We start from the raw sequence: 57,671 nt of genomic DNA on the forward strand, positions 1-57,671 counted from the left end.
TCGTCGGTTTAAGGATGCGCGGGCGCGCTGGGCGCGGCATCAGCAAAGGGTCGGGACTTGCAGCACAGACGATCGGCCGGCGCCTGGCGGGACGCGACAAGCGCCGCCGGGCTTGGCGACGAGCCCCCGCTCGGCGTCGACGGCGATGAAGAGGAAATCGACCGCCGCCGGATCTCCGTACGCTGGCTTGCCGCCACGCTGCTGACCGGCCTGTGCGGCAGCTTCCTGATGGGCGGCGCCGTCTATGCCGCGCTGGATGGAGACCATCGCTTCGCCTCCCTGCCCGAGACCGTGCGCGCGGCGGTGCGCGGCGCGCTGGCCGCCGGCGAGCGCCCCTCCAACGCGGCACGCAAGGGCGATCGCATGTCGCTGCTGTCGGAAGCCTCCACGGCGCGGCAGACCTTCCGCCTGTCGGTCACCACCAAGGTGGGCGACAAGGAGATCATCAAGGTGCGCCCGTTCACCCGCGTGGCGGCGAACCTTGCCATGTCCACCACCAGTGTGTCGTCCAATATCCCGCGCTTCAATCCCGCGCAGATCGTGTCCCAATCCATGGACAAGGAAGAGGCCGCCCCGCAGGCCGAGCCCACGGGCGAAGTCACCGTGGTGATGCGCGATCTTGCAACCGCGCCGCCCCACCTCAAATTCGGCGCTGCGGTGGCAATGGAGGATGTGCTGGTGAAGGTGCGCGAGGTGGCGGAGCTCGCCCGCGCACAGCCCGTGCTCGCCGCGAGCCTGCCGCAGGCCATCACCGGGCTTGGCGCGAAGCCCGGCGCCCCCGCACCCTATCTCGCCTATGCGACCGAGGGCAATTATCCCGCGACGGCCGGCGTCGGCCCCAAGGTGGACGTCCCGGAAAACGTCAGCTTCCTCGGCAAGACCTCCGACGAGACCTCGGGCGGCAATGCCTGGTCGGACCAGACGGTGCTGGTGAAGAAGGGCGACACCATCGTGTCGATCCTCACCGACAACGGCGTCAGCCAGGACGAGGCGCGCCAGGCCGCGGCGGCTTTCGGCCGCGGGCGTGACGGCACCGTGAAGGACGGCCTGCGCGTGCGCCTGCTGACGCAGGACGGCGCCGACAAGAAAACCCACCCGCTGCGCATCTCCCTGTTCAGCGACGCCGGGCACGAGGGCACGGTCGCCAAGGCGGACAACGACAAGTTCGTCCAAGTGGCCGAGCCGACCGAAACCGACGTGGGCGGCATTTCCGAGGATGTGGACGACGACGACAACGGCCCCGGCATCCGTCTCTATGACAGCCTCTATGAAACCGCGCTGCGCAACGAAGTGCCGCGCAATATCATCGCCGATCTCGTGCGCGTCTATTCCTTCGACGTCGACTTCCAGCGCCGGGTGAAGCCGGGCGACAATTTTGAGGTGCTGTACACCGAGGACGGCGGCGACGAGGAAGTACTCTTCGCCGCGCTCAGCACCAATGGCGAGACGCGCCGCTATTATCGTTTCCAGACCTCCGACGATGGGCTGGTCGATTATTACGACGAAGACGGCAAGAGCGCGAAGAAGTTCCTGGTGCGCAAACCCATGGCTGGCGGCATCATGCGCTCGCCGTTCGGATATCGCCGCCACCCCATCCTCGGCTATTCCAAGCTGCATACCGGCGTCGATTGGGCCGATGCGGTGGGAACCCCGATCTTCGCGGCGGGCAACGGCACGATCATCTATGCCAATTGGAAATCCGGCTACGGGCGACACACGGAAATCCAGCACGCCAACGGCTATGTCACCACTTATTCCCACCAATCCGGCTTCGCGAAGGGCATTCGCGAGGGGGTTCAGGTGCGCCAGGGGCAGGTCATCGGCTATCTCGGCTCGTCCGGCCTCTCCACCGGCCCGCACCTGCATTATGAGGTGAAGATCAACGGCTCGTTCGTGGACCCCATGCGCGTGAAGCTGCCGCGCGGGCGGGCGCTCGAAGGGCGGTTCCTGGCGGAGTTCAAGAAGGAGCGCGAGCGCATCGAGCTTCTGCTCAGCCACGCCCCCGTGCCGCCGAAGGTGGCCTCGGCGGCAAGCACCAGCCGTTCCAAATAAGCCGGGAACACGGGGCGCCCTCGACCTCCAGTGTTCCCGTCCGGCACCTTCGGATAAACTCGTGGTCTGCCCAGAGCCGGATCCGCCCATATTGAATCGCCCAAGGCGATGCAATATGGGCGGATCGCACTCCAGGCGCGAACCGCGAGCTTATTCATGAAAACCTGTATGCCCCGTCCCGACCGGCGGATCGCCTGGGCCCTGTTGCTGGCCGCCGCGCTTCCCGCGTCTGCCTTTGGCGGACCGGCGGAGAACGCCTATATCGCAGCGCGCGACAAATATGTTGCCGCCATCGCCGCAGCTGAAAAAGCCGGAGCGAACAATGATGCCGTCTTCAAGCAGGACGAGCGCGCCCGCGCCGATCTTGAGAAGCAGATGACGGCACTGCTCGGCCCGCTCGCCTTCAAGGGGCTGGAAAAGAAACCCAGCTTCTCGCCGGGCGCGTTGTACGACGGTGATATGGAAAGCGGGCGCCCGGACGGGCTGCTGTTCCACGACGTGAAATATGAAACGCGCATCTTCGTCTCGCCCGAGCCGGTGCTCGCCAATTGGGTGGGCCACGAGGCGGAGAACCTCGGCCTGCGCGCGGGCGAGGGGCTGGAGGGGGCGTTCAAGTCGGATCCCTTCTACACCCAGGCCACCGGCAGCGATGCCGCCTTCCAGGGATATGTGGATCTGCCCTTGAGCGCACAGGATGGCGAAACGCTCCATGCCGCGCTTGGCGTGTTCGCCCAGGACGATGTCGGCAATGCGCCGCCCAATGCGATCGTGATCGGCCGTCTTTCCGCCGGCCGGGTGAGCGTCGGCACGATCCCCGCTCTGGAGGCGTTCAAGTTCATCCCCGCCTGCACCAAGGTGTGGAAAGACTTTGAATCCAAGGCCAACGCTCTGTTCGCCGCGGTCCAGAAGGGCGGGAAGGGGGCGGACGATCCGCGCTGGGACAAGGCCAACGCCCTGAGGGACGAGGGGTCCGCCGCCGTGCGCGCATGCTATGCGCGGGAGATGGTGACCCAGCCGCAGTTTGCCGCGGTCCTCAAGAAGGCCGAGGCTCTGTTGCAGAAGATGCGCGGAAACTGACCGGCGACAAAAAAGGGCCCTCCCGGCGGGAGGGCCCTCGATGGTGCGAAACAAACCTGCTGGCGTCAGGCGGCCTGTTCGACCGGCCCCTCGTTCGCGAAGGTCAGGCGGCCCCCCTCCAGACCCACGCGCACGCGGGTTCCGTCCAGGATGTCGCCGGCGAGGATCTTCTCGGCCATCGGGTCCTGCACCAGCTTCTGGATGATCCGCTTCAGCGGACGCGCCCCATATGCCGGGTCGTACCCCTTGTCGGCGAGGAAGGTCCGCGCCTCGGGGGAGAGGTCGAGGACGATCTTGCGGTCCTCCAGCAGCTTGGCGAGCCGACCCATCTGGATATCGACGATGCCCGCCATCTGGTCCCGCTTCAGGCGGTGGAACATGATGATCTCGTCGATCCGGTTGATGAATTCCGGGCGGAAGTGACGCCGCACGGCTCCCATCACCAACTCATAGGCCTCATCGTCGGAGACCACCTTCTCGCCCTCCTGGCCGGGAATGCCGAAGCCCACCGGCTGGCGGGGATCTGCGAGATATTCCGCGCCGAGGTTGGAGGTCATCACCAGCAGCGTGTTGCGGAAGTCCACCGTGCGCCCCTGCCCGTCCGTGAGGCGCCCGTCGTCGAGCACCTGCAACAGCACGTTGAAGACGTCCGGATGGGCCTTCTCCACCTCGTCGAACAACACCACCTGATAGGGCCGGCGCCGCACGGCTTCGGTCAGGGCGCCGCCCTCCTCATAGCCGACATAGCCCGGAGGGGCGCCGATCAGCCGGCTCACGGAGTGCTTCTCCATGTATTCCGACATGTCGATACGCACCATGGCGGTGTCGTCGTCGAACAGATAGTTCGCCAACGCCTTGGTCAGCTCGGTCTTGCCGACGCCGGTGGGCCCGAGGAACAGGAACGAGCCGATGGGACGGTTCGGGTCCTGCAATCCGGCGCGCGAGCGACGCACGGCGGTGGACACGGCGGCAACCGCCTCGTCCTGGCCGATGACGCGCTTGGCCAGCTCAAGTTCCATCTTGAGCAGCTTCTCGCGCTCGCCTTCGAGCATCTTGTCCACCGGCACGCCGGTCCAGCGGGAGACGACGCCGGCGATATGGTCGGGCGTTACCGCCTCTTCCATGGTGCCGCCCTTGTCGCCCGCCGCTTCCACGGCCGCGAGGTTCTTTTCCAGCTCGGGGATGACCGAATAGGTCAGCTCGCCCGCCTTCTGGTACTCGCCCTGGCGCTGGGCGGCGGCCAGATCGGCGCGGGCCTGGTCGAGCTTGGCCTTGAGCGTGGTCGCCGTGCCGAGCTTCTCCTTCTCCGCCTTCCATTTGGAGGTGAGGACGGAGGCGCGCTCCTCGAGATCCGCCAATTCCTTCTCGAGCCGCTTCAGGCGGTCCTTGGAGGCCTGGTCGGTCTCCTTCTTCAGGGCCTCCTGTTCGATCTTCAGCCGCACGATCTCACGGTCGAGATTGTCCAGGGCCTCAGGCTTGCTGTCCACCTGCATGCGCAGGCGCGAGGACGCCTCGTCCACGAGGTCGATGGCCTTGTCCGGCAGAAACCGGTCGGTGATGTAGCGATTGGAAAGCGTCGCGGCGGCCACCAAAGCGCTGTCGGTGATCCGCACGCCGTGGTGCAGCTCATACTTCTCCTTCAGGCCACGCAGGATGGAGACGGTATCCTCCACCGTGGGCTCGGAAACGAAGACCGGCTGGAAACGGCGGGCGAGCGCCGCGTCCTTCTCAACATGCTTGCGGTATTCATCCAGCGTGGTCGCGCCGACGCAATGCAGCTCGCCGCGCGCCAGCGCGGGCTTGAGCAGGTTGGAAGCATCCATCGCGCCGTCGGTCTTGCCGGCGCCGACAAGCGTGTGCATCTCGTCGATGAACAGGATGATCCCGCCCTCCGCCGACTGCACCTCGTTCAGCACGCTCTTCAGCCGCTCCTCGAACTCGCCGCGATATTTCGCGCCGGCGATGAGCGAGCCCATGTCGAGCGCGAGCAGGCTCTTGTTCTTCAGGCTCTCCGGCACGTCGCCGTCCACGATCCGGCGGGCGAGGCCCTCCACGATCGCGGTCTTGCCGACGCCCGGCTCGCCGATGAGCACGGGATTGTTCTTGGTGCGGCGCGCCAGCACCTGGATGGTGCGGCGGATTTCCTCGTCACGGCCGATGACCGGGTCGAGCTTGCCGTCGCGTGCCGCCTGGGTGAGGTCGCGGGCATATTTCTTCAGCGCGTCATAGGCATTCTCGGCGGTCGCCGTATCGGCGGTCCGGCCCTTGCGCAGCGCTTCGATGGCGGTGTTGAGGTTCTGCGGTGTCACGCCGGCGCGGGCAAGAATCTTGCCCGCCTCGGTTTCCTTCTCGATGGCAAGCGCCAGCAGCAGCCGTTCGACGGTGACATAGCCGTCGCCCGCCTTCTTGGCCGCCAGTTCGGCCGCATCGAACACGCGGGCGAGCTGCTGGCTCACATAGACCTGGCCCGATCCGCCCTCAACCTTGGGCAGCTTGCGCAGGGCCGCTTCCACCTCGTCGCGCACCTGGGTCGGGTTGCCGCCCGCGCGCTGGATGAGGCCGGAGCACAGGCCCTCGGGATCGTCGAGCAGCACCTTCAGCAGGTGCTCGGGCACGAACTGCTGGTTGCCCTCGCGCACCGCCAGCGACTGGGCCGACTGGACGAAACCGCGCGCGCGTTCGGTGTAGATTTCGAAATTCATATCGTTCCTCCTCGGCGCCCCCGTCGCCTTGAAGAAGCACGACGGAGAACGATCGGATGCGGCTCCGGTATCCCCGGCCGCCGCAGCGGTCGCGCTTGGCGCGCCGCCGTTGGGGGATGTGGGGATGCATCGTGCACAGCGGAAGGGGGTGATGCCCTTCCGCATTTGGGAATTTTCCATCCCGCGCGCCCGCCCGCCTTGATACGGATCAGCCCTCGGCGCATTGGCGCGCGGATCCAGGCATGGAGGCGTGCGCGGACCTGAGCGCGGACCCGTGCGCCGGGGCTGCCCTTGACCCGCCCGCACCGCAATGCGAGCCATACGCATTGCGCCAGTCGAGGAACCCTGTCCATGAGCGCGCCGGCCGCGACCCTCATCGCCATCAACCGCTATCCGGTGAAAGGCTTTTCCCCCGAGCCCATGGAGAGCGTGGAGCTCCACGCCGGCGATTTCTTCCCCGGCGACCGGCTCTATGCGGTGGAGAACGGCCCGAGCGGCTTCGACCCCGCCGCGCCCACCTATAAAGAGAAGACCGCCTTCGTGGTGCTGATGCGCAATGCTCGCATCGCCGCGCTGCGCACCCGCTACGATCCCGCAACCAAAGTCTTCACCCTCTCGAAGGACGGCACGGAACTGGCGCGGGGCGATCTCTCCACGGATGCGGGGCGGACGGCGATCGAAGCCTTTCTCACCGCCTTCATGGAGAGCGAGGCGCGCGGCCCGCTGAAGCTGCTCACCGCGCCGCAAGGGCATCGCTTCATGGATTCCCTGCGCGCCGGCTTCGTTTCGCTGCTCAATCTCGCCAGCGTGCGCGATCTCGAAGCGAAGATGGGCGCTGAAATCGACCCGATCCGCTTCCGCATGAACCTGCATCTCGACGGCCTCCCGGCCGGCGCCGAGCTGGAGCTTAACGGCCAGACGCTTGCCATCGGCGATCAGGTGCGCCTGGAAGTGCTCAAGCGCACGGAGCGGTGCGCCGCCACCAGCGTCAATCCCACCACCGCCGAACGCGATCTGAACATCGTCAAGGGCCTCGCCAAGGGCTATGGCCACACCGATTGCGGCATCTATGCCAAGGTGGTGGCGGGCGGGCGCATCATGCCGGGCGACGAAATCCGCCTTGTACAAGCGCGCCTCGATCTCGCATGAGCGCACCTGGCATAAGCGCACCTGGAATGAGCGCGTCTGGCATGAGCGCGCGCGGCCTGCTCATCGCCGCCCCGCGCTCCGGCTCGGGCAAGACCACGGTCACGCTCGGCCTGCTCGCCGCCTTCGCGCGGCGCGGCGTGCGCGTGCGCGCGGCGAAATCGGGGCCGGATTATATCGACCCCGCCTTCCACGCCGCCGCCACCGGCCGGCCCGGCCTCAATCTGGATAGCTGGGCCATGCCGCCGGCGCTGCTGGAAACCCTCGCGGCGGATGCGGCGGCGGGCGGCGAACTGCTCGTGGTGGAAGGCGCCATGGGCCTGTTCGACGGCGTGCCGGGCAGCGAGGGCCGCTCCGGCGCCGGGGCGGATGTGGCGGCGCTCCTGAACATCCCGGTGTTGCTGGTGCTCGACGTGTCCGGCCAGTCGCAGACCGCCGCCGCCGTGGCGCGGGGCTTCGCCACCCACGACCCACGCGTCCGCATCGGCGGGCTGATCCTCAACCGGGTCGGCAGCGAGCGTCATACCCGCCTCGTGACCCAGTCCATGTCGCCGCTCGGCATTCCCGTGCTCGGCGCCATTCCCCGCACCGATACCCTGGTTCTGCCCGAACGCCATCTCGGCCTGGTCCAGGCGGGGGAGCATGACGACCTCGCCGCACGCTTCCGCGCCCTCGCCGACATGGCGGAGGCGCATTGCGACCTCGACGCCATCCTCGCGCTCGCCGCCCCGCTGGCGGCCCTGCCCCAGCATGATGGCGCGCCGAACCTGCCGCCGCCAGGCCAGCGGATCGCGCTCGCCCATGATGCCGCCTTCAGCTTCGTCTATGCGCACCTGCTGCAATCCTGGCGGGCGCGGGGCGCGGAAATCCTGCCCTTCTCCCCCCTCGCCGACGAAGCGCCAGACCCGAGCTGCGATGTCTGCTGGCTGCCCGGCGGCTATCCCGAGCTCAATGCCGGCACGCTGGCGGCGGCGGCGCGCTTCAAGGCGGGCGTGCGCGCGTTCGCGCAGGCAAAGCCGGTGCATGGGGAATGCGGAGGCTATATGGCCCTCGGCGCGGCCCTCACCGACGCGTCTGGGACGGCGCATGAGATGCTGGGCCTGCTCGAGCTTGAGACCAGCTTCGCCAAACGCAAGATGAACCTCGGCTATCGCGAGGCGCGCCTGGTCGCGCCCTCCCCCCTTGGCCTAGAAGGCGCGCGGGTGCGCGGGCATGAATTCCATTATGCCACCATCCTCACCCGTGGCGCAGACGCGCCCCTGGCCGAACTGAGCGATTCCCAGGGCCAGTCGCTCGGCCCATCGGGCAGCCGGCGCGGAACGGTCACCGGCGCCTTCTTCCACGCCATTGCACCCGCTCCGTAGGCGCACGCACCGCACAGACCTCCGGGTGAAGATTTGCGCGCACCGCATGTCTAAGCGCACAGCTTCGGCGTTATAGTTCCCATTGTGAGAGCCGGAACGGCCGAGCGAGGAAACGCAGATCCCAAAGGGAGTGCCACATGCGGTGCCAGATGAAGGACGACGATTTTCGCCAGGCCATCCTGGAAATTGTCGGTGCGAAGGCAGGCCAGGCAATCATCATCCAGGTGGTCGGCGGCACGACCATCACCGGCTATGCCCCGCTGAGCGTCGGCCGCGATTATCTGCGCTGCCAGATCGCCGGCGGCGAGAACCAGAAGGAACAGATCGTCCCCCTTCATTCCATCACCTGCGTGCGCTGACCGGCGCATCGCCCTCGAATCCGCCGTGCCCGAGGCCGCACCGCATAAGGTGCGGCGGCTCGGACATATTTGCTTGTTTCACGACCCGTATCCTCAGGAGCATCCCATGCCCGCTCTCGCCCCCATCCCCGGCAACACGCCCGCCTTCCCCTTGATGCGGGAACAGATCCTTGTCGGCGGCCAGTGGATCGATGCCGACGGTGGCAGCACCCTCACCGTCGAGAATCCGGCTACCGGCGACCTGCTCGGCACCGTCCCGCATGCCGGCGCCGCCGAGACCCGCCGCGCCATCGAGGCCGCGTCCAAGGCCCTGCCGGCCTGGCGCGCCAAGACCGCCGCCGAGCGCGCGACCCTGCTGCACAAGCTCGCCGACCTGATCCTCGCCAACCAGGAGGAGCTGGCCTCCATCCTCACCAGCGAGCAAGGCAAGCCGCTGGCCGAGGCGCGCGGCGAAGTCGGCGGCTCCGCCGCTTATGTACGCTGGTTCGCGGAAGAAGCCCGCCGCCTCTATGGCGACGTGATCCCCTCCCCCTGGCCCGGCCGCCGCATCCTCGTCACGAAGGAGCCGGTGGGCGTGGTCGCCGCCATCACCCCGTGGAATTTCCCCTCCTCCATGCTCTCGCGCAAGATCGGCGCGGCGCTGGCCGCCGGCTGCACCGTGGTGTGCAAGCCCTCCGAGCTGACCCCCTATTCGGGCCTGGCCTGGGGCGTCCTGGCGGAGAAGGCCGGCATTCCGGCGGGCGTCATCAACATCGTGACCGGCGACGCGAAGGCCATCGGCGCCGAGATGACTTCGAACCCGATCGTCAAGAAGATCACCTTCACCGGCTCGACCCCGGTCGGCAAGCTGCTGATGAAGCAGTCCGCCGATACCATGAAGAAGATCTCCATGGAGCTCGGCGGCAATGCGCCGTTCCTGGTGTTCGACGATGCCGACCTCGACGCGGCGGTGGAGAATGCCATCGCCTCCAAATATCGCAACGCCGGCCAGACCTGCGTGTGCGCGAACCGCTTCTATGTCCAGGCCGGCATCTATGACGCCTTCATCGAGAAGTTCGTCGCCGCCTCCAAGAAGCTGAAGGTGGGCAACGGCTTCGACGACGGGGTCGTGGCCGGGCCGCTGATCGAGGAGAAGGCGGTCGCCAAGGTCGAGCGGCTGCTGAAGGATGCGGTCGACAAGGGCGGCAAGGTGGTCACCGGCGGCAAGCGCAGCGCGCTCGGCGGCACCTTCTTCGAACCCACCGTGATCGCTAACGCCACCGCCGACATGGCGTTCGCCCGCGAGGAGATTTTCGGCCCCATGGCCCCGGTGTTCAAGTTCGAGACCGAGGAAGAGGCCGTACGCCTCGCCAATGCCACCGAATATGGCCTCGCCTGCTATTTCTTCACCAAGGATCTCGGCCGCGCGTTCCGGGTGGCCGAGGCGCTGGAATATGGCCAGGTGGGCATCAATGCCGGCGTCATCACCTCGGAGGTCGCCCCGTTCGGCGGCTATAAGGAGAGCGGCGTCGGCCGCGAGGGCTCCAAGTACGGCTGCGATGAATATCTGAACATCAAGTACATGTGCCTCGCCGGCCTGTGAGGGCGGCACGTATCAGGCAAGATGAGACGTTCAGAAAAATGAGACGGGGCGCTTCGGCGCCCCTTTTCTTTGTCTGCGTCCGTCGGCAGCATCCCGGCGCACCGCGCATGAGGATGGCGCCGGGAGGCGGGGCCGTGCTTTGGTGATGCGGCAATGTCCCCGCCGGAAACCGCCATGCTGCCCCTGCGCTCCCTTCCCGTGCTGCTTCTGCTCTGCCTGTCCGCGGGCCTGTCACACCCCGCCGCCGGCGCACCGCTTGCGGTGGAGGTGCGCAACGAGAGCGAGCCGGTGCTGTGCGCGGAGAAGGACAATGTCGCGCTCACCTTCTCCTCTGCCGAAGTGCGCCGGTTCCGCATCCAGGCGGCGCACCCGGCCTATCTCGGCGCCTTGGTCGCCGACCGGACCGAGCCCAATTGGACCGCCTGCGACATGAGCGGCGATCCCTCCTTTCCGGCCGCGCCGAAGCGCGTCACCTTCTTCGAGACGCCGGACCTGTGGCTGACAGGCTATACGTTTCCCGCGTTCTGGCGCCCCGCAAGCGTGCCGGTGCGGGTGGGGGACAAGGTGACCGAGGGGCTGCACATGGTGCAGCTCTGGGTCCGCAAGGATGAGCGCGTCGAGGAGGTGCTGGTGGTCTATCCGCCCGACGGCTATTGGCGCGCCCGCCCGCTCGCCCCCGCCCATCTGGCGAATACCGCCTATGGCTCGTCGTTCCTGCTCGGGCCGGTGGAGACGGAGGGCCGGCCGCTGGTGAAGCTGAAGGAGATCGCTTTCGAACCGGCGACGCGCACCTTCGTGCTGTCCTTTGCCGGCGGCGGTGCGGCACGGCTCGCCATGTCGGGCTTGGATCGCGACGAGATGGTGCTGGACGTGACCTTCGACGCCGCAGTGGTGGGCAAGCCGTTCGCCGCCCTGCGCTCCATGTATGTCACCGCCTTCAACGCCGACGTGGCGCGGGTGGCCTGGCGCGCGCCGGGCCTGAAGGGCTGGGGCGAGGGCGACATTATGGATTTCAAGGGCGGCCCGGTGCTGGACCTGTGGGCCGGGCGGCTCGTGCCCTCGCGCCACAACACCAGCGCGCCGGACATGGTGTTCGGCCCGTTTTCCGGCCAATAACGCGGCGGTCCGGCAGGCGCGGGGAAACTCGCCGGACCGCCCTCGTTGAGACCCTGGCCCCGGCACGCCCGGCGGTATCACCGCGCGTGCCGCAGACAGGAGGTCGCAAGGAAGTCAAAGGGAAAGAGCCTTGGCGCGCGACCGGAGAGGGGCGCGCTCACATGGCCTTGGGCAAGATCGCGATATCGCGCACGGTGCCCTTCACGCCCTCGATCTTGGCGGCGGCCATGCCCTTTCCGGTGGCGAGGTCGACCTTGTAGAGCGTGTCGCCGGCCATCAGCCATGCCGCATTGGTGCCGTCGGCGGCGGTGACGATATCGAAAGCCGCCCCCTTGCCCGCCATGCCCAGCATGCCGACGGTGTTGAGCACGCCATCGTTCGGCGGGGCCTGCTTCAGCACCGTGCCGCTGGAATCGATGTCATAAAGGGCGGTCTCCTTCGCCCCCTTGACCGCATTGGTATAGGCGCCGGCGATCACCGTCGGGGTCTTGTCCTTCATGGAATCGGTGCCGGCGAACTTGAGATTGCCGTCGCGGGTCACCTTGCCGTCGTCCACATTGGCGCGCAGGTTCATGCCGTCCGAGCCGATGATGCGCAGGCGATCCGCGACCGGATTGAAGTCCACCGTCGCCATCACGCCGTCATTGAGCTTGGACTCGAGCTTTGACTTGAGCGTCGCCTTGCCGGTGGCCGTATCCACGGTCACCACCGAACCGTCATCGATCACGGCATAGAGCATGCCGTCGGCGGGACGCACGTCGATGCCCAGGACCTTGCCGGAGATGCCGGCGATCTTCCAGGTCTTCTCGACTTTCTTGGCGCCGGTGTCGACGATGGCGATCTGATCGTCGCCCACCAGTGCGGCGACGGTCTCCGCTTGCACGGCGGACACGGCGACGGTGGCGAGCAAGGATGCGATGAGGGTCTGTCTCAGCATGTGATCATCTCCCAGGGCTGCCGGCTCATCCGCCGGTCGAAGGGGGTACACACGGGAATGGCGGGCGGATGCGGGGTGGGCGAAAAAAAATTCTCGGGCGCGAAATCTGCTCCCGCGCATCCGCCCGCATGGGTTAGGTGTAGATGCCTTTGGGAAAGCGGCACGGAGAACGGCACGCATGGCGGCTTCGGCACCGGACACGGCGGCGGAGGGGTACGACATCAACGTCGCCCTTGGCGCCTGCGCGCGCGCCGAGCGGGCCGCCCTCAATGAGATCTATGCCCGCGAAGCCGCGCAGATGCTCGGTGTCGCCCGTCGCATGCTGCGCCGGCAGGCGCTGGCGGAAGAAGCGGTGCACGACACGTTCGTGCTGATCTGGCGACAGGCAGGCGGTTTCAACCCCGCGCGCGGCACCGGTCGCACCTGGATCTACGCCATTCTGCGCAACCGCTGCCTCAATATCCTGCGCGGCGAGAAGCGCACCGACCTGATCGCCGATTACGAGCCGTTCAATCTGGTGAGCGAGGACGAGGGGCCGGAAGACGCGCTGCTGCGCCTCTGCGAGAACAGCCGCCTGCGCGCCTGCCTCGACCGCCTCGACCCCGCCCGGCGCACGGTCATCGTGCTGGCCTATGCGAACGGCCTGACCCATGGCGAACTCGCCGGCCGCTTCGCGGTGCCGCTCGGGACGATGAAATCCTGGATCCGGCGCTCCCTTCTGGTGCTGAAGGAGTGTCTGGCATGAGCGGGCAGGCTTTCCCCCCGGAGGAATTCGACCGCCTCGCCGCCGAGCACGTGCTGGGGTTGCTGGACGCGCCGGAAGAGACATTGGCCGAGCACCTGCTCGCCAGCGATCCCCAATTCCGCGCCAGGGTGGAGGATTGGCGGCAGCGCTTCGCCGAGCTGGATTCCACCGCCGCGCCGGTGGAAGCGCCGGAAACTCTGCTGGCCCGCATCTCCGCCACCCTCGACGCCACGCCCGCCGCGCCCGATCTGCCGCCGGCGGTGGACCGGGCACGATCCGAGGCGTTCGCGCCCACTTCCGCGTCCCCCGCCTCCGCGTCCGGAGCATTGCCGCCGCGCCCGCCGCTCCCCGCGCCCCCGCTTGTGCCGGACCCCGCCTCCGCCCTCTCCGCGCTCTGGCGCAGCCTGCGCTTCTGGCGGTTCGCCGGCCTTGCTGGCGCCGCGGCAAGCGTATTGCTGGTGGCCGGCATCGTGCTTGGTCCGCTCGGCCGCGGCCCGGCGCCCACTTTCGTGGCGGTTCTCATGGGGCCACAGGGCCAGCCCGCCGCCGTGGTCAACGCCTTCGCCGATGGCACGGCGGAGCTGATTCCGATCCAGAATATCGAGGTCCCCGAGGACCGCGCCCTGGAGGTGTGGACCTTATGGGATCCGGCGCGCGGGCCGGTCTCCATCGGCCTCAGCGACCGCACGCGCACCATCCGGCTCAATCTGCGCGACCTGCCGCGCACGGCACCGAACCAATTGTTCGAGATTTCGCTGGAGCCGCGCACCGGCTCGCCCACCGGCCGCCCCACCGGCCCGGTGCTGATGAAGGGGACCACCAGCCTCGCGCTGTGACGGGCGGCGGCGCTCGTGCGGCGCCCGTCCTCAGCCGCGCGGGCGGGGATTGGGCCGCCGCGCCCGCGCCTTGGTCGCGCCGCCGGAGCGCTTTGCTTTTCCGGCCGGGGCTTTGCCAGGGGATTTTTGTGTCGCTTCGGTCTTTGCTGCGGCTTTCTTTTCCGCGCCCTTCTTCTCGGGCTTGGGCTTAGTTCCCGCCGTGGCGGCGGCTTGCCGCGCCGCCTTTGCCTGTGCGGGAGCCCCCCGTCTGGGCGCCCGGGTGGCGGGCGCACCGGGCAAGGCGTCGCCTTTGCCGGCCTTAGCTGCTGGCGACTTGGCGTCCGCCGACTTGGTGTCTCGCGACTTGGCTGCTTCCGGCTTGGCCGTGCGGCCCGCCCCGAGCTTGGCCGCCGCGCCGTCGTTGGTCTCTTGCGGAGCGCGCGCCCAGTCGCGCTCGGGAATGCCGATGTCGCTGCGCTTCAAGAGATAGTCGAGCCCGCCGACGCGATACCAGCGATAGCCATAGCCTTCGAGATAGATGCAGTGGCGGCCCCGCGCGTCGGCATCGCTGTGGCTATCGGCGAGCACATCCACCAGCCGCGAACCCTCCGCGCCATGCTGTACGTCCACTTCCACCTCCAGCGGCGAGCGCGAGAGGTTGAGCACCGTGAGCACCGAATTGTTGCGCCAATCGTAGCGGAGCGCGAGCACAGCCGGATTGCCGGTGTCCAATATGGTGAAATCGCCCCAGCCGATTTCCGGCATTTCCATGCGCATGCGGATCATGCGCTCCATCCAATTGAGGAAGGAATTGGGATCGCGCCGCTGCTCCGCGACATTCACATGGGCATAGCCGTAGGGTCCCTCGCTGATCACCGGCAGCAACGGCGTGTCGCTCTTGGTGAAGCCGCCCTGCGGCTCGGTGGACCATTGCATGGGCGTGCGCGCGCCGTTGCGCTCGGGCAGGGAGAGGTCGTCGCCCATGGCGATCTCGTCGCCATAGCGCAGCACCGGGGTGCCGGGCAGCGAGAACATCAGGCAATAGGCGAGTTCCAGCCGCTCCCGGTCCCCATCCAGCATCGGCGCGAGCCGGCGGCGGATTCCCCGGTCGTAGAGCTGCATATATTTCTCCGGCCCGAAGGCGGCGAAGACTTCGGCCTGCTCGTCGTTGGAAAGGCGGCCGAGGTCCAGCTCGTCGTGATTGCGCAGGAACTGGCCCCATTGGGCGGTGGCGGGACGCGCCTTGGTGGCCAGCAGCGCGGTTTTCAGCGGGCCGGCATCGGCGGCGGCGAGGGCGTAGAAAGAGGATTGGTTGACCTGGAAATTGAACATCATGTGCATGCGGTCGCCATCGCGGCCGAAATAGTCGAAATTCACTTCCGGCAGCACATTGGCCTCGGCGAGCACGATGCAATCGCCCTTCCGCCATTGCAGGAATTCGCGGAAGGTGCGCAGCAGATCGAAGCGTTCCTTTGGCTTGGTCACGTCGGCACCCTTCTCGGCGATCACGAACGGCACCGCATCCATACGGAAGCCGCTGACCCCGAGCTCGATCCAAAATCCCATGATCTTCAGGATTTCCGCCACCACCTGCGGGTTCTGCGTATTGAGATCCGGCTGGAAATCGTAGAAGCGGTGGAAATAATAGGCGCCGGCTTCCTTGCTGCGGGTCCAGGTGCTTTTCTGCACGCCGGGAAACACCATGCCCGTGTCGGCATTCTTCGGCTTGGTCTTGGACCAGACATACCAGTCCCGATACATGGAATTGGGGTCGGCGCACGCCTGCTTGAACCAGGGATGTTCGTCGGACGTGTGGTTCACGACGAGGTCGATCAGCACCCGCATGCCACGCTGCTTGGCGGCGTGGGTGAATTCCACGAAATCCCCGAGCGTGCCGTAGCGTTCATCGACGCTATAATAATCGCTGATGTCGTAGCCGTCGTCACGGCACGGGGATTTCTGGAACGGCGCCAGCCACACCGCCGTCACGCCGAGCCCGTGCAGATAATCCAGGCGCCGCATCAGGCCGGGAAAATCGCCGACCCCGTCGCCGTTGGAATCCATGAAGGTGCCGACATTGAGGGAATAAAGAACCGCGTTCTTGTACCAAAGGTCGTTGATCATGCGCGCGGGCTCCCGGGGCGCCCTGTGCGCCACACGGGCAACCGCCTCACGGCGCGGATGGTTCCCCGCGCGGGGCCTTTCGGCGCACGCCATTGCCCTCGCGGCCGGTCGGTGCTAAGAACGCGCCCTTCTCACGGACGGCAACGCCGATCCAGCCGACCGGGCCGAGAGCCCGGAGGTCCCCGCCCGACAGCGCTGTGCGCCCTCGGGCGTGTTCTGCGTTGCGCCTGTTCTTGGGAAAAGCCCTTCGGCGATGAGCCGGAGATACCCGGACGGACCCATGTTCGACAGCCTTTCCGACCGCCTCGGCGGCATACTCGACAAGCTCAAGCGGCGTGGCTCCCTCACCGAGGCCGACGTCTCCGAAGCCATGCGCGAGGTTCGGCGCGCTTTGCTCGAAGCCGACGTGGCGCTCGACGTGGTGCGTGAATTCATCGACAAGGTGCGCGCCCGGGCGGTCGGGGCGGAGGTCATCAAGTCGGTGACGCCTGGCCAGATGGTCGTCAAGATCGTCCATGACGAGCTGGTGGCGGTGCTGGGTTCGGATGCCGATCCGATCGATCTGCATGCCGCAGCCCCCGTCCCAATGCTGATGGTCGGCCTCCAGGGCTCGGGCAAGACCACCACCACCGCCAAGATCGCCAAGCGCCTCACCGAGCGCGGCAAGCGGCGCGTGCTGATGGCGTCCCTCGACACGCGCCGTCCCGCCGCTATGGAGCAGCTCGCCACCCTCGGCACCCAAGTCGGCGTCGCCACCTTGCCGATCGTGCCGGGCCAGAGCGCGGTGCAGATCGCCAAGCGCGCCATCGAGGCGGCGAAGTTCGGCAATTACGACGTCGTCATGCTCGACACCGCCGGCCGCGTCACGCTCGACGAAGCGTTGATGGCCGAGGTGGCCGAGGTGAAGGCCGCGACCAACCCGCACGAAATCCTGCTGGTGGCCGACAGCCTCACCGGACAGGACGCGGTCAACACCGCGAAAGCCTTCGACGGCCGGGTCGGCATCACCGGCATCGTCCTGACCCGCGCCGACGGCGATGGGCGCGGCGGCGCGGCGCTCTCCATGCGCGCGGTCACCGGCAAGCCCATCAAGCTGCTGGGCACCGGCGAAAAGATGGACGCGCTGGAGGATTTCGATCCCCGCCGCGTGGCCGGCCGCATCCTCGGCATGGGCGACGTGGTCGCCCTGGTCGAGAAAGCCGCCGAGAATATCGACATCGAGAAGGCGAAGGCGGTCGCCGAGAAGATGCGCAAGGGCGCATTCGACCTCGAAGACCTGCGCGACCAGCTCGCCCAGATGCAGAAGATGGGCGGCATGAGCGGCGTGCTCGGCATGCTGCCCGGCATCGCCAAGGTGAAGAACCAGATCGCCTCAGCCAATCTCGACGACAAGGTCTTCAAGCGCCAGACCGCCATCATCAATTCCATGACCCGCCAGGAGCGGCGCAACCCGAAGGTGCTCGACGCCTCGCGCAAGCGGCGGGTGGCGGCCGGCTCCGGCACCAAGGTGGAAGAGATCAACCGCCTGTTGAAGATGCACCGCCAGATGGCCGACATGATGAAGGCCATGGGCGGGGCTGCCGGCAAGCGCGGCCCCATGGCGGGCCTTGCCAATATGTTCGGCATCGGCGGCGGCGGCCCCTCCCCCGAGATGCTCCAGCAGATGGCCGAGAAGATGCCCGGCGGCATGCCCGGTGCTGGCGGTGGCGGCGGGCTGCCACCGAACTTCCCGGGCTTCGGCGGCGGCGGTCTGCCCGCCAAATTCCCCGGCCTTCCCAAAGGTCCCGGCCTGCCGGGGCTTGGGGGATCGAAGAAGAAATGACTGGGTTCCTAAACTGGCTATGCCAACATACGCAGATTGATCTCGGTAATCTTGCGGTTGGCTTAGGTACAGTTATTGTCGCATTCGTGACACTAAAAGTATCCGTTTCCAATATTGAAATGGAAGCGAATCATAGAATAGGATCATTTAGAGTTGATTGGATAGAAAATTTGCGCAGGAATGTTTCAAAATTTATTGGAATAGCTCATAAAATTATTAACGAAAGTATTTCTACAAAAGAAGAAGATCTAAGCTCATCTATTTTGGATGAACTTGTTGCCGAGATGAATGAATTAGAAGCGTACATAAATTTGATGTTGAATATAAATGAAGAAAGCCATATTAATTTGAGCAAATCGATCGGGAAAGTTTGTGAAAAATTGAATTACTATTCAGTTCACTATGAAACCGAAACGATACAGCTTGCAGATCCAGACCTAAAATCAATATCTGACATCACAAGGTCAATATTGAAATCAGAGTGGGATCGAGCATCCTCAGAAATCAAAAGACAGAAGTAACGAAAGGAAAACCAAAATGTCCCTGAAGATCCGGCTCGCCCGTGGCGGCGCCAAGAAGCGTCCTTATTATCGCATCGTGATCGCCGACGCCCGTTCGCCGCGTGATGGCCGCTTCATCGAGAAGATCGGCACCTTCAATCCGCTTCTCGCCAAGGATTCGGCCGAACGTGTCGTGCTCGACGTGGAGAAGGCCAAGGCCTGGCTCGAAAAGGGCGCCCAGCCCACCGATCGCGTGGCGCGCTTCCTTGACGCCCAGGGCCTGATGACGCGGGAAGCCCGGTCCAACCTGAAGAAGGGCGAGCCCGGCAAGAAGGCCCAGGAACGCGCCGCCGAGCGCGCCAAGGCCGCCGAAGCCGCTGCTGCGGCCGCTGCCGCCGGCGCCGAAGCCTCGGCCGAGTGATGGTCCCCGCCGGGCCCCGCGCCCGGCGGCCGCACGACCCGGCAGGGCGCTTCCCCATTTCGGAAGCGCCCCCGCCTTTCTTCGCCCGGACCGCCCGGCGATCTGGCAGAAGCACTCCATGACAGACCAAATCCTGATCGCCCGCATCGGCGCGCCCCATGGCGTGAGGGGCGAGGTACGTGTGTTCGCGTTCGGCGAGGATCCCCTCGCCCTGCGGCGCTACAAGCTTTGCACGGCCGCCGGCAAGCGCGTCCGCATCCTTTCCCTGCGCGAGGCGAAGGAGCATTTCGTCGCCCGCATCGACGGCGTCGCCGACCGCACCGCCGCCGAGGCCCTGACCAATACCGATTTGTTCGTTGCCCGCGCCGACCTGCCGCCGCCGGACGAGGACGCCTTCTATCACGCGGATCTCATCGGCCTTTCGGTGGAAGACGCGGCCGGCGCGCGCCTCGGCGCGGTGACCGCGCTGCATGATTTCGGCGCCGGCGATATTCTCGAATACCTGCCCGAGGGCGGCGGCAAGACCCGCCTCGTGCCCTTCACCAAGGCCGCCGTTCCGGTGGTGGATCTCGCCGCGCGGCGGATCGTGGTGGTGGAGGAGGCCGAGGACGAAGACGCGCCGGACGGCGCCGAGAGCGATGTGGAGGAAGGCGAGGAATAGGTGTCATTTGACGCCGGAGCCTGCCTCCCCCATCACAGCGCCATGACGTTCCGCGCCAGCATCCTCACCCTCTATCCGGAGATGTTCCCCGGTCCCCTCGGCCATGCCCTCGCCGGCAAGGCGCTGACGGCGGGCCTATGGGAGATGGAGGCGGTGCAGATCCGCGATTATGCCCGCGACAAGCACCGCTCGGTGGACGACACCCCCGCCGGCGGCGGCCCCGGCATGGTGATGCGCGCCGATGTGCTGGCCGCAGCCATCGACGCGGTCTCCCCCGAAGGCGATCCACGCCCGCGCCTGCTCATGACCCCCCGCGGCCGCCCGCTGACCCAGGCCCGCGTGCGCGACCTCTCGGCGGGGCCGGGCGCATTGATCCTGTGCGGGCGGTTCGAGGGGGTGGACGAGCGCGTGATCGCCGCGCGCCAGCTGGAAGAGGTCTGTGTCGGCGACGTGGTGCTGTCCGGGGGAGAGAGCGCGGCGCTGCTGCTGTTGGATGCCTGCGTCCGGCTCATTCCCGGCGTCATGGGCAAGATCGAGAGCGGGACGGACGAGAGTTTTTCCGCCGGCCTGCTGGAATATCCCCAATACACGCGGCCTCAGCTGTTCGAGGGCGCGCCGATCCCCGAAGTGCTCACCAGCGGCGATCATGCGCGCATCCGCGCCTGGCGCCGCTCGCAGGCGGTGAAGGCGACGCGCGCGCGCCGGCCCGATCTGCTCGGCCCGGACGATCAGGACGGGATGTAACACCCGTGCGCGCACAGCGCCCGCGTGTGACGCCTGCATGAACAAAGGGCATGACAGGGGAAGCGTTCTGCGGTATAGCCCGGCCGTCCCCCTAATTTAAAACGACACGATGTGGCGCCGGGGCAACCCAGTCCTCGGGCTGGCGGCGTATGGCGACCGCATGAAAGTTGGTGACACATGAACATCATTCAGACCCTTGAAGCAGAACAGGCCGCCCGCCTCGCCGAAAAGCGGCCCACCCCGGACTTCCAGCCCGGCGATACCGTGATCGTCAATGTGAAGGTCGTGGAAGGCGAGCGCACCCGCGTGCAGGCCTATGAAGGCGTCGTGATCGCCCGCAACGGCGGCGGGCTCAACGAGAGCTTCACCGTGCGCAAGATTTCCTACGGCGAAGGCGTGGAACGCGTGTTCCCGGTCTATTCGCCGCTGATCGATTCCATCAAGCTGGTGCGCCGGGGCAAGGTGCGCCGCGCCAAGCTCTATTATCTGCGCGACCGTCGCGGCAAGTCCGCCCGTATCGCCGAGCGCACCGATCGCCGCGACGAGAACGGCAAGAAGATCAAGTCCGCTTCCTCGAAGTGAGGCTGTGCCGGGCCTGAGGGTTCGGACCGCTCTTGAACGCCGTCGGGTTGCGCCCGGCGGCGTTTTTTTATTGCCGTGGATCTGATCGCCGGCCGGCGCGCTTCCGGGTTAGCATCGCCGGCATGAAACGCTTGGCGCTCCTCCCCCTTGCCCTGGTCGCTCTCGCTTTCGCCGCGCCGCTGGCCGCCCAACAGCCGGAGCGGTGCGCGGCCGGCGGGATCGTGCGCGACCTGGTGGTGAATGGCGCGGGTCAGCGCCTCGTCCTGCTCTCGCCCCCGGCGCCCCGCGCAACCCTCGTGATGCTGCCCGGCGGCACCGGGAAGATCGACTTACGATGCGACGGCACCTTCGGGCACCCGGACAATTTCCTCGTGCGGACCCGCGCACTCTGGCTCGCGCGCGGATATGCGGTGCTCCTTCCCGATGCCCCCGGTAACCGCACCCTCCGCGGCCGGCGCAGCACCCCGGCCTATGCGCAGACCGTGCGCGCGCTCGTCGCCTTCGCGAAGGAACACATCGACCGGCCGGTGATTCTCATGGGAACCAGCCAGGGCTCCATCGCCGCCATGAACGGCGCCGCCACCCTTCGGGATGGGGAGATCGCCGGGCTGGTGCTGACGGAATCGGTCTCGCGCCTCGGCGGGAGCGGGGAAACCGTGTTCGACGCCCATCCCGAGGCGGTCAATGTGCCCGTGCTGGTGGTCGCCAATGCGGACGATGCCTGCTTCGTCGCGCCGCCGCAGGATGCGCCGAAGATCGTCGCGTCCCTCACGCAATCGCCGTCCGTTCAGCTCTTGAGCCTCTCCGGCGGGGTGCTGAAAAGCAAGCCGTGCGGCTCGCTGTCGCCGCACGGCTATTATCGCATCGAGGACAAGGTGGTGGCGGCGATCGCGGACTGGATCGACGCACGGCTGAGATAGGCTAGAGCGCGATCCGCCCACATGGAACCACTTGGTGGTTCCATGTGGGCGGTGAATCGCCCTCTAACTTATTGAATAGAGGCGGATTCACTGCCCATATTGCATCGCCTTGGGCGACGCAATATGGGCAGATCCGGCTCTAGGCTCACGCCGCCGCGTTTTCCAGGAGGCGCGCGAGCAGGCCCTCAGGGTCCGCCTCGAACGCCTGCCGCACCCGCTGAAGCGCCGCCGCGCCGCCGCCGCGATGCCCGGCGCCTCCCACATGCAGCCAGGTGTCGGCGAGAAGATACGGCTCGCGCCCGCCCGCCCCATCGCCGAGATAGACCTCGCGCGTCTGGGCGCGGCGCATGTCCTCCAGGCGCATCCGCCGATAGAGGCGATGCCAGTTCTGCCCGCCGGTATCCAGCGTCAGGGGCGTGTCGGTGCCGAAATCCAGGGCCATCGCGGCGGTGGCGGCATAATCGAACACGCTGTAGCCCGGCCACAGGAACCAGCCGCCGAACCGCTCGCCGTGCCGCACCATGCCATAGGCCGGCTGGCCGGCGACGCGGGCCGCCAAATCGTCGATCGCGAGGGGCACGAGGTCATGATCCAGCAGCGCGAACACCTTGGGTTCGGTCGGCCGGATAAGGTTGTGATACATCCAGTTCAGCGCCACCGCATGGCTACGCGACCCATTCGAGCTGAAGCGTCCGAGCGGCGCGGGCGGCAGCGGGCAATAGATGTGGCCGCGTTCGGCGCACACGGCGGCGATGCGCGCGCGGGCCTCGGCCTGATTGGAATTGTCGCACACCACCAGCGGGGTGCCCGGCACGAACCGCGCCATGGCCTGGGATAGCAACGCCACGGCTTCCGGCAAGTTGAAGGCGACGGTGAAGGCCAAAGTGCCGCCGCGATAGGCGGCAAGCGTGCGCTGCACCTCGTCCTGGCCGGGCGCGCGGACGTGGCGATAGATGCGATCCACGAGAATGTTGCGGGCCCGCCGGGCGCCATGCGCCAGCGGTGCGGCCCGCACCCATTCCCGCAGCGAATAATCCCTCAAAGCGCGCATGGTACGGCGTTTTCGCGGGGCAGTTGGCCGGCGTCAAGGCGCAGTTTGTCAACGAATGTCATTGGTCAGCCGCCCGTCTTCGGCGCCAGCAGATGCCGCAGGCGTGCGGGATCCGCCGGCCGCGCTGCATTCTGCGTCACAGCGTAGAGGCGCACCTCGCCGGTGCCGTCCGCGCGGGGATAGGTGCCGAGCAGGTTGAAATCTCCCGGCGCCCCCTCGAGCGCCGCGCGCACCTGGCCGGTCTGCGGCACGGCGGCGGCGGCGGGGGTGGTGTCGAGCACCACGAACGCCACCGCGCTGTCGCTGAGGACACGAGCCGTCGCCTGGGCGGTTGTCTGTGCGTCCCCGCCGGGCACGGGCTCCGCCGCCAGAAGGCGCCGGGCGGGCACCACGAAGGCGGTGCGGGCGGCATCGTGCTGGGCGATCGCGGCGATCAGCGCGCCTTCCCCCTTTTCGTCCGCCGCCACCAGGATCAGAGGCGCAGCGGCGCCCCGCTCCAAAATCGCGCGCGCGGCGGGGAGCATGCCAACGGGCGGCTTCAGGAGCGGCGTCAGCAGCGCCGGCAGTGCGGCGAGCAGCATCACCATGGAGACCATCAGCCCGGACAGAATCGGCCATCCCGTGGTCACGAGGCCGATCAGGCTCATGCCGCCATAGGCCGCGAGCATCACCAAGGGCACCAGCGCCGGCAGCAGATGGCGGGCATCGGGCGCGAGCGGCACCATCAGGCAGCCGATCAGCACCGCCCCGGCAAGCGCGGCGAGGGCGGCGAACAGGCCGGTGGACGTGGCCCCGTCCCGCCAGCTGGCGAGGAGCGCGGACAGCGCGCCGAACCCGGCCAGGGCGAGGATGAGCGAGGTCAGCCCTGCCGTCAGCGCCGTGCCGTAGAAAGGTGCGGACACGCGGGCGAAGCCGAGCCCCCATCCGCCGGCGAAATGCCCCGCCACCAGGGGATAGGTGCCGATAATCCAGGGGCCGGCCAGCACCAGCATGAAGGCATAGGGCAGATAGAAGCCGGCGGTGCGCACCAGGGAAAGACGCCGGGCGATGAGGACGCCGAGCGGCGGCACCAGAACCAGCGCCACCATGCCGAAATCGGTGAGCATGGCGGCGCTCGCCAGAAGGCCGAAGCCGGCGGCGCTCGTGAGGCCGCCGGTCTCCAGATAGCGCCAGAAGGCCAGCGCCGCGAGAAAGGCGAGCAGCGCCGCGGGCATATCCAGCGAAACGACGAGGATCGCCGCACGCAGCGGGATCAGGGCGAGCAGCACCGCGCACACCGCCACCCCCGGCAGCGGGCCGAGCCGGCGCGCGGTGACGAAGCCGGCGCTGACCACCAGGATCGCGGCCATGAGGCAGGGCAGCACCAGGGCGGCGGGCGTGGAGGGCGAAACCGCCAGGAACCAGGCGCCTTCCAGCAGATAATAAAGCGGCGGGTTCAGCCCCAGCGCAACGCGGGGATAATGCAGGAAGAAGGTCTCGATGAAGGCGAACAGGGGCGGAAAGTGCGCGCGGGCATAATCGGCGAACAGCAAGCCGGTGACATAATGCCCCGCCTCCTGCGCCTCGGTCGCGGAAAATTCGGCGAAATAGGCGCCGGAGGCACGCTGAAGGAGCGCCAGGAGCACCATCAGGAAGGCCGCGAAAATAGCGAACAGCAACGCTTGCAGGCCGGAGCCCACAAGCGCCCTGATCCGGTCGTCCCCGCCCTTGTGCGCCACGAACACCCCCGCGTCACGAAGCCCCTTGCCTAAAGGCCGCGAGGGCTTTCTAAAGTCCGGCAGGGGCGCCGTCCATGCCCGTGCGGAGCAAAGCCATGAGCGCGATCCAAACCTGGTTTGGCGGTTTTGCCTGGGGCGCCGTGTTCGGCATCGTCGGCGCCACCACGGCGGGAATCGTGTTGTTCCGCCCCGACATCATCGAGCGCATCACCATGGAGCGTCCAGCCGCGCCCGCCGGGCAGACCGTGGCCTCCGCCCCGCCAGCGCCGGCGCGCCCGCCGGAGCTTCGCCCGGCCCCGGCGGCGCCGAGCAGTGTGGCGCCCAAACCCGCGACATTGCCCGCCGCGACGCCGCCCACGGCCCAGCCGGCTCCGGGACAGGCCGCGCCCGGACCGGCGGCGAAAAGCCCGCCCTTCATCATCAATTCGCGCACCACGGCGGCGCTGGAACAGGCGTTCACGCCGCCCCGCGCCTTCGCGCACACGGACGAACTGGTGGTGCGCGGGCGCAACATGAATGCCGAGCCGGTGGACTTCAACCTGCGCATCGACGATGCCAAATCGAGCAATTGGAACACCCGCTACAATCGCATCGACACGGTCGCGCCCGGGCCGTTCGAGGTGCGGATCCCGTTCGACGGCATCGCCACCTCGGCCAAGGCGGACCTGGATATCACTTCCATCGTGCGCATCGTGCTGTTCTCGCAGAAGGGCGTGCTCGATATCGACAGCGCGCAGATCGAGACCCAGAAGGCCGCGCCCGCCGCCGGCCAATCCTGGCTGCGCGGCGCGAAGACCACGGCCGAGCAGGACTTCGCCCCCGCCCTGTCGGTCGCCGCGAACCAGGGCTTCGTCCTTTCCGGCACCAACCCTTCGGACAAGCCGCTGACCGTGAACCTGCGGGTGGACGATGCCGCCTCCAAGGATTGGAACTCGCGGGCCCAGACCAGCCTGAGCGTGCCGCCCGGCCCGTTCGTGCTGCGCGCGCCCGCCGCGTCCTGGATCACACCCGCCAAGACCCCGCTCGACCGCACCAAGATCCGGCGCGTGGTGGTGTTCGTCACCGACGGCGAGGGTCCGGTGACGCTGAGCGAATTGCGGCTCGACACCCTCACCCCCTGAGCCGCCGCACCGGGCTCTGAACGCGCCCCGAGCTTCACTTCAAGACGCGCGTGAGCGCCAGGAACTGTGCGATGGGCAGGGTGCATGTGTGGGCGGGCGGCTTCGGTTGGGGCGTCCTGCTCGGCCTCGTCGGCAGCGCCGTGGTCGGGCTGCTGGTGTTTCGCGCCGATCTCGTGGGCGGCGCGCGCACCGCAGCGCCCGTGCAAACCGCAGCCGCGCAAACAACGGCCGCGCGAACAGCAGCCGACGCAATCGCCCCCGCAGGCGATCCGTCGGCCCCGTTGCTCACCACCGCCACCACCACCGCGCAACCGCTGGACCTGCGGTTCGATCCGCCCCGCGCTGTGCCGCCGACGCAGGATCTGGTGATCCGCGGCAGCAATGATACCGGACGCACGCTGCAATTGGTGCTGTGGATCGAGGATGGCCAGTCCGTCAACGGCCTGTCGCGGTTCGACGACGAGCACGATCTTGCCCCCGGTCCCTTCGAATGGCGGATCCCGCTCGGCGCACTGGAGACCCCCGGCGGCCGGCGCCTGGACCCGGCCGCGCTGACCCGCCTGCTGCTGTTCACGCCCGAAGGCGAGCCCGCCGCCGCGCTCGCCTCCCTCACCCTCGCCCCGCCCGTGCCCGCCGCCGCGCCGCCCGAACCGCCGCCGCCACCGCTCGCGCGCGTGGCGGACGGGCGCAGCTGGCTCGCCGGTGCGCGCACCACGGCGGTTCAGGACTTCGCCACCCCGGTCGCGTTCGACGCCGAGCAGGAAGTGGTGGTGCAGGGTGACAACACCACCGGCAAGCCGCTCACGGTCCATCTGCGCATCGACGATGTCTCTTCCACCGACTGGCATTCGCGCGGCTCGGCGGTGCAGACGGTGCCGCCCGGCCCGTTCGTGCTGCGCTCCCCGGTCTCCTCCTGGGTGACACCGTCGAAGCGCCGGCTCGACCGCACGCAGATCAAGCGGCTGATCGTGTTCGTGAACCCGCCCCAGCCGGGGATCGCGCTCGGCGACGTGCATGTGGAGAACGCCAATCCCCTGCCCGAAGGCGCGCTCGGCCTCAGGTTCGCGCCGACGGCGGACATCGCGGTGCCGGGCTTTGAAACCGTGCTGCCCAACGATCCCCGCCTCAGCCCCGGCGCCGGGGCGCTGGTGCGCACCCAGAACGATCCCTTGCTGTCGAGCGGCCTCAACGGCATCCGCACCATCACCGTGCCCTGGACCCGCAGTGCCACCGCAACCGTGTCGCTCTGGACCGAGGACCAGGGGGAATGGGAATATTTCCCCCATTCCCTGAACCGCACCATCACCATCGACGGGCAAGTGGTGCTGGACCAGCATCTCACGCCCGACGAATGGATCGACCGGGTGTATCGGCGCGGCCTGTGGAAGGAAGCGATGATCGACGGCGATCCCTGGTCGGTCTATGGGCGCGACCGGGGCGGGCTGGTGACGGCCACCGTGCCGGTGGTGGACGGCAAGATCGTGGTGGAGCTCGCCTCCGACCAGCCGCCGAACAATGGCTATATCGCCGCCATGGTGATCGCGCCCGGCGCCAGCACCGCCGCCGTGGACGCGGTGGAGGCCTGGCGCCGCCAGCGCTATGGCGAGCGCTGGCCGGTGCTCGACACGGCGGTGGACCCGGCGCTCGCCAGGGGCGTCACCCTGCGCGTGCTGCCGGCGGGCACGCCGCGCAGCCAGCATCCCTTCTGGCGCGCCGGCCTGCCGGTGGAAACCCGCCAGCGCGCGGCGCGCGGCAGCCTCGTTTCGGTGGATTTCCTCGCGCTCGCCAACGTGGACGATCTCTCGGCCAATGTCTCCGTCTCCGCGCCCGACGGCATCGCGCCCCAGGTGCGTTGGGGGAAATGGACTTATATGCGGCGCGGCGTCGGCGAAAATGCCCTCGCCATCACCTCCGACGTGCTGGAAGGCGACCTCTCCTTCCTGCGCATCGCGAGCGGCATCCCGCGCCGGCTGAACGTGACATTCACCGTGCCGACCGATGCCCCCGCCGGCCCGCTGCCGGTGACGCTGACCCTGGACATCGCCGGCACCGAGGTTTCCGCAACCGCGGTGGTGAACGTGCTGCCCCTGACCCTGCCGCCGATCACCGAGCCGATCGGCTATTATCTCAACGCGCCGCCCTACGAAGCCTGGTTCCGCCCCACCCCCGACCAGGCGGACCGGGAAATGGCCTGCGATTATGCCGCGCTGCGCAACTTCGGCATGACCGGCATCTCGCCGGACCTGGTGACGCCCACGCCGGCGCAGCTGCCCCGCTATCTCCAGCAGACGCGCCTTGCGCGCGACGCCGGCTTCCGGCCGCCCTTCCTCGACTACACGTCCGTCAAGCGCCTCGACGCGGCCGTCGGCACCGCAGCGATGGGCGCCGACATCGCGGCCGCCGAAACGGGGCTTGCCGCCGCCGGCCTGCCCGCGCCGCTTTGGGCGATCACCGACGAGCCGGCGGACGATCCCGCCGGCATTGCCGCTCTGCAACGGGTGCACGATGCCCTGAAGACCCAGGCGCCCCGGGCGAAGCGCGCCGGCCAGCTCAACAATCCCAGCAATCGCAAACTGCTCGGCCTGTTCGACACGGTGCTGGTGAATTTCGGCTACGGCGTCAGCGCGGCCGGATTTGCCGAACTGCAGGGCCGCGGCATCACCCCTTGGCTCTATAATATGCTGGATTATCGCGGCGCCGCCGGCTTCCTATTCTGGCGGGTCGGGGCGCGCGGCTATCTGCAATGGCACGCGCGCGCCTTCACCGCCGATCCGCGCGATCCCACGGACGGGCGCGAGAGCGAATATGCCATCCTCCCGCTCAGCGCGAGCCGGTGCCAGCCGGTGGCAACCGTGGATGCCCGCCTGATCGAGACCGCCGATGGCATGGGCGACCTGCAATGGCTGCGCTGGCTGGAGGGGCAAGCCACCACCGATCCGGCCGCCAAGGCGCTGCGCGATGATCTGTTCGCCGCCATTCCGGCGGATTGGGTCGACTATGCCAAAAACCCGCCGGATCTTTTCGCACTGCGCAAAAGGATCATGGACTTCGCCGCGGCCAAGGTTGAAAAATAGCGCGAGGATGGCGCCCTGGCTTCAGGCCGGCCCAGCTTTTCCAGATGGCTCCAGCCCACGGACCCCATGGCCAGTGATCTCACCCTGCGTATCGTGATCGTCGATGAGAGCCCGGTGCGCGCCGCCATCCTGAGCGAGGGACTGCGCGAGGCGGGCTACGTCAACGTGCTGCGCGTCGAGGGCCACAAGAACCTGCTGGAGCGCATCTATGCCATCGATCCGGACGTGATCCTGATCGATTTGGAGGACCCGAGCCGCGACACCATCGAGCAGATGTTCCAGATGAGCCGCGAGGTGAAGCGCCCCGTGGCCATGTTCGTGGACCAGTCCGACGGGAAGACCATCGAGGAAGCGATCGCCGCCGGCGTCGCCTCCTATGTGGTGGACGGGCTGCGCAAGGACCGCGTGAAGCCGATCCTGGAAACCACCATCTCGCGCTTTCGCGCCTTCGCCCGCCTCAAGGAGGAGTTGGAGGAGGCGAAGAGCCAGCTTGAGGAGCGCAAGCTGGTGGATCGCGCCAAGCTGATCCTCATGAAGATGAAGAATATCGACGAGCAGGCGGCTTATGGCCTCATGCGCCGCACTGCCATGAACGAAAAGAAGCGGATGGTGGACATCGCCCAATCCGTCATCACCGCCGCGGAGATGTTGCGATGAGACGCCTCGCCATGGGGTTCATTCCCCTCACCGACGCCGCCGTGCTGATCGCCGCCGCCGAGCGCGGCTTCTCCATGGCCGAGGGGCTGGAAATTGATCTCCACAAGGAGGTCTCCTGGGCCAATATTCGCGACAAGGTGAATGTCGGCCTGCTGGACGGGGCCCACATGCTGGGCCCGCTGGCCATCGCCTCCTCGCTCGGGCTCGGCCATGTGCGGGTGCCGTTGGTGGTGCCGTTCGCGCTCAATCTCAACGGCAGCGCCGTCACCATCGCCAAGGACGTCTATGCCGAGATGGGGGATACCGGCATCGACCTGTCCACTGCCCCGGCGGCGGCGCGCGCGCTCGGCCGGGTGGTGGCGCAGCGCCGCGCCGCGGGACGCGAGCCGCTGATCTTCGCCTCGGTGTACAGCTTCTCCACCCATACCTATCTGGTGCGCAATTTCCTCAAGGCCGGCGGCGTCGATCCAGACCGCGACGTGCGCCTCGTGGTGATCCCGCCGCCCTTCATGGCCGAGAGCCTGCGCAACGGGCTGGTACACGGCTTCTGCGTCGGCAGCCCCTGGAACAGCGTGGCGGTGGATGCCGATGTCGGCCGCATCGCCGTGCTCGGGGCGGAAATCTTCGGCTGGGTGCCGGAAAAGGTGCTGGGCGTGCACGCCCGCTTCGCCAATACCGAATCCGACGTGCTGCATCGCCTGGTGCGGGCGCTCTATGCCGCCGCGCGCTGGTGCGAGGATCCCGCCAACCACGAAGATCTCGCCCGCCTGCTGGGCGAACCGCGCCATCTCTCCCTGCCCGCCGACGTGCTGCGCCGAACCCTGGACGGGCGTCTCCATACCGCGCGAGGTGGCCCGCTGCGGGCGCATCAGGATTATCTCGTCCTCCATCGCGACGGCGCCAACCGGCCCGAGCCGGACCATGCATTGTGGATGTACAGCCAGATTGTCGAGGCCCATCAGGGCGAATGGGCGCCCGATGCGGCGCGCGAGGCGATCTCGGTCTACCGGCCGGACATTTTCGACCATGCCGTGGGCCACGCGCCTGTGCACCACACGGCTGAACCCGACTGCGTGGCGACCCGACTCGGGGCGCCGTTCGACGCCGCGCGCTTTCTCAAATCGGGGCCGGACGACGCCTCGAAAGGGTAGCGACAGAAGGGTCGGCGGACCTTGCCCACCCACGCCGCGCGCTCAATCGCGCATCATCTGCCCGGATTTTTTGCACCGCACTGACGCGGATCGCGTCTGCACAAAATATTGGCATACAAAATCCAAAGCAAATTCAAGAGTCTTCCCGACATCCGCATCTGGCACGCATCTTGAATAGATGAATTCCAGACGCGGCCAATGATGTCCGCGTCAAAAAATTCGTCCCACTGACGGGACCTTCAGCAAAGCCGCTGACACCGATGGCACCGCGCCATCGTGCTGTCCGCGGCTTTTTTCGTTTCTGACCCGTCACAGATGCCGACCAGAGGGGAACCAGAATGACCGAGTTTTCGACCACCCGGCCCGGCCAGCCCGTCGTCCGACAGGACGACCAGCCCGCGTCTCCGGCGCGCCGCTCGCTGCTGAAGAGCAGCGCGGCCGCCCTGGGCGCGGCGGCGCTGTTCGACGCGGTGCGCATGACCTTTCCGGGCGGAGTGCCCTCCGCTTATGCGGCGGCACCGGAGACCACCAAGGCGGTGCTCGGCTATATCGCGCTGATGGATGCCTCGCCCCTGGTGATCGCCAAGGAAAAGGGCATGTTCGCGAAATATGGTGTGCCCGACGTCGAAGTGGTCAAGCAGGCCTCCTGGGGCGCGACGCGCGACAATCTGGTGCTCGGCGGCGCGGCGAACGGCATTGATGGCGCCCACATCCTGACCCCGATGCCGTATCTGATCTCCACCGGCAGGGTCACGCAGAACAACGCGCCGACCCCCATGTACATTCTGGCGCGCCTCAATCTGGACGCGCAAGGCATTTCGGTTTCCAACGAATACAAGGATTTGAAGGTCACCGCCGACGCATCCGCGCTCAAGCCGGTGTTCGCCAAGAAGAAGGCCGAAGGCAAGGAAGTCAAGATTGCCATGACCTTTCCGGGCGGCACCCACGATCTGTGGATCCGCTATTGGATGGCGGCCGCCGGCATCGATCCGGACAAGGACGTCTCCACCATCGTCGTGCCGCCGCCCCAGATGGTGGCGAACATGAAGGTGGGCAACATGGACGCCTTCTGCGTCGGCGAACCCTGGAACGAACAGGTCGTCAACCAGGGCATCGGCTACACCGCCTGCACCACCGGCGAGATCTGGAAGAACCATCCCGAGAAGGCGCTCGGCATGCGAGCCGACTTCGTGGACAAGAATCCCAACGCCACCAAGGCCATCGTGATGGCGGTGATGGAAGCCCAGCAATGGTGCGACAAGATGGAGAACAAGAAAGAAATGTCCGAGATCGTCGGCAAGCGGCAATGGTTCAACGTGCCGGTCGCCGACATCTACGGCCGCACCATCGGCGACATCAATTACGGCAACGGCCGGGTGGTGAAGGGCTCTGACCAGTACATGAAGTTCTGGAAGGATCACGCCTCCTATCCATTCAAGAGCCATGATGCCTGGTTCGTCACCGAGGATATCCGCTGGGGCAAGTTCGAGCCCACCATCGATATCGCCGCGCTGGTCGACAAGGTGAACCGCGAGGACATCTGGCGCGCGGCGGCGAAGGAACTTTCGGTTCCCGCCGCGCAGATCCCCACATCCACCTCGCGCGGCACGGAAACCTTCTTCGACGGCAAGACCTTCGATCCGGCGAACCCGACCGCCTACCTCAAGAGCCTCGGCATCAAGCGCGTCGAAGTCTGAGACGCCGCCGCGTCCGCGCCATCCGGGCGCGGGCGCTTTCGCCTGCACGCTGAACAGACCTCAAATCGGGAGCTTTTGCCCCATGTCCGTCACCGCTCTCAAGGAAACGACGCCGGCCCCGAAGCGCCCGGCGGCCGAAGTGGTCCGCCTCGCGCGTCCACGCCCGCCGGTCAAGACACGCCTTCGCACGTGGCTCACGCGCGCTGCCGTGAATGTCCTTCCGCCACTGGTGATGGCCGTCCTGCTGCTGCTGATGTGGGAATTGCTGTGTTCCGGCCCCGGCGCCACTTTGCCGCCGCCGAGCCGCATCTGGACGGACAGCAAGGACCTGATCCTCGATCCCTTCTTCGTCGCCGGCCCGCAGGACATCGGCCTCGGCTTGCGCGTCCTGGTCTCGCTGCAACGGGTGGCCGTGGGCTTCGGCCTTGCTGCCGTGGTGGGCATATTGATCGGCGCGGTGATCGGCCAGTCCATCTGGGCCATGCGCGGGCTCGACCCGATCTTCCAGATGCTGCGCACCGTGCCGCCGCTCGCCTGGCTGCCGCTGGCGCTGGCCGCCTTCCGCGACAGCAACCCCTCCGCCATCTTCGTGATCTTCATCACCGCCATCTGGCCGATCATCATCAATACGGCGGTGGGGATCCGCAATATTCCGCAAGATTATCGCAACGTGGCGCAGGTGTTGCGGCTCAACCAGATCGAGTTCTTCTGGAAGATTATGCTGCCCTCGGCAGCGCCCTACATCTTCACCGGGCTGCGCATCGGCATCGGCCTGTCCTGGCTCGCCATCGTGGCGGCGGAAATGCTCACCGGCGGCGTCGGCATCGGCTTCTTCATCTGGGATGCGTGGAACTCCTCCCGCCTGCCCGACATCATCGTCGCCCTGGTCTACATCGGCGTCGTGGGCTTTGCCCTTGATCGCCTCGTCGCCGGCATCGCCGCTTTCGTCACCCGCGGCACCGCATCCGCCTGAGGAGGCTTCCCATGACCGCCTATCTCCAACTCAGCCAGATCGGCAAGACCTTCACCCGCGGCGCCGCCACCACAGAGGTGTTGCGCGACATCTCCCTGGAGATCGCCAAGGGCGAATACATCTCCATCATCGGCCATTCCGGCTGCGGCAAGTCCACCTTGCTGAACATCGTCGCCGGCCTCACCACCGCCACCTCGGGCGGCGTGATCCTGGACGGGCGGGAGGTGAATGCGCCGGGGCCGGACCGCGCGGTCGTGTTCCAGAACCATTCGCTGCTGCCCTGGCTCACCGTCTACGACAATGTCCGCCTCGCGGTGGACAAGGTGTTCTCGGGCACCAAGTCGCGCGCCGAGCGCAATGACTGGACCCTGCACAATCTCGAACTGGTGCAGATGGTCCATGCCAAGGACAAGCGCCCGGCGGAAGTCTCCGGCGGCATGAAGCAGCGCGTCGGCATCGCCCGCGCGTTGGCCATGCAGCCCAAGGTGCTGCTGCTGGACGAGCCGTTCGGCGCGCTGGACGCGCTCACCCGCGCCCATCTCCAGGACAGCGTGATGCAGATCCACGCCACCTTGGGCAATACCATCCTCATGATCACCCATGACGTGGACGAGGCGGTGTTGCTCTCCGACCGCATCGTCATGATGACCAACGGCCCCTCCGCCCGCATCGGCGAAGTGCTTTCGGTGGATCTCGCGCGCCCGCGCCGGCGGCTGGAGCTGGTGGCTAATTCCACCTATCTCAAGGCCCGCGAGGCGGTGCTGAAATTCCTCCACGAGCGCCATCGCTTCGTGGAAGCGGCCTGAGCGGAGGATCGGCCCATGACCCCCGTCCAGATCGAACTGATCCAATCCTCCTTCGCCAAGGTGGCGCCCATCTCCGAGCAGGCGGCGGCGCTGTTCTACGCCCGCCTGTTCGAAACCACGCCGCAGGTGAAGCCCCTGTTCAAGGGCGACATCACGGAGCAGGGCCGCAAGCTGATGGCGACCCTCGCCATGGTGGTGAAGGGCCTGTCCAATCTGGAAGCCGTGGTCCCCGCCGCGCAGGCATTGGCGAAACGCCACGTCGCCTATGGGGTGGAAGCCGCCCATTATCCGCCCGTCGGCGCAGCGCTGCTCTGGACGCTGGAACAGGGCCTCGGCGCCGATTTCACGCCCGAGGTCAGGGACGCCTGGAGCGAGGCCTATGGCCTGCTCTCCTCGGTCATGATCGCCGCTGCGGAAGATGCGGCACCGGCCCCGGCTGCGGCCGAGTGACGATCATGCGCGCCCCGCTTCTCCCCTTTCGCATTCCAGCCCCCTCCCCCCTTGCGGGGGAGGGTTGGGGAGAGGGGTATGGCGCCGTCCGGATGAGCTCCGCCGGGTTCAGCGGAGAGCGTACCCCCCTCACCCCAACCCTCTCCCCCGCGGGGAGAGGGGGAATCCCTCTGCATCTCTCCCCCCTGGAAAAGAGCGCCCTTCACCTCTCCCCCACGGGGAGAGGTCGGCTGCGCAGCAGGCGGGTGAGGGGGCTCTGGCGCGTCGAAGCGCACGAAAACACACCCCTCACCCCAACCCTCTCCGCCTCGGGAAGAGGGGGCTTCTCCCTGCATCGCGCGCGCCCCTCAAGGGGAGAAGAAGCTCATGGCTGAAACCCTCGTCATCGTCGGCAACGGCATGGCCGCCGCCAAGCTCTGCGAGGAGCTGGCGCAGCGGGCGTTGGGGCGTTACGCCGTCGCGGTGATCGGCGCCGAGCCGCAGCTCGCCTATAATCGCGTGCTGCTGTCCGACGTGCTCGCCGGCAAGATCGCGGTGGCCGACGCGCAATTGAAGCCCGCCGCCTGGTGGCGTGACCGGGGCGTCACGCTGCTCTACGGAAATCCCGCAACCGCCATCGACCGCGCGGCGAAGACCGTCGCGCTCGCGGATGGTGCCCGCCTGCCCTATCAGCATCTGGTGCTCGCCACCGGCTCGCATCCCATCCGCCTGCCGGTGCCGGGCATGGACCTGCCCGGCGTACGCACCTTCCGCGATCTCGCGGACGTCGCGGCGCTGATGGATGCGGCGAAGCCCGGCACGCGGGCGGTGGTCATCGGCGGCGGGCTGCTGGGCCTGGAAGCAGCCAGCGGCATGGCGGGCGCCGGCGCGAAGACAACCCTCGTCCATCTCATGGACCGCCTCATGGAACGCCAGCTCGACGCCCGCGCCGGCGCCCTGCTGCGCCAGGCGGTGGAAGCGCGCGGCATCGAAGTGATGCTCGAAGCCTCCTCCGCACGCGTGGAGGGCACTGACCATGTCACCGGCCTGCGGCTCGCCGATGGACGGCTGATCCCTGCCGACATCGTGGTGGTTGCCTGCGGTGTGCGCCCCAATGCGGACCTGGCCCGCGCCGCCGGGCTCGCCTGCAATCGCGGCGTGCTGGTGGACGATACGCTCGCAACGAGCGATCCCGCCATCCACGCCATTGGCGAATGCGCAGAACACCGCGCCGCCGTCTATGGCCTCGTGGCGCCGGCCTATGAGCAGGCCCGCGTGCTCGCCCGCCGCTTCGCTGGCGCGGATGCGCTTTATGAAGGCAGCGCGGTCGCGACCAATCTCAAGGTGTCGGGCGTGCATGTCTTTTCCGCCGGAGACGTCACCGGCGGCCCCGGCACAGAAGACATAGTGCTCACCGACCGCGCGCGCGGCATCTACCGGCGGCTGATCATCAAGGACGGGCGGCTGATCGGCGCCGTTCTCTACGGCGATACGGCCGACGGCCTGTTCTATCTCGACCTCATCACGAACCGCACCCCGATCGCAGCTTTGCGCGCGGACCTCGCCTTCGGGCCGGTCGCGCACGATGCCGCGGCCTGAGGAGAAGAAACATGGGCGGCGATTTCACCATCGACCAGAAACGCTATCTCGAAGGCTTCGTCTCCGGCGCGCAGGTGGCGCGTGTGGCGCGCGCGCCCGGCTCCAGCCCTGCCACGCCCGCCGCCGAGCCCACCGGCCCGGATGCCGCCAGCCACACGGCCATGGCCCGCACCGAGGCCGAGGGCCGGAAGCTCACGCCCGAGGAAAAGGCCAAGCGCGAGGAAATGGGCCTCGACAGCTATGCCCGCATGAAGGACGCCGCCCAGGCGGGCGAATTCCCCAAGGGGCCGGACATCCTGCGCTGGAAATACAACGGCCTGTTCTATGTGGCCCCGGCGCAAGACAGCTTCATGTGCCGCATGCGCATGCCCAATGGCATTCTCACCCATTGGCAATTCCGGGGCATCGCCGATATCGCCCGCGACCATGGCGGCGGCTATTGCGACGTCACCACCCGCGCCAATCTGCAAATCCGCGAGATCCCGGCCGCCGACGGGGTGATCCTGCTGGAAAAGCTGGTGGATCTCGGCCTTACCGCCAAGGGTGCCGGGGGCGATAATATTCGCAACGTCACCGGCACGCCCACCGCCGGCATCGACCCGCAGGAATTGCTCGACACCCGCCCCTATGCGCGGGAATGGCACCATTACATTCTCAACACCCGCGCCATGTATGGCCTGCCGCGCAAGTTCAATGTGGCGTTCGACGGCGCCGGGCGCATCGGCGCGCTGGAGGACACGAACGACATCGGCTTCCAGGCGGTGGAGGTGCGCGCGGGCTTCGGCGCGGAACCGGGCGTGTGGTTCCGCCTCGCGCTCGGCGGCATCACCGGCCACAAAGATTTCGCCCGCGACACCGGGGTGATCCTGGAGCCCAAGGACGCGACCCGCGTGGCGGATGCCATCGTGCGCGTGTTCATCGACAGCGGCGATCGCACCGACCGTAAGAAGGCGCGGCTGAAATATGTGCTGGATGCCTGGGGCTTCGAGAAATTCCTCGCCGCCGTGGAAGAGAAGCTCGACCAAAAGCTGCTGCGCCTCCCCGCCGAAGCCGTGTTGCCGCGCCCGCAGGCGGACCGCATGGCCCATCTCGGCGTGCATCCCCAAAAACAGGCGGGGCTGAACTGGATCGGCATCGGCCTGCCCGTCGGGCGCATCAGCGTGGCGCAGATGCACGCGCTCGCCGATCTCGCGGTGCGCCTGGGCGATGGCGATATCCGCCTGACCGTGTGGCAGAATCTGCTGCTGTCCGGCATTCCCGACGCGCGCGTGGACGAGGCCAAGGCCGCCATCGCGGACATCGGCCTCACCGCCGAGGCGAGCGCGCTTCAGGCCGGCATCGTCGCCTGCACCGGCTCGAAAGGCTGCCGCTTCGCCGCCGCCGATACCAAGGGCACGGCGCTCGCCATCGGCGCCCATTGCGGCCCGCGCGTGGCGCTCGCCGAGCCGGTGAACATCCATGTCACCGGCTGCCACAACAGCTGCGCCCAGCATTATATCGGCGACATCGGCCTGATCGGCGCGCGCGTCGCCCTCAATGAGGAGGGCGATACGGTGGACGGCTATCACCTGCTGGTGGGCGGCGGGTTCGGCACCGATGCCGCCATCGCCGAGGAGCTGTTCCGCGACGTGAAGGCGGAAGATGCCCCGGTGCTGGTCGAGAAGCTCCTGAAAACCTGGCTCGGCCATCGCACGGCGGGCGAGCCGTTCGCCGCCTTCACTCGCCGCATGGATGCGGAACAGCTGAAATCCCTCGTCGCTGCGGAGCCCGCGGAATGACCCTCCAGACCCGCCCGCCCCAAACCTCGCCAAGGGCTGTCGTGCCCTTTCTACCGGAAAGCGCCCCCTTCACGCCCGAGCAGCGCTCCTGGCTGAACGGCTTCTTCGCCGGCGTCTTCTCCTCCGACGTCGGGGCGACCAGTCTCTCCCCGGACGAGAGCGCGGCCCTGCTCGCGGGCGCAGGCCCGGCGGGCGAGGAAGATGACGGCGCGCCCTGGCACGACGCCGCCCTGCCGCTCGACGAGCGCATGAAGCTGGCCGAGGGAAAAGCTTTGCCCCGCCGCATGATGGCAGCCATGGCGCAGCAGGATTGCGGCCAGTGCGGCTATCTGTGCGAGAGCTATTCCAAGGCCATCGCGGACGGCACCGAGACCAAGCTCAATCTGTGCGCGCCGGGCGGCAAGGAAACCCTGCGCATGCTCAAGCAATTGGCGGCGGAGATGGACGGCGCCCCCGCCGCGCCCGGCGGCGCCGCTCCGCAAGCGCAGCCCGCCGCGCCCCTTCCCTCAGTGCCGCTCGGCACGCGGGAGAACCCCGGCGAAGTCGTCTTCCTCGGCCGCTCGCGCCTCAACAAGGCGGGCTCGGAAAAGGAGACCTGGCATGTCGAGTTCGACCTTGCGGGCTCCGGCATCGAATACCGCGTGGGCGACAGCTTCGGCCTGTTCCCGGTGAATGATCCCGCCCTGGTGGATGCGGTGCTGGCCGCACTCCATGCGCCGGCGGATTTCCCCATCAACGAGAAGACCTTGCACGACGTTCTGGCGCGCGAAGTGTGCCTTGGCGCGGCGCCCGACGCGCTGTTCCATCTGATCTCCTACATCACCGGCGGCGCGCGCAAGACCAAGGCGAAGGCGCTGGCGGCGGGGGAGGATCCGGACGGCGATGCCGCCGCCCTCGACGTGCTGGCGGCGCTGGAGAAATTCCCCGGCATCAGGCCCGACCCGGAAGCCGTCATCGAATGCCTGGAGCCGCTCCAGCCGCGGCTTTATTCCATCTCGTCGAGCCCGCTTGCCACCCCCGGCCGGCTGTCCCTGACGGTGGATGCGGTGCGCTATGCGGTTGGCGGCCGCACGCGCCACGGGGTCGCCTCCACCTTCCTCGGCGGACGGGTGCCGGAGGGCACGCGGCTGAGGGCCTATATCCAGAAGGCGCACGGCTTCGCCTTGCCGCAGGATGAGACGAAGGGCGTCATCATGGTGGGGCCGGGCACCGGCATCGCCCCGTTCCGCGCCTTCCTGCACGAGCGCATGGCGGCCAAGGCGCCGGGCCGGAACTGGCTGTTCTTCGGCCACCAGCGGCGCGAGAGTGATTTCTTCTATGAGGACGAGCTTGCCGGGATGCAGGCGGCGGGCTGCCTGACGCGGCTGGAGACCGCATGGTCGCGCGACGGGGCCGAGAAAATCTATGTCCAGGACCGCATCCGCGAGCATGGCGCGGAACTGTGGGCTTGGCTCAAGGAGGGCGCGCACTTCTACATCTGCGGCGATGCCAAGCGCATGGCGAAGGATGTGGAACTGGCGCTCGCCGATGTCGCCTCGCAGCACGGCGGCATGGATCTCGAGAAAGCCCGCGCCTTCATCACCGAGTTGAAGAAAGCCGGCCGCTATCAGGCTGACGTCTATTGAGAAAGCGCCGGCCATGAACGCTCTTTCCTCCGCCCCCGCGATCGCCACCACCTGCCCCTATTGCGGGGTGGGATGCGGCGTGAAGGCGACCCCGGACGGGCGCGGCGGTGCGCTGATCGCCGGCGATGCGGCGCATCCCGCCAATCTCGGGCGATTATGCTCCAAGGGCGCGGCGTTGGGCGAGACGCTGGCGCTCGACACCCGCCTGCTTAACCCCATGATGCGCGGTTCCGACGGACTATTGGCGGAAGCCCCGTGGGACGCCGCGCTCGACCGGGTGGCGGACGGAATTCGTGCCGTCATCGACCAGCACGGGCCGCAGGCGGTGGCCTTCTATCTCTCCGGCCAATTGCTGACCGAGGATTATTACGCCGCCAATAAGCTCGCCAAGGGCTTCCTCGGCACGGCCAATGTGGACACCAATTCGCGCCTGTGCATGGCCTCCTCGGTCGCCGGGCACAAGCGGGCGTTCGGCTCCGACACCGTGCCGGGCGCCTATGAGGATCTGGACGAAGCCGACCTCATCATCCTCACCGGCTCCAACACCGCCTGGTGCCATCCGGTGCTGTTCCGCCGCATGGTGGCAGCGCGCGCGGCGCGCGGCACCAAGCTGGTGGTGATCGACCCGCGCCGCACCGCCACCGGCGAGGAAGCCGACCTGTTCCTGCCGATCGCCCACGGCAGCGATGTGGCGCTGTTTTCCGGCTTGCTGGTGCATCTGGAGAAGACCGGCGCGCTCGACCACGCCTTCATCAACGCCCACACCGAAGGCTTCGCCGAGACACTCAAGGCCGCGCGCGCCCTGACCCCGGACATCGCCGCCACCGCCGCCGCCACCGGCCTGTTCGCCGAGGAGGTCGCCGCCTTCTTCGACCTGTTCCGTAGCACCCACCGCGCGGTGACCTGCTATTCGCAAGGGGTGAACCAGTCGGCGGTCGGCACCGACAAGGTGAATGCCATCCTCAATTGCCATCTCGCCACGGGGCGGATCGGCAAGCCGGGCATGGGGCCGTTCTCGCTCACCGGCCAGCCCAATGCCATGGGCGGGCGGGAGGTGGGCGGGCTCGCCAACCAGCTCGCCGCCCACATGGGCTTTTCTTCCATAGAGGTGGACCGGGTGCGCCGGTTCTGGGACGCGCCCGCGATCGCCAGCGCCGAGGGGCACAAGGCGGTTCAGATGTTCGACGCCATCGCGCGCGGCGAGATCAAGGCGCTCTGGATCATGGGCACCAATCCGGCCGTGAGCCTGCCGCAGGCGCGCGAAGTGCGCGCGGCGCTGGCCAAGCTGGACCTGTTCGTGCTGTCGGAAAACGTGGGGAGCAACGATACCGCCGCCTGCGCGCCCCACGTGCTGCTGCCCGCCGCCGCCTGGGGCGAGAAGGACGGCACGGTGACCAATTCCGAGCGGCGCATCTCCCGCCAACGGCCCTTCCTCCCCCTGCCCGGCGCGGTGCGGCCGGACTGGTGGGCCATGGCCCAAGTCGCCGCGCGGCTCGGCCATGGCGCCGCCTTCGCCTGGCGCGGCCCGGCCGATATCTTCCGCGAGCATGCCGCCCTCTCGGGCTTTGAGAATGGGGGCACGCGCGACTTCGACATTTCCGGCCTCGCGGCCCTGTCGGACGCCGAATATGAGAGCCTGTCGCCCGTGCAATGGCCGGTGCCGGCGGAGGCACGCGAGGGCCGCGCGCGCCTGTTCGCCGAAGGCGGCTTCTTCACCCCGAACGGCCGCGCGCGCTTCGTGGCGCCGGCACGCGTCGAGGCAGGACAAGTGGAGGCGGCGGGAAGCGGCGAATTCCCGTTCCTGCTCAACACCGGGCGGGTGCGCGACCAATGGCACACCATGACCCGCACCGGGCTCAGCCCGCGCCTCGCCGGGCATATCCGCGCGCCGTTCGTCGCCATCCATCCTGCCGATGCGGCCCCGCTCGGCCTTGAGGACGGCGCGCTCGCGCGCGTCGCGTCCGCCCACGGCACGGCGACATTGGAAGTGCGGATCGATGCCGGGCAACAGATCGGCACGCTGTTCGCGCCGATCCACTGGAGCGATGCGAATGCCTCGGACGGGGCCGTGGGCACATTGGTGCACAAGCGCACCGACCCTCATTCCGGCCAGCCGGACCTGAAGGCGACGCCCGCCACCCTCGCGTCGGCGCCCGTGCGCAGCCGGGGATTCCTGCTTGCCCGCCACCGCCTGGATCTCTCGGCCGCGCCTTTGCCGACGGGCTCCTGGTGGGCGCGCGCGATCCTGGAAGGCGGGTTCGGCTGGCGCCTCGCGGGCGCCGGCGGGCCGCAGGATTGGGCGGACTGGGTGGAGCGCCTGAACCTGCCGGAGGACCGCACGGAGCTGGTGGACCTTCCAGGCGGCCATTATCGCACCGCCGCCTTCGATGCGGACGGGCACCTGGTCTTCGCGCTGCTGATGGGTCCGGCCGATGCGCCCCAGGCCTGGGATGCGCTGGCCGGCCTGCTCGCGGAGGAGACGGTTTCTCCCGAAGACCGGCGCATCCTGCTCTCGGGCCGGCGGGCCGGGGCGCGCGGCGCCTGCGGGCCGCTGGTCTGCTCCTGCTTCGGCGTGCCGCGCGGCGCCATCACCGACGCCATCGCGGCCGGCGATCGCGATGCCGCAGCCATCGGCGCCCGGCTCAAGGCCGGCACCAATTGCGGCTCCTGCCTGCCGGAACTTCGCCAGATCCTCCAGGAGGTCCTGGTCCCCGCCTGAGCCAATGCCCGCCTGAAACGAAAAAGGCCGGGCAAACCGCCCGGCCTCGATCACACGGTCCGCGCGCCGGATCAATCGGCGGCGGGTTCCTTCTCGCCCTTGGCGCGCTCGACGCCTTCGAGGATCAGCGCCTTGGCTTCGCTGACATCGCCCCAGCGCACGATCTTGACCCATTTGTTGGGTTCGAGATCCTTGTAATGGGTGAAGAAGTGCTCGATCTGCTGCAGCGTGATGTCCGGCAGGTCGGAATAATTGACCACCTTGTCATAACGCTTGGTCAGCTTGTGGGACGGCACGGCGATGATCTTCTCGTCGAAGCCGCCCTCGTCCTCCATCAGCAGCACGCCGACGGGGCGCACGGCGATGACCGCGCCCGGCACGATGGCGCGGGTATTGGCAACCAGTACGTCGCAGGGATCACCGTCACCAGAAAGCGTGTGCGGAATGAAGCCGTAGTTTCCAGGATACCGCATGGCGGTATAAAGGAAGCGATCGACGAACAGCGTACCGGACGCCTTGTCCATCTCATACTTGATGGGCTCTCCGCCGATCGGCACTTCGATCACAACATTGACTTCGTCGGGCGGATTCTTGCCAATCTTGATGGCGTCGATGCGCATGGGGCCACTCACTTGAAGCTATGGGTCTCGCGCCCTTACGGACGGCGCGGCTACCGCTGCCAAGCGAAGGCGACTTTGTCCAGGGTTTTCGTGCCGAAGCGCTCAATGGAGGCTGCGACCGGTTGCCCTCCTAGCGATTCGTAGAAGCCCACGGCGCCGGCATTGTCCTTCAGCGCCCAGACCACCAGCCCGTTCAGCCCCGCCAGCGCCAGATCGCGCCGGGCGGCGGAGAACAGGCGCTGTCCGAAGCCGAGGCCCTGATAGACCGGCTTCAGATAAATCTCATAGATCTCGCCGCCATAGGGCAGGTTCTTGGCGCGATTGCCGCCGTAATTGGTATAGCCCACCACCCCTTCGCCGGCGATCAGCACCGAAAGCCGGCTGCCGCGCCCGATGGCCTGTTCCCACCACGCCGGGCCGCGCCGCTCCACCATCCGCTCCAGCTCCAGGCCGGGGATGAGGCCGCGATAGACTGAACGCCAAGCGCTGTCATGAACGTCCGCGATGGCGGGGGCGTCCTGGGGCTTCGCGCGACGTATCTCGATGAGGCCCGTACTCATGCCCCAATAGGAGCAAACCTGCGCCTCCGCTTCAAGGGGCCTCAAGTCACGAATATGCGCCATCCCCTTTTTTGCCGAACCCGCCCAAAGCCCTGGCTGCAGAACCGGATGGCGCCCGCAAATGCGCGCTCCGGCGAAAAATGTTTCACGTGAAACATGGACTTAGCACGGACGAACAGGGGTTTCGTGACGCGTCTCCGCGGCTTTGCGGCGCTCGACACCGCCAATTCGGGCGAAGTTGCACCTCGGATGAATCCGGCGCGTCCGCTTTTGCGCCGGTCCTGGTTCAACCTCGCCGCCGAGTGCGCTAGGAAGGGGCATCGAACCGCGCGCCTCCCGCGCCGGACGTGCCAGCGCGAGGCGCGATGTTCCGCTTCCTGTTCCGCTTCTTCGGCTTCTGGATCCTGGCCGGCGGCTTCGTCGCTTTGGTGGTGGATGGAACGCGCTCCATCGCCTCGAGCCGGCTGATCCTCACCTCCACCCAGGATGCCTGGACCGCGCTCTCCCCCGCGAGCTTCGCGGCCGCCCAGGCCAAGATTGCGGCGCTCTCGCCCTGGGCCTGGAGCGATGCGGCGCTGCCGGTGCTCGGCCTGCCGCTGTTCCTGCTGCTGGCGATCATCGGCTTTCTCTTCCTCGCCATCGGGCGGGTGCGCCAGCGCTCGCGCTTCATCGCCAACTAGCCGACCCAACCGCGCGAACCCTCCCCCTCGCGCAATCGCCTCATCATCCCCATATTGGAGCGCGAGACGTTCGAGCCCATGCCGGACGAGCTGCGGGCGCACGGTCAGCCCGGTTCGTTCTAGGCGGTCGCGACGGCCTCCTTCACCCCACGAGCGCCCGGCGCTGCCGAACCCCGGCGATGCGCGGCGCAGACGAGGAGCCCGCCATGTTCTGGTCGAAGAAGTCCCTGGACCTGCCCACCGCCACCGAAGCCCTGCCCGGCCGCACCGAGGCGGTGAAGACCGCGCCCGCGCATTTCGTCAATCACAAAGCCTTGAAGGGCCCGTTCCCCGCGGGCATCGAGACCGCGGTGTTCGCGCTCGGCTGCTTCTGGGGCGCGGAGCGCAAGTTCTGGCAGGTGCCGGGCGTGTATGTGACCGCCGTCGGCTATGTGGCCGGGCATACGCCCAACGCGACCTATCAGGAAGTGTGCTCCGGCCGCACCGGCCATACCGAAGGCGTGCTGGTGGCCTATGATCCCGCGCAGGTGAGCTTCGCCCAATTGCTCAAGGTGTTCTGGGAAAGCCACGACCCCACCCAGGGCATGCGCCAGGGCAATGACATCGGCACGCAGTATCGCTCCGGCATCTATGTGCCCGACGCGGCGCGCCGGGCCGAGGCCGAGGCCTCCAAGGCCGCGTATGAGGCGGCGCTGAAGGCGAAGGGCTACGGCCCCATCACCACCGAGATCCGCGACGGCGGCCCGTTCTATTACGCTGAGGAAGATCACCAGCAGTATCTGGCCAAGAATCCGATGGGCTATTGCGGGCTCGGCGGCACCGGCGTGTCCTGCCCCATCGGCCTCACCGCCGCCGCCGAATAAGCCGGCGACATGACGTTGCGTGCGGCGCCCGGGATCTGAGGATCCCCGGCGCCGCGCCTCTTTCCAAACGCCGAAGCCGCGTTTAAGCCGGGGAGCCTCTGAAGGAGCGTTCCATGGCCTTCGTCATCCCCGCCCCCGCCGTTCCGAGCCTCGCCGTCGAGGGCTCGCAAGACCGTTTCCCGGTGCACCGCATCTATTGCGTCGGGCGCAATTTCGCCGACCACGCCATCGAGATGGGGCACGATCCCAATCGCGAGCCGCCGTTCTTCTTCCAGAAGAACCCGGACAATCTGATCCCGAGCGGGTCCACCATTCCCTATCCCAAGCGCACGTCCGACCTGCATTTCGAGGTGGAAATGGTGGTGGCGCTGAAGGGCGGCGGCGAGGATGTGCCGGTCGAACAGGCGCTCGACCTGGTCTATGGCTATGGCGTCGGCCTCGATCTCACCCGCCGCGACCTCCAGGGCGAAGCCAAGAAGATGGGCCGCCCCTGGGAAGTGGGCAAGGCGTTCGAGCAATCCGCCCCCTGCTCGGCTTTGGTGCCGGCGGATCGCATCGGCCATCCGGATGCCGGGCGGGTGTGGCTCAACGTCAACGGCCAGCTGCGCCAGGATGGCGACCTCAACCAGATGATCTGGAAGGTGCCAGAAATGATCGCCACCCTCTCCACCCTGTTCCGCCTGGAGCCGGGCGACCTGATCTTCGCCGGCACCCCGGCCGGCGTTGGCCCCACCGTCTCCGGCGATGTGCTGGAAGGCGGCGTCGCGGGCGTGGCAAGCATCAGCCTCACCATCGCGTGACGGGGCGGGAGCCCCCTCACCCCAGCCCTCTCCCCGGCGGGGAGAGGGGGAGATTTCCCCCGATTTCCTCTGACCCACCTCTCCCCGACGGGGAGAGGTCGCCCGCGTGCGGGCGGGTGAGGGGGGACGCCGCGCTGTGCCGGGAGACGGCGGTGTGGGCGGCGAGGCTGCCCCCTCACCCCAACCCTCTCCCCGGCGGGGAGAGGGGGAACACCCTCCGGCCCCACGTCTCCCCATCGGCGAAAGGGAAAATACCCTCCGGCCCCACCTCTCCCCGCCGGGGAGAGGTCGCCCGCTTGCGGGCGGGTGAGGGGGAACGCCGCGCTGTGCCGGGAGATGGCGGTGTGGGTGGCGAGGCTGCCCCCTCACCCCAGCCCTCTCCCCGTCGGGGTGAGGGGGAACATTCTCCCCGCTCCACCTCTCCCCGCCGGGGAGAGGTCGCCCGCGTGCGGGCTGGTGAGGGGGCGAGGCGAAAGCGCCGCAGGCTGGCTCAGCTCTTCTTGGTCAGCAGCTTCTTGGGCCGGCGCTGGCGCGCCACGTCGAACAGCGAGAAGGTGCGGTTCACATAATTGGTGACGCCCGACATGCCGTCGATGTGGCGCCGCAGCTCCGGCGTCATCTCCGCCTCCACCATGCGGATCGGGCGCGAGGGGTCCACGGTCTCGAACCGCGCGTAGAACAGCGGTTCGCCGCGCTTGATGATGATGTCCTTCTTCGGCTCGTGCCACTCGAACGCCCACATGAGCTGGCGCGGCCAGTTCTCGATTGGGAACCGGCCGCCAATCAGCAGCCCAGGCAGCGGGTTAGGCCGGTAATGATTGAAGGGCGGTAGCTGGTTGATATAGATCGGCTCGTCGGCCACGAACACATAGGGCGTGATGAGCTGGAGGATCGGCCGCTCGGGATGGCGCCATTCCTTCGCCGAAACGAGGCTGATCATCTGCCCGAGATGCTTGGCGCGGATGTTCGACTGGTCGCCCGCGCCGTTCACCAGGCTCGGGACGCGGGTCTTCTCGTCCACAAGGAAGCGCAGGTGCATGTCGATGGGGGAAACCACTTCGAACAGGCGGGCGTCATGGTCGATCACCGCCGGGCAATAGCGCACCGACTTGGGATGCCGCGCGGCAGGCTCCTCGCGCACCACCTTGCGCGGCGCGTCCCAGATGAAGGTGCCCTTCTCCTGGTCGAACAGCCAGCCGACTTCCGCCACCCGGCTCGGAATCCGCACCGCATGCCCAAACAGCTTCATTTTCAAGCGTCCCGAATACCCTGGCTTTTCGGTCTAAGCACAAATCCGCCGCTTGAAAAGCCGGCGCAAGCGCGCGGCCGCAAGCCTCGCCATATTGGCGCCATGCTGCGCGTCGCATAAAAAGCGCGGAACACCCGCCGCGCCGCGCCGGGTGCGGGAGAGCCGTGGATGGGGACGACGGACGCACCCAAGGCGGGCGCACGGGAGGCGGGCGGCAAGGCGCGGGAGGCCTTCCTTCCACGCGCCAAATTCGCGCTCGGCATCCTGGGATTTGTGAGCGCACCCGCCAGCATCGGCATGGTGTTGCGGCTGTTCGGCCATCTCACCCTGCGCTCATCGCTGGTCTGGGCCACGCTGTCCTATCCGGTGCTCATCGTGATCGGGGCCATGGTTGGCGTTTCGATGCTGTTTCGCGGGCCGGTGGAAAACACCTCACCCGCGCGTGCGCAAACCTCGGCCATGGAAACCGAGCCGGACCGCCAGCAGGACCCGTTGGTCGGCTGAAGCGGGCGGGCTGAAGCGGGGCCGCCGAGGGCATCGCCGTCTCGCACCCATCTCACATCACCTGCACCGGGGCGCTGGACGCGAATGCGCCATAATACGCCCGATGGCGCTTGCGGTTGGAACCGAAGCATGGCTGCGTCGTCCTTAGACGGGTGCCGGCAGCGGTTCTCGCGCCCGCTCCACCGCCTGACCGTTCGAGGCCCCTGCCCATGAAGCTCTTCGAATGCCAGAATTGCCGCAACCCGGTGCATTTCGACAATCGGTTCTGTGTGAATTGCGGATATCGGCTTGGCTACCTGCCGGAAAAGAACACCGTCTCCGCCGTGGAGCCGGATGGCGCGGCCTGGAGCGTGCTCGCGGACCGCGGGCGCCCCTATCTGTTCTGCGACAATGCCCAATATGACGCCTGCAACTGGCTGATCCCGGCCGATGCCGGCCGCACCACCTGCGAAGCCTGCCGCCACAATCGCACGGTGCCGGACCTGTCGATCGAGGAGAATCTGGCGCGCTGGCGCAAGATGGAGCAGGCTAAGCACCATCTGTTCTATTCCCTGCTGCGCTGGCGGCTGCCCATGCCGGACCGCACGGAACAGCCGGAAAGCGGCCTTGCCTTCGATTTCCTCGCCGACGTCACCATGCCGAGCGGCGATCAGGAACGGGTGCTGACCGGCCATGACAACGGCATCATCACCATCAACATCGCCGAGGCGGACGATGCCGAGCGCGAGGCGCGCCGCACCAGCATGAAGGAGCCCTACCGCACCCTGCTCGGCCATTTCCGTCACGAGGTGGGCCATTATTATTGGGACCGCCTGGTGCGCGACGGCGGCAAGCTCGACGGCTTCCGGGCGGTGTTCGGCGACGAGCGGGCCGATTATGGCGAGGCGCTCCAGCGCCATTACGATCAGGGGCCGCCGCCCGGCTGGCAGGGCGCCTTCATCAGTTCCTATGCCACCGCCCATCCGTGGGAGGATTTCGCCGAGACCTGGGCGCATTACGTACATATGGTGGACGCGCTGGAGACCGCCGGCGCGTTCGGCATCAAGCTGCGGCCGAAGATCCGCAAGGCGGCGGAGCTGGCGCTGGAGGTGGATTTCAAGCCCTACCAGGCGCCCAGCGCCGAGGACTTGGTAGAAGCCTTCGTGCCCCTCACGGTGGCGGTGAATTCCATCAATCGCTCCATGGGCCAGCCGGACCTCTATCCCTTCGTCCTCTCGCTGCCGGTGACGCAGAAGCTCCAATTCATCCACGAACTGCTGGTCCATGACGAGGACGCGCCGCCGATCGCGCCAGCGGTCGACAAGACCGGGCCGGCCGAGGGCCGCGCGCCCAGGATGGCGACCCAGCCGGGCTGACCGGCGGGCAAGACGTGCGGAAACCATGGGCGGAAACCATGGGCGGGAAAAAGAAATGCCCCGCTCTCCGGGGGGAAGAGAGCGGGGCTTTGGGGTATCACCGTGGGGGGCGGTGATACCTTAAAAACGCGCAGGGCCACGGGGGGTTCCGCCCTGCGCGAATTTTTTTGACCGCGCGGCTCAATTCATGCTGGCGCGCTTGGCCCGCGTGGCGCGGGCGGACGACAGTTTCGCGGGCCCCGCCTTCACGGCCGGGATCGCTGCGGCAGCCGCGTCTGCGGCCTCGCGCGGCACCGGCTGCGCCTCGCCGCCGGCGAGATTGGCCTGGGCGCGGATCTGGCGCAGCACCGGCGTCAGCAATTGGTGCGCCAGGGCGAGCCCGGCCTCGGCATCGTGCTTGTCGACGCCTTCCCTTACGAAGTTCAGCTTCGCGCGCAGCGCGCGTTCCAGGTGATCGACATCGTCTCGATGCTTGCCGGCCACCAGTTCCGCACCAAGCAGGCGGATCAGGTTGAGCAAGGCAGCGAGGGTGACTTTGGTGACGGCGTCGATTTCAATGGTCTGATTGGGCATTTGCCTCTCCACGCGAAGACCCATGTTTCCTTTTGTTACGGCCCGCCTGCTTCGTCGAGCGCCATTATCCTCTCATATGGCTAAAAATACACGCAGAGATTGAACGCACATGCCTCTTCCTGATGCACCGTGAAGGAGCAAGCTTGCGGGAAGCTGCCTTATGGTGCGTGGCGGGTCACGCCTTGGCAGGTTATTTTCCGGCAATACACGGGGGTGATCATGAGCGGTGGCGAACGGGCTTTGGTATTCTACAGCCGGGTGGATGTGGCCGGCCCCTGGGCGCAGGCCTTGCGTGACCAGATGCCGGACCTCGACGTGCGGATCGCGCCCGATACGGGCGATCCGGCGGAGGTAAGATACGCCCTGGTATGGAAGCCGCCACACGGTTTTTTCAATGAATTTCAAAACCTTGAACTGGTCGTCAACCTGGGGGCCGGGGTCGATGCGCTGATGGCCCGCGATGATCTGCCGAACGTGCCCATCACCCGCGTCTCGGACCCGGACATGGGCCGCATGATGGCCTCGTTCGTGCTCATGGCGGTGTTACGTCACGCGCGAAACATCCCCACTTTCGAGAAGGCCCAGCGGGCCCACCGCTGGCATTATGTGCACCCCCGCACGGCGGACGAGATGACCGTCGGCGTGCTGGGACTCGGCGAATTGGGGGCCATGGCAGCGCACGAACTGGCCCGCCAGGGCTTCAATGTGCGCGGCTGGTCCCGTTCCGCCAAGGATTTGCCGGGAATCACCTGCTTCCACGGGCTTGATTCGCTCGAATCTTTCCTTGGGTCATGCGAGATTCTGGTGGTGATGCTGCCCCTGACGGGGGAAACCCACGGCCTGATCGACGCAAAACGCCTCTCCCAGCTGCCGCGCGGCGCGACTTTCATCAATGTCGCCCGTGGCCCCATCGTGGACGAGGAGGCGCTGATCGCCGCGCTTCAGTCCGGGCAGATCGGCGAAGCCACGCTGGACGTGTTCGCCCACGAGCCGCTGCCGCCCGAAAGCCCGCTCTGGGCCATGGAAAACGTGCTCATCACACCGCATCTCGCCTCGGTCGCCATTCCCAAATCGGCGGCGGCGCAGATCGCGGAAAACATCCGCCGGGTGCGCGCGGGGCAAGAGGTGCTCAACCGGGTGGATCCGCACCTCGGCTATTGAGCCCCCGCGGATCGGGGAAACTCCCGCTTCGTGGAGGAACCCCCGCGATCCGGGGGAAGCCCGTATTTTGCGCGGAGCCGCCGCAGCGCCCGCGCGGCGGCGTTACGCCTTCAAGCGTTCCGCATGGTAAGCCACATGGTCGGCCATGAAGGTGGAGATGAAATAATAGGAATGGTCGTAGCCATCCCGTAGCGTCAGGGTGAGCGGAATGCCCGCCTTGGCGCACGCCTCTTCCAGCAGCCAGGGCCGCAATCCCTCCTGCAAAAATCCGTCCGCCGCCCCCTGGTCCACCAGGAGTTCGGGAAAGCGGTGCCCGTCCGCGATCAGGGCGCAGGCATCATAGGCGCGCCATGCCGCCTCATCCGCGCCGAGATATTTCTCGAACGCCGGGCGCGACCAGCCGGCCGTGCTCGGCTGCACGATCGGCGCGAAGGCCGAGCAGCTCTGGAAGCGGCCGGGATTTTTCAGCGCCAGCGTCAGCGCGCCGTGCCCGCCCATGGAATGGCCGAAAATGCCCTGGCGGGCCATATCGGCGGGGAAATGCGCGGCGATCAGCGCCGGCAAATCCTCTGCCACATAGCGCGCCATACGGTAATTTTCCGCATAAGGCGCCTGGGTCGCGTCGAGATAGAAGCCGGCGCCGGAGCCGAACTGCCAATTGTCCGGCTCATCCGGCACATCGGGACCACGCGGCGAGGTGTCCGGGCACACGATCATGATCCCATGCTCGGCGGCGGCGCGGCGATATTCGCCCTTCTCCATCACGTTCGCATGGGTGCAGGTGAGGCCGGAGAGATACCACAGCAGCGGCACCGGCCCCTGCTCCGCCTGGGGCGGAACATAGACCGCGAAGGTCATAGGGCATTTGGTTTCCACCGAGGCGTGGCGATAGACGCCCTGCACCCCGCCGAACGCCTTCGCCTGCGAGAGGGTCTCCATCAGAACAGCACCACCGAGCGGATCGACTTGCCCTCGTGCATCAGGTCGAAGGCGGTGTTGATCTCCTCCAGCGGCATGGTGTGGGTGATGAGGGGGTCAATCTGGATTTTACCCTCCATGTACCAGTCGACGATCTTCGGCACGTCGGTGCGGCCGCGCGCCCCGCCGAAGGCCGAGCCGCGCCAATTGCGGCCGGTGACCAGCTGGAACGGCCGGGTGGAGATTTCCGCCCCCGCCGGCGCCACGCCGATGACGATGGAGGTGCCCCAGCCGCGATGGCAGCATTCCAGCGCCTGGCGCATCACATCCACATTGCCGGTGCAGTCGAAGGAGAAATCGGCGCCGCCGTCGGTCAGGTCCTGGATGGCGGAGACCACCTTGTCGGCGCCCACATCGCGCGGGTTGACGAAATGGGTCATGCCGAACCGCTTCGCCATCTCGACCTTGGCGGGATTGATGTCCACGCCGATGATCTTGTCGGCGCCCACCATGCGGGCGCCCTGGATGACGTTGAGGCCGATGCCGCCGAGGCCGAACACCACCACGTTCGCGCCCGGCCACACCTTGGCGGTATAGACCACCGCGCCGATGCCGGTGGTGACGCCGCAGCCGATGTAGCAGATCTTGTCGAAGGGGGCGTCCTCGCGGACCTTCGCCAGCGCGATCTCGGGCAGCACGGTGAAATTGGAGAAGGTCGAGCAGCCCATGTAATGGAAGATCTCGCCGCCATCACAGGAGAAGCGGCTGGTGCGATCCGGCATCAGGCCCTGCCCCTGGGTGGCGCGGATGGAGGTGCACAGGTTCGAGCGCTGGGAGAGGCAGGTCTTGCACTGCCGGCATTCCGGCGTGTAGAGCGGAATCACATGGTCGCCGACCTTCAGCGAGGTCACGCCCGCGCCGACCTCGCGCACGATGCCCGCGCCCTCATGACCGAGAATGGCGGGAAACTTGCCCTCCGAATCCAGCCCGTCGAGCGTATAGGCGTCGGTGTGGCACACGCCGGTGGCCATGATCTCCACCAGCACTTCGCCCGCCTTGGGGCCGCCGATCTCGATGGTCTCGATGGTGAGGGGCTTCTTGGCTTCCCAGGCGACCGCAGCGCGCGTCTTCATGGCGTTCTCCGCAGATGTGACCGCCCGCCGCGCGGGCCTGCGCTCCTATAGCTTTCTTCTTTCCGGCAGGGAATCGCGTTTGCGACACGCCGTGCCGGCTGGAGGAAAGCAGACCCCCTACCCCCGTTTCATGGCGAAGCGCTTCAGCCCCTCGGCCATGGCGAGATAGGCGACGACCAACAGCGCCAATGCGCCGAGCAGCGAAGGCGGCAGCAAGGCGAAGCCGAACCAGGCGCCGAACGGCGTGAACGGCAGCGCCATCGCTACCAACAAGGCTCCGAGCGAGGAGGCGGCGAGCAGCGGATGGGGCAAGTCCGCCCAGGGGCGCGCGCGGGTGCGGATGATGAAGATGACGAGGATCTGCGTCGCCATGGATTCCAGGAACCAGGCGGTGCGGAACGCATCCGGCGTCACGTGGAACAGGAAGATCAGGCCGCCGAAGGTAAGGAGGTCGAACACCGAGGAGAGCGGACCCATGATGGCCGCGAACCGCACCAGCCCGGACATATCCCACACCTGCGGCCGCGCCAGCGCCTCAGGCCGCACCCGGTCGAACGGGATGCCGATTTCCGAGAGGTCGTAGAGCAAATTGTTGAGCAGGATCTGAGTCGGCAGCATGGGCAGGAAGGGCAGGAACAGGGAGGCCGCCGCCATGGAGAGCATGTTGCCGAAATTGGAGCTGGCGGCCATGCGCACATATTTGAGGATATTGACGAAGGTGCGCCGCCCCTCCTCCACGCCGTCGGCCACCACGCCGAGATCGCTCTCCAGCAGGATCATGTCGGCCGCCGCCTGGGCGACGCCGGTGGCGCCCTCCACCGAGAGGCCGATATCGGCGGCCTTGAGCCCCGGCGCGTCATTGATGCCGTCGCCGAGAAACCCCACCACCGCGCCGCGCGCCTGGAGCGCCTTGACGATGCGCGATTTCTGGTCTGGCGACAGGCGACCGTAGGCATCCACCTGCCGCACCCGCACCGCCAGCGCGGCGTCGCTCAGCGCCGCCACATCGGCGCCGGACAGCACTTCGTCCGCCTTCAGCCCGACCAGGCCGGCGAGGCGCTTCACCACCACCGGATCGTCGCCGGAGAGGATCTTCAGCCGCACCCCGGCCTTGGCGAGGCGGGCGATGGCGGCGGCGGCGGTGGCCTTGGGCGGATCGGCGAAGGCGCACAGGCCCTCGAACACCAGCCCGGCTTCATCCTCGGCGGTCAGTTCACGCGGCGCGCCGGCCCAGGGTTTAGAGGCCACCGCCACCGCGCGCAATCCATCGCCCGCCAAGGCCTGGACCAGGGCGTGCGCCTGCCCCTGCGCGGCCGCGTCCATGGCGCTGCCGTCGCGCCGGGTGGCGCACAATTTCAGCACCGCCTCGGGCGCGCCCTTCACGATGAGCAGATGTTCGTCCGGCCCCTGCGCGAGCACCGAACCCAGGCGGCGGGAGAAATCGAAGGCACGCACCTCCTCCATCACCCAGCCCGCCGCCGGATCGTGCCGGCAGTCCAGCAGCGCCGCGTCGAGCGCTCCGCGATCGCCGCCGAGATGGGCGGCAAGGGCGGCGAGGGTGGCGGCGCGCGGATCCTCGGCGCCTGCGGGATCGAGGCTTTTCGCCAGCGTGACGCGGGCTTCGGTGAGGGTGCCGGTCTTGTCCGTGCACAGCACGTTCATGGCGCCGAGATCATGGATCGCCGCGAGCCGCTTCACGATCACCTTGCGCGCCGCCATGCGCAGCGCGCCGCGCGAGAGCGTCACGGTGGTGATCATGGGCAGAAGCTCGGGGGTGAGCCCCACCGCCAGCGCCACCGCGAACATGAGGGATTCCAGCACCGGCCGGCCGAACAGCATGTGCGCCGTCAGCACCAGCAGCACCAAAGCGAGCGTGAGCCGCGCGGTCAGCAGACCGAAGGCGTGCAGGTCGCGCTGGAAGGGCGAGGGGGTCTGCGCTTCCGCGAGCGCGGAGGCGGCCTCGCCGAACAGGCTGTCGCGGCCGGTGTGGACCACCAGCGCCAGCGCCTCCCCGGTCTGCGCCACCGCGCCCCGAAACACCGCATTGTCGGCGTCCGCCGCCAGGGCGGAGGCGATGACACCCGGCTGCTTGCGCACCGGATAGGGTTCGCCGGTGAGCGCGGCTTCATCGCAGGTGAAAGCGTTCGCCTCCAGCACCCGCGCGTCGGCGGGAATGATGTCTCCGGCCCGGATGCGCACGAGATCGCCGGGCACCAGCGCGCCCACGTCCACCGCGATGAAGGCGCCGTCGCGCTTCGCCTCCGCCTTCACGGCGACCGAGCGGCGCAGCATCTCGGCGGCTTTCAGCGCCTGCCCCTCCTGCACCGTGTCGAGCACGATGGAGAGGCCGAGAATGGCGAGAATGATGGTGCCGCCCACTGCATCGCCGGTCGCGACCGAAACCGCGCCGGCGGCCAGAAGGATCAGCGAGAGCGGCTCCGCCAGCCGCCGCATGATCGCGCGGACCGGCCCCACCTTCCGGGGCTGGCTATCGGCATTGGCACCATACCGCGTACGGCGGTCCTCGACCGCGCCCGTGCTCAGGCCATCGGCGGTGCAGCCGAGCCCGGTGAGCATCGCCGCGACCGGCACGGTCCAGAAGGGTTTGCCCTGTGCGGCCATGGCGTCCCGAAACCCTTCACCGCCAGTCAGGCGACGATATGGAAACCCGCGTCGGCATAGACCACGGAGCCGGTGAGCGGCGCCCCGGCCTCGCTCACCAGGAAAGCCGCCACCTTGCCGATCTGCTCGGTGGACACGAGATGGTTCGCCGGCGTGCGGGCGCGCACCTTGTCCAGCAATTCGTCGAAGCGCTCGATGCCGGACGCGGCGCGGGTCTGCACCGGGCCGGTGGACAGGGCGTGGACGCGAATGCCCGCCGCAGCGAGATCGGCCGCCAGATAACGCACGGTGGATTCCAGCGCGGCCTTCACCGGACCCATGAGGTTGTAATTGTCGACCACCCGCTCGCTGCCGAAGAAGCTCACGGTCTGCAGTGCGCCGCCGGTCTTCATCAGCGGCAGCGCCAGCTTCGCCATGCGGATGAAGGAATGGCACGACACGTCCATGGCCATGGCGAACCCCTCGGCGGAGCAGTTCACAAGGCCGGTGTGCAGATCCTCGCGCGGGGCGAAGGCGATGGAATGGAACACGAAATCCAGGCTGCCCCATTGCCGCTCGATGGTGGCGAACACCGCTTCCAGCTGGCCGGGAATGCGCACGTCGCACGGCACGATGATGGAGGCCTCCAGGCCCTCCGCCAGCGGGCGCACATAGGGGATCGCCTTCTCGTTGAGATAGGTGACGGCCAGTTCCGCCCCCGCGCCATGGAACGCGCGCGCGCAGCCGTGGGCGATGCTCTCGGCATTGGCGATGCCGACGACCAGGCCGCGCTTTCCGGTGAGATCGACAATGGCGCTCATCGCACGGGCTCCAGATGCTGGATGATGCCGACCGCTTCGTCGGCGATCACCTGTTCCTCGTCGGTGGGGATGACGAAGACTTGAACCTTGCTGTCGATGGCGGAGATCAGCGCCGCGTTTGCGGCATTGGCATCTTCGTCCAGCTTCATGCCGAGCCAGCCGAGGCGCGCCGCCACCGCGCTGCGAATTTCGCCCTGGTGCTCGCCGATGCCGGCGGTGAAGACGAACCCGTCGAGCCCGCCGAGCGTGGTGGCGAGCGCCGCCGTCTCGCGCGCGATGCGGAAGGTGAAGAGTTCGAGCGCCTCGCGCGCCTCCTCCGCATGGGAGGCCAGCAGCGCACGACTGTCGGCGCTGATGCCGGAGACTCCCAGCAGGCCGGAGCGGTGGTAGAGAATGTCCTCCACCTCCTCCAGCGGGCGCTTTTCCTGCTTCAGCATATGGATCACGACACCCGGATCGAGCGTGCCGCAGCGCGTCGCCATGGGGATGCCGTCGAGGGTGGAAAAGCCCATGGAGGTGTCGCGGCTGATGCCGCCGGAGAGCGCGCACAGGCTGGCGCCGCTGCCGAGATGGGCAACCACCACCCGCCCGCCGAAGGTCGGATCGTGCCGGCCCAGCTCGCGGGCGATGTATTTATAGGACAGGCCGTGGAAGCCGTAGCGCTTCACCCCGGCATCGAACATCTCGCGCGGCAAGGCGAAGCGGCGCACCACATCCGCCTGGGTGCGATGGAAGGCGGTGTCGAAGGAGGCCACCTGCGGCAGGTCCGGCCGCAGATGGTACAGCGCCTTGATGATGCGCACGCTCTGCGGCTGATGCAGGGGGGCGAGCGGCGTCAGGCTCTCGATGCCCTTGAAGGTCTCGTGATCCACCAGCGCCGGGCCGCCGAAGCGGTCGCCGCCGTGCACCACCCGGTGCCCCACCGCCGTGAGCCCGGCGACGCCGAAATGCGCCACCAGCCAGCGCAGCGTCTCGTCGATCACCTCGCGCAAATCCTCGGTGACGGCTGAGGTCAGGCGGATGTCCCGCGCCTCCCCGCCTTCACTGACGCTGAGCACCAGCGGGCTGCGGCGCAAATCGATGATGCCCCGCCCGAGCCGGCGGGCCTGGTCGCCCTCCACCGCGAACAGGCCCATCTTCAGGGTCGAGGAACCGGGGTTGAAGGTCAGCAGGATATGGTCGCTCACAGCGTCACCCCGTCGAGCTTGGGCTGGCCGGCGACCGAGAGCTTGGCCAGCGCCACCGAGGCGAGGCGCACCTTCAGCGCATCCGACCGGCTGGTGAGGATGATCGGCACGCGCGCCCCGAGCACCAGCCCGGCGGCATCGGCGCCAGCGAGATAGATCAATTGCTTGGCCAGCATGTTGCCGGCCTCCAGGTTCGGCACCAGCAGGATGTCCGGCTGCCCGGCGACGGGCGAGACGATCTGCTTGATGTGCGCGGCATCGAGGCTGATGGCATTGTCGAAGGCGAGCGGCCCGTCCACCTTGGCGCCGGTGATCTGGCCCCGCGCCGCCATGACGGTGAGCGCCGCCGCATCAATGGTGGCCGGCATGTCCGGGTTCACCGTCTCCACCGCCGCGAGCACCGCGACCAGCGGCTCGGGAATGCCGAGGCGGTGCAGCAAATCGATGGCGTTCTGGCAGATGTCGCGCTTCTGCTCCAGGGTCGGGGCGATGTTGATGGCCGCGTCGGTGACGATCAGCGGCTTGGGATAGGACGGCACGTCGAGCGCATAGACATGGCTGATGCGCCGCTCGGTGCGC

The 57,671-nt window shown here is 67.6% G+C and carries 48 protein-coding genes and 1 pseudogene (1 of these 49 running past the window's edge); 34 read left to right on the top strand and 15 right to left on the bottom strand.

All coding sequences use genetic code 11. The annotated features are described in order from the left end of the window. Positions 1-57 precede the first annotated feature (57 nt). Both V5G24_RS20400 and V5G24_RS20405 read left to right on the top strand, forming a co-directional pair. Entirely contained in the window at positions 58-2,052 is a 1,995-nt protein-coding gene (locus V5G24_RS20400; RefSeq protein ID WP_394083841.1) for a M23 family metallopeptidase, read from the top strand. Positions 2,053-2,220: 168 nt separating this feature from the next. Continuing rightward, the gene (locus V5G24_RS20405; RefSeq protein ID WP_394083839.1) at positions 2,221-3,129 is read left to right on the top strand and encodes a hypothetical protein; all 909 of its coding nucleotides are present in this window, start codon (positions 2,221-2,223) and stop codon (positions 3,127-3,129) included. A gap of 65 nt (positions 3,130-3,194) precedes the next feature. Here the strand turns inward: V5G24_RS20405 and clpB are convergent, their stop codons facing one another. Further along, entirely contained in the window at positions 3,195-5,831 is a 2,637-nt protein-coding gene (gene clpB, locus V5G24_RS20410; RefSeq protein ID WP_394083837.1) for an ATP-dependent chaperone ClpB, read from the bottom strand. A gap of 351 nt (positions 5,832-6,182) precedes the next feature. On the opposite strand from clpB, the gene V5G24_RS20415 reads away from it, so the two are divergent. The 5 genes from V5G24_RS20415 to V5G24_RS20435 all read left to right on the top strand — a co-directional run bounded on the left by V5G24_RS20415 (position 6,183) and on the right by V5G24_RS20435 (position 11,398). After that, the gene (locus V5G24_RS20415) at positions 6,183-6,980 is read left to right on the top strand and encodes an MOSC domain-containing protein (protein ID WP_394083835.1); all 798 of its coding nucleotides are present in this window, start codon (positions 6,183-6,185) and stop codon (positions 6,978-6,980) included. A gap of 41 nt (positions 6,981-7,021) precedes the next feature. Then, entirely contained in the window at positions 7,022-8,341 is a 1,320-nt protein-coding gene (locus tag V5G24_RS20420) for a cobyrinic acid a,c-diamide synthase CobB (protein WP_394083833.1), read from the top strand. 137 nt (positions 8,342-8,478) lie between these two features. Beyond that, the gene (locus V5G24_RS20425; protein ID WP_394083831.1) at positions 8,479-8,700 is read left to right on the top strand and encodes a hypothetical protein; all 222 of its coding nucleotides are present in this window, start codon (positions 8,479-8,481) and stop codon (positions 8,698-8,700) included. Between the two features lie 154 nt (positions 8,701-8,854). Beyond that, positions 8,855-10,282, top strand: a complete 1,428-nt coding sequence (locus tag V5G24_RS20430) for an NAD-dependent succinate-semialdehyde dehydrogenase (protein WP_394083867.1) — start codon at positions 8,855-8,857, stop codon at positions 10,280-10,282. Positions 10,283-10,456: 174 nt separating this feature from the next. Then, positions 10,457-11,398: a hypothetical protein gene (locus V5G24_RS20435; protein WP_394083829.1), complete on the top strand. Its 942-nt coding sequence runs from the start codon at positions 10,457-10,459 to the stop codon at positions 11,396-11,398. A 157-nt stretch (positions 11,399-11,555) separates the two neighbouring features. On the opposite strand, the gene V5G24_RS20440 is transcribed toward V5G24_RS20435, so the two are convergent. Beyond that, the gene (locus V5G24_RS20440) at positions 11,556-12,335 is read right to left on the bottom strand and encodes a DUF4394 domain-containing protein (protein WP_394083827.1); all 780 of its coding nucleotides are present in this window, start codon (positions 12,333-12,335) and stop codon (positions 11,556-11,558) included. Positions 12,336-12,513: 178 nt separating this feature from the next. Between V5G24_RS20440 and V5G24_RS20445 the strand changes: the two genes are divergently transcribed. Further along, on the top strand, positions 12,514-13,080 hold the full coding sequence (locus V5G24_RS20445) for a sigma-70 family RNA polymerase sigma factor (RefSeq protein WP_394083826.1): 567 nt from the start codon (positions 12,514-12,516) through the stop codon (positions 13,078-13,080). Continuing rightward, positions 13,077-13,916, top strand: a complete 840-nt coding sequence (locus tag V5G24_RS20450; protein ID WP_394083825.1) for an anti-sigma factor — start codon at positions 13,077-13,079, stop codon at positions 13,914-13,916. Before V5G24_RS20445 ends, V5G24_RS20450 begins: the two co-directional genes overlap by 4 nt. Positions 13,917-14,360: 444 nt before the next feature. Here V5G24_RS20450 and V5G24_RS20455 read toward each other — a convergent pair. Next, a pseudogene (locus V5G24_RS20455) lies at positions 14,361-16,019 on the bottom strand (alpha-amylase family protein); the annotation flags it as partial. Between the two features lie 280 nt (positions 16,020-16,299). On the opposite strand from V5G24_RS20455, the gene ffh reads away from it, so the two are divergent. The 7 genes from ffh (at position 16,300) to V5G24_RS20490 (ending at position 21,669) form a co-directional block, all read left to right on the top strand. After that, complete coding sequence (gene ffh / locus V5G24_RS20460; RefSeq protein WP_394083823.1) at positions 16,300-17,841, top strand: signal recognition particle protein; 1,542 nt, start codon at positions 16,300-16,302, stop codon at positions 17,839-17,841. Beyond that, on the top strand, positions 17,838-18,362 hold the full coding sequence (locus tag V5G24_RS20465; protein ID WP_394083821.1) for a hypothetical protein: 525 nt from the start codon (positions 17,838-17,840) through the stop codon (positions 18,360-18,362). The genes ffh and V5G24_RS20465 overlap by 4 nt, the downstream gene beginning before the upstream one ends. 16 nt (positions 18,363-18,378) lie before the next feature. Further along, entirely contained in the window at positions 18,379-18,762 is a 384-nt protein-coding gene (rpsP, locus tag V5G24_RS20470; protein ID WP_394083819.1) for a 30S ribosomal protein S16, read from the top strand. A gap of 118 nt (positions 18,763-18,880) precedes the next feature. After that, on the top strand, positions 18,881-19,423 hold the full coding sequence (rimM, locus tag V5G24_RS20475) for a ribosome maturation factor RimM (RefSeq protein WP_394083817.1): 543 nt from the start codon (positions 18,881-18,883) through the stop codon (positions 19,421-19,423). A gap of 42 nt (positions 19,424-19,465) precedes the next feature. Next, complete coding sequence (trmD, locus tag V5G24_RS20480; RefSeq protein WP_394083865.1) at positions 19,466-20,167, top strand: tRNA (guanosine(37)-N1)-methyltransferase TrmD; 702 nt, start codon at positions 19,466-19,468, stop codon at positions 20,165-20,167. A gap of 177 nt (positions 20,168-20,344) precedes the next feature. Then, complete coding sequence (gene rplS, locus V5G24_RS20485; RefSeq protein ID WP_394083815.1) at positions 20,345-20,749, top strand: 50S ribosomal protein L19; 405 nt, start codon at positions 20,345-20,347, stop codon at positions 20,747-20,749. Between the two features lie 122 nt (positions 20,750-20,871). After that, complete coding sequence (locus V5G24_RS20490) at positions 20,872-21,669, top strand: alpha/beta hydrolase (RefSeq protein ID WP_394083813.1); 798 nt, start codon at positions 20,872-20,874, stop codon at positions 21,667-21,669. A gap of 145 nt (positions 21,670-21,814) precedes the next feature. Here the strand turns inward: V5G24_RS20490 and V5G24_RS20495 are convergent, their stop codons facing one another. Both V5G24_RS20495 and V5G24_RS20500 read right to left on the bottom strand, forming a co-directional pair. Next, positions 21,815-22,720, bottom strand: coding sequence for a hypothetical protein (locus V5G24_RS20495; RefSeq protein ID WP_394083811.1), 906 nt, complete (start codon positions 22,718-22,720; stop codon positions 21,815-21,817). 65 nt (positions 22,721-22,785) lie between these two features. Continuing rightward, positions 22,786-24,438 (bottom strand): ArnT family glycosyltransferase, encoded by a 1,653-nt coding sequence (locus V5G24_RS20500; RefSeq protein WP_394083809.1) that lies wholly within the window; start codon positions 24,436-24,438, stop codon positions 22,786-22,788. Positions 24,439-24,533: 95 nt separating this feature from the next. On the opposite strand from V5G24_RS20500, the gene V5G24_RS20505 reads away from it, so the two are divergent. The 12 genes from V5G24_RS20505 (at position 24,534) to V5G24_RS20560 (ending at position 42,067) form a co-directional block, all read left to right on the top strand. Further along, complete coding sequence (locus V5G24_RS20505) at positions 24,534-25,559, top strand: hypothetical protein (RefSeq protein ID WP_394083807.1); 1,026 nt, start codon at positions 24,534-24,536, stop codon at positions 25,557-25,559. Between the two features lie 71 nt (positions 25,560-25,630). Then, positions 25,631-28,633 (top strand): hypothetical protein, encoded by a 3,003-nt coding sequence (locus V5G24_RS20510; RefSeq protein ID WP_394083805.1) that lies wholly within the window; start codon positions 25,631-25,633, stop codon positions 28,631-28,633. Positions 28,634-28,699: 66 nt separating this feature from the next. After that, positions 28,700-29,290, top strand: a complete 591-nt coding sequence (locus tag V5G24_RS20515) for an ANTAR domain-containing response regulator (RefSeq protein WP_394083803.1) — start codon at positions 28,700-28,702, stop codon at positions 29,288-29,290. Next, positions 29,287-30,441, top strand: coding sequence for a CmpA/NrtA family ABC transporter substrate-binding protein (locus V5G24_RS20520; protein WP_394083801.1), 1,155 nt, complete (start codon positions 29,287-29,289; stop codon positions 30,439-30,441). Before V5G24_RS20515 ends, V5G24_RS20520 begins: the two co-directional genes overlap by 4 nt. 338 nt (positions 30,442-30,779) lie before the next feature. Next, positions 30,780-32,138 (top strand): CmpA/NrtA family ABC transporter substrate-binding protein, encoded by a 1,359-nt coding sequence (locus tag V5G24_RS20525; protein ID WP_394083799.1) that lies wholly within the window; start codon positions 30,780-30,782, stop codon positions 32,136-32,138. Between the two features lie 82 nt (positions 32,139-32,220). Beyond that, positions 32,221-33,111, top strand: coding sequence for a nitrate ABC transporter permease (gene ntrB, locus V5G24_RS20530; RefSeq protein WP_394083797.1), 891 nt, complete (start codon positions 32,221-32,223; stop codon positions 33,109-33,111). Between the two features lie 11 nt (positions 33,112-33,122). After that, complete coding sequence (locus tag V5G24_RS20535; protein ID WP_394083795.1) at positions 33,123-33,917, top strand: ABC transporter ATP-binding protein; 795 nt, start codon at positions 33,123-33,125, stop codon at positions 33,915-33,917. Between the two features lie 15 nt (positions 33,918-33,932). After that, positions 33,933-34,367, top strand: a complete 435-nt coding sequence (locus tag V5G24_RS20540) for a globin family protein (RefSeq protein ID WP_394083793.1) — start codon at positions 33,933-33,935, stop codon at positions 34,365-34,367. 366 nt (positions 34,368-34,733) lie between these two features. Continuing rightward, complete coding sequence (locus V5G24_RS20545; protein ID WP_394083791.1) at positions 34,734-35,945, top strand: NAD(P)/FAD-dependent oxidoreductase; 1,212 nt, start codon at positions 34,734-34,736, stop codon at positions 35,943-35,945. An 11-nt stretch (positions 35,946-35,956) separates the two neighbouring features. Further along, positions 35,957-37,723, top strand: coding sequence for a NirA family protein (locus V5G24_RS20550; protein ID WP_394083789.1), 1,767 nt, complete (start codon positions 35,957-35,959; stop codon positions 37,721-37,723). Beyond that, on the top strand, positions 37,720-39,348 hold the full coding sequence (locus V5G24_RS20555; RefSeq protein ID WP_394083787.1) for a sulfite reductase subunit alpha: 1,629 nt from the start codon (positions 37,720-37,722) through the stop codon (positions 39,346-39,348). The genes V5G24_RS20550 and V5G24_RS20555 overlap by 4 nt, the downstream gene beginning before the upstream one ends. A 13-nt stretch (positions 39,349-39,361) precedes the next feature. After that, a complete protein-coding gene (locus tag V5G24_RS20560; protein ID WP_394083785.1) occupies positions 39,362-42,067 on the top strand; it encodes a molybdopterin-dependent oxidoreductase in 2,706 nt (901 codons plus the stop codon). 71 nt (positions 42,068-42,138) lie between these two features. Here V5G24_RS20560 and ppa read toward each other — a convergent pair whose 3' ends face one another. Further along, positions 42,139-42,687 carry an inorganic diphosphatase gene (ppa, locus tag V5G24_RS20565; RefSeq protein ID WP_394083783.1) on the bottom strand — a complete coding sequence of 183 codons (549 nt, stop codon included), beginning with the start codon at positions 42,685-42,687 and terminating at the stop codon, positions 42,139-42,141. A 50-nt stretch (positions 42,688-42,737) separates the two neighbouring features. Further along, positions 42,738-43,247 (bottom strand): GNAT family N-acetyltransferase, encoded by a 510-nt coding sequence (locus V5G24_RS20570; RefSeq protein ID WP_348847490.1) that lies wholly within the window; start codon positions 43,245-43,247, stop codon positions 42,738-42,740. A 365-nt stretch (positions 43,248-43,612) separates the two neighbouring features. Here V5G24_RS20570 and V5G24_RS20575 point away from each other — a divergent pair, with 365 nt between their 5' ends. The 3 genes from V5G24_RS20575 to V5G24_RS20585 all read left to right on the top strand — a co-directional run bounded on the left by V5G24_RS20575 (position 43,613) and on the right by V5G24_RS20585 (position 45,590). Continuing rightward, a complete protein-coding gene (locus V5G24_RS20575; RefSeq protein WP_394083781.1) occupies positions 43,613-43,927 on the top strand; it encodes a hypothetical protein in 315 nt (104 codons plus the stop codon). A 206-nt stretch (positions 43,928-44,133) separates the two neighbouring features. Next, positions 44,134-44,790, top strand: a complete 657-nt coding sequence (gene msrA, locus V5G24_RS20580; protein WP_394083779.1) for a peptide-methionine (S)-S-oxide reductase MsrA — start codon at positions 44,134-44,136, stop codon at positions 44,788-44,790. Between the two features lie 113 nt (positions 44,791-44,903). Beyond that, positions 44,904-45,590 (top strand): fumarylacetoacetate hydrolase family protein, encoded by a 687-nt coding sequence (locus V5G24_RS20585; protein WP_394083777.1) that lies wholly within the window; start codon positions 44,904-44,906, stop codon positions 45,588-45,590. 490 nt (positions 45,591-46,080) lie between these two features. On the opposite strand, the gene V5G24_RS20590 is transcribed toward V5G24_RS20585, so the two are convergent. Beyond that, entirely contained in the window at positions 46,081-46,839 is a 759-nt protein-coding gene (locus tag V5G24_RS20590; protein ID WP_394083775.1) for a hypothetical protein, read from the bottom strand. Positions 46,840-47,007: 168 nt separating this feature from the next. Here V5G24_RS20590 and V5G24_RS20595 point away from each other — a divergent pair, with 168 nt between their 5' ends. Together V5G24_RS20595 and V5G24_RS20600 are read left to right on the top strand one after the other, a co-directional pair. Next, positions 47,008-47,343, top strand: a complete 336-nt coding sequence (locus V5G24_RS20595; RefSeq protein ID WP_394083773.1) for a hypothetical protein — start codon at positions 47,008-47,010, stop codon at positions 47,341-47,343. 209 nt (positions 47,344-47,552) lie between these two features. Then, the gene (locus V5G24_RS20600; RefSeq protein WP_394083771.1) at positions 47,553-48,698 is read left to right on the top strand and encodes a zinc-binding metallopeptidase family protein; all 1,146 of its coding nucleotides are present in this window, start codon (positions 47,553-47,555) and stop codon (positions 48,696-48,698) included. A 180-nt stretch (positions 48,699-48,878) separates the two neighbouring features. On the opposite strand, the gene V5G24_RS20605 is transcribed toward V5G24_RS20600, so the two are convergent. Then, positions 48,879-49,271 carry a hypothetical protein gene (locus V5G24_RS20605; RefSeq protein ID WP_394083769.1) on the bottom strand — a complete coding sequence of 131 codons (393 nt, stop codon included), beginning with the start codon at positions 49,269-49,271 and terminating at the stop codon, positions 48,879-48,881. A 219-nt stretch (positions 49,272-49,490) separates the two neighbouring features. Between V5G24_RS20605 and V5G24_RS20610 the strand changes: the two genes are divergently transcribed. Then, entirely contained in the window at positions 49,491-50,432 is a 942-nt protein-coding gene (locus V5G24_RS20610) for a 2-hydroxyacid dehydrogenase (protein ID WP_394083767.1), read from the top strand. 102 nt (positions 50,433-50,534) lie between these two features. Here V5G24_RS20610 and fghA read toward each other — a convergent pair whose 3' ends face one another. The 6 genes from fghA to V5G24_RS20640 form a co-directional block, all read right to left on the bottom strand. Next, positions 50,535-51,371, bottom strand: coding sequence for an S-formylglutathione hydrolase (gene fghA / locus V5G24_RS20615; protein WP_394083765.1), 837 nt, complete (start codon positions 51,369-51,371; stop codon positions 50,535-50,537). Then, the gene (locus tag V5G24_RS20620) at positions 51,371-52,483 is read right to left on the bottom strand and encodes an S-(hydroxymethyl)glutathione dehydrogenase/class III alcohol dehydrogenase (protein WP_394083763.1); all 1,113 of its coding nucleotides are present in this window, start codon (positions 52,481-52,483) and stop codon (positions 51,371-51,373) included. Before V5G24_RS20620 ends, fghA begins: the two co-directional genes overlap by 1 nt. Before the next feature lie 117 nt (positions 52,484-52,600). After that, positions 52,601-55,105: a magnesium-translocating P-type ATPase gene (gene mgtA, locus V5G24_RS20625; protein ID WP_394083761.1), complete on the bottom strand. Its 2,505-nt coding sequence runs from the start codon at positions 55,103-55,105 to the stop codon at positions 52,601-52,603. A gap of 26 nt (positions 55,106-55,131) precedes the next feature. Continuing rightward, the gene (gene fabI, locus V5G24_RS20630; RefSeq protein ID WP_394083759.1) at positions 55,132-55,905 is read right to left on the bottom strand and encodes an enoyl-ACP reductase FabI; all 774 of its coding nucleotides are present in this window, start codon (positions 55,903-55,905) and stop codon (positions 55,132-55,134) included. Then, positions 55,902-57,092 carry an acetate/propionate family kinase gene (locus V5G24_RS20635; RefSeq protein ID WP_394083757.1) on the bottom strand — a complete coding sequence of 397 codons (1,191 nt, stop codon included), beginning with the start codon at positions 57,090-57,092 and terminating at the stop codon, positions 55,902-55,904. Before V5G24_RS20635 ends, fabI begins: the two co-directional genes overlap by 4 nt. Next, positions 57,089-57,671, bottom strand: partial view of a bifunctional enoyl-CoA hydratase/phosphate acetyltransferase gene (locus V5G24_RS20640; protein ID WP_394083755.1) — the 3' end only. 824 nt of this gene lie beyond the right edge of the window; the window shows 583 of its 1,407 coding nt (coding positions 825-1,407); its start codon lies off the right edge, out of view — the gene reads right to left on this strand; the stop codon is at positions 57,089-57,091. Before V5G24_RS20640 ends, V5G24_RS20635 begins: the two co-directional genes overlap by 4 nt.

Source organism: Roseixanthobacter finlandensis (genome assembly GCF_043195105.2).
GTDB lineage: Bacteria > Pseudomonadota > Alphaproteobacteria > Rhizobiales > Xanthobacteraceae > NCEH01.

Bases quoted from the DNA above. Each gene is read 5' to 3' on its own strand.
- V5G24_RS20405 (WP_394083839.1), top strand. From the start codon at position 2,221: ATGCCCCGTCCCGACCGGCGGATCGCCTGGGCCCTGTTGCTGGCCGCC.
- clpB (WP_394083837.1), bottom strand. From the start codon at position 5,831: ATGAATTTCGAAATCTACACCGAACGCGCGCGCGGTTTCGTCCAGTCG.
- V5G24_RS20415 (WP_394083835.1), top strand. From the start codon at position 6,183: ATGAGCGCGCCGGCCGCGACCCTCATCGCCATCAACCGCTATCCGGTG.
- V5G24_RS20420 (WP_394083833.1), top strand. From the start codon at position 7,022: ATGAGCGCGCGCGGCCTGCTCATCGCCGCCCCGCGCTCCGGCTCGGGC.
- V5G24_RS20425 (WP_394083831.1), top strand. From the start codon at position 8,479: ATGCGGTGCCAGATGAAGGACGACGATTTTCGCCAGGCCATCCTGGAA.
- V5G24_RS20430 (WP_394083867.1), top strand. From the start codon at position 8,855: ATGCGGGAACAGATCCTTGTCGGCGGCCAGTGGATCGATGCCGACGGT.
- V5G24_RS20435 (WP_394083829.1), top strand. From the start codon at position 10,457: ATGCTGCCCCTGCGCTCCCTTCCCGTGCTGCTTCTGCTCTGCCTGTCC.
- V5G24_RS20440 (WP_394083827.1), bottom strand. From the start codon at position 12,335: ATGCTGAGACAGACCCTCATCGCATCCTTGCTCGCCACCGTCGCCGTG.
- V5G24_RS20445 (WP_394083826.1), top strand. From the start codon at position 12,514: ATGGCGGCTTCGGCACCGGACACGGCGGCGGAGGGGTACGACATCAAC.
- V5G24_RS20450 (WP_394083825.1), top strand. From the start codon at position 13,077: ATGAGCGGGCAGGCTTTCCCCCCGGAGGAATTCGACCGCCTCGCCGCC.
- ffh (WP_394083823.1), top strand. From the start codon at position 16,300: ATGTTCGACAGCCTTTCCGACCGCCTCGGCGGCATACTCGACAAGCTC.
- V5G24_RS20465 (WP_394083821.1), top strand. From the start codon at position 17,838: ATGACTGGGTTCCTAAACTGGCTATGCCAACATACGCAGATTGATCTC.
- rpsP (WP_394083819.1), top strand. From the start codon at position 18,379: ATGTCCCTGAAGATCCGGCTCGCCCGTGGCGGCGCCAAGAAGCGTCCT.
- rimM (WP_394083817.1), top strand. From the start codon at position 18,881: ATGACAGACCAAATCCTGATCGCCCGCATCGGCGCGCCCCATGGCGTG.
- trmD (WP_394083865.1), top strand. From the start codon at position 19,466: ATGACGTTCCGCGCCAGCATCCTCACCCTCTATCCGGAGATGTTCCCC.
- rplS (WP_394083815.1), top strand. From the start codon at position 20,345: ATGAACATCATTCAGACCCTTGAAGCAGAACAGGCCGCCCGCCTCGCC.
- V5G24_RS20490 (WP_394083813.1), top strand. From the start codon at position 20,872: ATGAAACGCTTGGCGCTCCTCCCCCTTGCCCTGGTCGCTCTCGCTTTC.
- V5G24_RS20495 (WP_394083811.1), bottom strand. From the start codon at position 22,720: ATGCGCGCTTTGAGGGATTATTCGCTGCGGGAATGGGTGCGGGCCGCA.
- V5G24_RS20505 (WP_394083807.1), top strand. From the start codon at position 24,534: ATGAGCGCGATCCAAACCTGGTTTGGCGGTTTTGCCTGGGGCGCCGTG.
- V5G24_RS20510 (WP_394083805.1), top strand. From the start codon at position 25,631: ATGGGCAGGGTGCATGTGTGGGCGGGCGGCTTCGGTTGGGGCGTCCTG.
- V5G24_RS20515 (WP_394083803.1), top strand. From the start codon at position 28,700: ATGGCCAGTGATCTCACCCTGCGTATCGTGATCGTCGATGAGAGCCCG.
- V5G24_RS20520 (WP_394083801.1), top strand. From the start codon at position 29,287: ATGAGACGCCTCGCCATGGGGTTCATTCCCCTCACCGACGCCGCCGTG.
- V5G24_RS20525 (WP_394083799.1), top strand. From the start codon at position 30,780: ATGACCGAGTTTTCGACCACCCGGCCCGGCCAGCCCGTCGTCCGACAG.
- ntrB (WP_394083797.1), top strand. From the start codon at position 32,221: ATGTCCGTCACCGCTCTCAAGGAAACGACGCCGGCCCCGAAGCGCCCG.
- V5G24_RS20535 (WP_394083795.1), top strand. From the start codon at position 33,123: ATGACCGCCTATCTCCAACTCAGCCAGATCGGCAAGACCTTCACCCGC.
- V5G24_RS20540 (WP_394083793.1), top strand. From the start codon at position 33,933: ATGACCCCCGTCCAGATCGAACTGATCCAATCCTCCTTCGCCAAGGTG.
- V5G24_RS20545 (WP_394083791.1), top strand. From the start codon at position 34,734: ATGGCTGAAACCCTCGTCATCGTCGGCAACGGCATGGCCGCCGCCAAG.
- V5G24_RS20550 (WP_394083789.1), top strand. From the start codon at position 35,957: ATGGGCGGCGATTTCACCATCGACCAGAAACGCTATCTCGAAGGCTTC.
- V5G24_RS20555 (WP_394083787.1), top strand. From the start codon at position 37,720: ATGACCCTCCAGACCCGCCCGCCCCAAACCTCGCCAAGGGCTGTCGTG.
- V5G24_RS20560 (WP_394083785.1), top strand. From the start codon at position 39,362: ATGAACGCTCTTTCCTCCGCCCCCGCGATCGCCACCACCTGCCCCTAT.
- ppa (WP_394083783.1), bottom strand. From the start codon at position 42,687: ATGCGCATCGACGCCATCAAGATTGGCAAGAATCCGCCCGACGAAGTC.
- V5G24_RS20570 (WP_348847490.1), bottom strand. From the start codon at position 43,247: ATGAGTACGGGCCTCATCGAGATACGTCGCGCGAAGCCCCAGGACGCC.
- V5G24_RS20575 (WP_394083781.1), top strand. From the start codon at position 43,613: ATGTTCCGCTTCCTGTTCCGCTTCTTCGGCTTCTGGATCCTGGCCGGC.
- msrA (WP_394083779.1), top strand. From the start codon at position 44,134: ATGTTCTGGTCGAAGAAGTCCCTGGACCTGCCCACCGCCACCGAAGCC.
- V5G24_RS20585 (WP_394083777.1), top strand. From the start codon at position 44,904: ATGGCCTTCGTCATCCCCGCCCCCGCCGTTCCGAGCCTCGCCGTCGAG.
- V5G24_RS20590 (WP_394083775.1), bottom strand. From the start codon at position 46,839: ATGAAGCTGTTTGGGCATGCGGTGCGGATTCCGAGCCGGGTGGCGGAA.
- V5G24_RS20595 (WP_394083773.1), top strand. From the start codon at position 47,008: ATGGGGACGACGGACGCACCCAAGGCGGGCGCACGGGAGGCGGGCGGC.
- V5G24_RS20600 (WP_394083771.1), top strand. From the start codon at position 47,553: ATGAAGCTCTTCGAATGCCAGAATTGCCGCAACCCGGTGCATTTCGAC.
- V5G24_RS20605 (WP_394083769.1), bottom strand. From the start codon at position 49,271: ATGCCCAATCAGACCATTGAAATCGACGCCGTCACCAAAGTCACCCTC.
- V5G24_RS20610 (WP_394083767.1), top strand. From the start codon at position 49,491: ATGAGCGGTGGCGAACGGGCTTTGGTATTCTACAGCCGGGTGGATGTG.
- fghA (WP_394083765.1), bottom strand. From the start codon at position 51,371: ATGGAGACCCTCTCGCAGGCGAAGGCGTTCGGCGGGGTGCAGGGCGTC.
- V5G24_RS20620 (WP_394083763.1), bottom strand. From the start codon at position 52,483: ATGAAGACGCGCGCTGCGGTCGCCTGGGAAGCCAAGAAGCCCCTCACC.
- mgtA (WP_394083761.1), bottom strand. From the start codon at position 55,105: ATGGCCGCACAGGGCAAACCCTTCTGGACCGTGCCGGTCGCGGCGATG.
- fabI (WP_394083759.1), bottom strand. From the start codon at position 55,905: ATGAGCGCCATTGTCGATCTCACCGGAAAGCGCGGCCTGGTCGTCGGC.